We start from the raw sequence: 45250 nt of genomic DNA, 5'->3' as shown, positions 1-45250 counted from the left end.
TTATCTTTATCCATGGACTTCAGTCATGAGATTAATATGCAATATTGAAATGTGATAACCAGCCGATCGAGAAATAGAAAATAGACTGGCTGAATTTAATTGCGATTTTACAACGACATCGCGTTAATTAGCGAGGGGTTATGTCAATTATCGGTGAGGAAATAGAAAATTATTGGCGTTTGTTGCGAAATGTAACGCTAAATTACGTCAAAATGCAGAAGTTGAATATTAATGTGTGATTACTGCACCAAAATAGTACGCCCGTAAAATGGCTACGGGCGCATACTCTAAACCGCTTCTTCCAATTGATTTGCTTCCTCTTCCACAATTTCTTGTAAATGTCTGCTAGCTTGTTGCAATTGATACATTTGCGCATAGCGGCCATCTTGTGCAAGAAGTGATTTGTGCGTACCTTTTTCAACTAAATCACCATGATGAAGAACCACAATCTGATCGGCATCCAAGATCGTAGACAAACGGTGGGCGATTACAATCAAAGTCATATTCTGACGTAATACCGCTAAACTCTTTTGAATCAGAGCTTCAGTGCCTGAGTCAATGTTTGCCGTTGCTTCATCCAGAATGAGAATTTTTGGTTTCGCCACTAATACCCTTGCCAAAGCGAGCAGTTGCTTCTGACCTGCGGAAAGGTTAGTTTCCCCCTGACCTAGTTGAGTATCCAGCCCGTTAGGATAACGATGGACCTGCTCCGATAAACCTACCTTATCTAATGCATCCCATATTTCAGTGTCTTCAACGGGGCGACCCAGAGAAACGTTCTCCCTAACTGAGTCGGGAAGAATGTGCGGGTCTTGCTGAACCATTGCCACGTCTTTACGCAGCACATGCTTGGCTAGCGTATTGAGCGGACGGCCATCAATTAGCAATTCGCCAACTTCTGTTGGGTAAAATCCCATTAGCAGCGAGGCTAGGGTACTTTTCCCGCTTCCTGTATGACCAACTAAGGCAATGAAGTCTTGATGATCGGCTTTAATAGAGATGTCTTTTAATACGTCTTGCTTTCCATCGTAGCTAAACGTCAGGTTTTTAATTTCGATAGATCCCGTTTTGAGAACGGCGTTATCATCACCATACGTCTGTTCTTTTGCATCTATGAGTTCAAACACTCGCTCACTCGACACTAGTGCCTGTTGCAATAGAGCCAGTTGTTGAGTCATTTCAATCAGCGGCTCAGTAACGCGGCCCAGGTAACTGATGAACGCATAAAGCACACCGACACCAATCACCTCGACGCCATTGAAACCAAAGATAGCGACCAGACTCATCAAAGCAAGACCGGCTAACAGATCCATTAATGGACGTAATAGATAGCCGTTTAAACGAATAACCCGTTTAGAAGCGACTAGGTGCTCTTCCGTTAACTCGTTAAACTGTTTATTAAAACGCTCTTCTTGTTGCATTAACTGAACAACGCTCATCCCTTGGATTGACTCACTTAAGTTAGCGTTAATATCCGTGAGCAAGTCACGCATTCTGCGGTAGCTTTCTGTACTGAGTTGCTTAAACAGATACATAAAACCAATCACGATTGGAAGTAGTACCAAAACAACCAGTGTGAGCTGCCAGCTCATAAAGAACATAACCCCCAGCATTACGAGGATCATCACTGCATTTTTTACCACCGTCGCAATCAAGAGCTCATAGAACTGCTGGAGAGATTCTGTATCGTTAGTAATTCGCGAGACCAACTTTCCCGCAGGTGTGTAATCAAAGGCAGAAAGCGGCTGTTTGATCACGCCAGCGAACACTTGCTTACGAATCGTTTTAATGGTGTTGGTTGCGACCATACTGAACTGCAATGACTGCAAGTATTGAAAAGTCGCTGAAATCACCTGAAGTGCAATGTAGCCTGCAGCTAACGTGATCAAGACACCTTGCGAGTAATCCCCTTTGGCAATGTGTTCATCAATAAAATATTGAATCAACCAAGGCCCACCTGCGCTGGCTAATGCGGCGATAAACAGCAGACCTAGACCTTTGAGCATCGGTTTTGGCTGTGACAATGGGTAAGACAACAACCGCCTAAATGTACTTGTCTGTTTCATCTACTCCTCCTCCATTGCCTGTTCTAGTTTCTGGTACTGAAGCATTTCCGCGTACCATCCTTGGTTTTGCTCCAATAGCTGATGACGACCACGCTCTGTAATGTGACCGTGATTGAGGACGATAATCTCATCAGCCGATTTGAGTGCTGTTAAACGATGAGCAATCACGATTAAGGCTTGATCACGATAATGTGTTTCAAGGTTCTTCAGAATTTGGTGCTCAGTGCGTCCATCGACAGCAGACAATGCATCATCCAGAACGAAGACCTGAGCATTGAGTAACATGGCTCGCGCAATCGCAATACGCTGTTTTTGGCCACCAGAAAGCGTGATGCCTTTTTCGCCCACTTCGGTGGCGTATCCATCTGGAAATTTCTCTATGTCATCGTGAATACAGGCCAGTTTTGCTGCTCGGTACACTTCTTCTTTAGACGCATTTGGATTACCCAATGCGATATTGTCAAAGATCGATTTTGAGAACAGGAATGGGCTTTGATTTACCACAGCAAAGCGATTTCGCCATTGCGGAAGTTGAGCGTCTTTAATTGATACATCACCGAATTTAATCGTGCCGTTTTCCAAATCATGCTGACGGAAAAGTAGCGTCAATAATGTTGATTTTCCGCTTCCAACCGGGCCAGCAATACCTAACATTTTTCCTGGCTCTAACGCCACATTGATATCCGCCAGGGCAGGGGGTAAATCCATTGACCAATAAAACGTATCGATATTGATCTGAAGTGGTAAAGGTTTCTGTTGTAGTGGGGTGTTTCCACTGACAATTTCAGGTTGCTCATCAAAGATCTCTTGCAGACGATTCCATGCTGCCGAGCCACGTTCCAAAATGTTGAATAGGAAAGCAAACGCCAACATCGGCCAAATCATAAGGCCTAGATACATAGTGAAAGCGGTTAAGTCACCAAGAGAGATTTCACCCTTATCGACGAGGTACGCACCAGCAGCGACGCTGAGTAAAAAGGAGAGGCCAATCGTCAGTTGGATAGCTGGGTCAAAACGCGCATCCACACGCGCAACTGCGATATTCTTCGCGCCTGTGTCGTCCACTACATCTTCGAAACGTTGTTGCTCTTGCTTCTCTAAGCCGAACGCACGCAGCATACGAACACCGTTCAATGACTCTTGAGTCATATCTGACATTGTAGAAAAAGCTTCTTGCGCTATGCGGAAGCGTTGGTGAAGGATACGCACAATATAGAAAATGACGATGGCAAGAAACGGCATAGGCAAAAGCGCCATAACCGTTAATTTCCAGCTCACTTGAGTCACCATCACGATAAGAACGGCAATACCTGTAATTAACGAATCTGCGGCGGTAAGCACACCTTCGCCAGCTGTCATTACAATGTTTCTGACATCATTGGTACCGCGAGCCATTAAGTCGCCAGTTTTGTAACGTTCAAAAAAGCGCGGTGGTTGAGTTGAAAGGTGGCGATAAAGCTTGTTACGAAGGATGGTTCCTAACTCCCAACTCGCGCCAAACAGCCATATACGCCACAATATTCTGCATACGTAGATCGTAACGAATATTGCGGTAAGACCTAACAACCACATAATTAACGTGCTTGTTTCTAAAGTGTTATCGACGACACCATCAACAATCACGCCTACCGCCTTTGGCGGTATCAGTTGGAGGACAGAGATCAGTGCCAATAGTAAAATAGAGCCAACGTAGTGTTTCCATTTCTGTTTGAAATACCAACGTAGCTGCCAGAAAATTCTCATTCCGCCTCCCAACTTAACTGATTGAAATTATTATGGAACCATTATTGGGCGAAATGAAAAGTTTACAAGCACAAATATTAAGCAAACATAAATACGATATTTTGTATTGATTTTGAATATATGCTCTATCGAATTTCTTACTTTATTACTGCAACCCGCCAATGTAACAAAATTATGTGAAATTCATGTTAATTGGGTGGTTTTGGTGGTTCAGGGTGAATTGGTAACTTAAAGCGTTAAAACATAGCTTTAACTGAGTTTAATCAACGCTTTAAGTCGGAATAAACTTGTGTTTTGCGAGAAAATCTCGGCGTTACCCTAAGCTCAGAATAACCTAACTGACCAAGCTTAGGTTAAAAAAGATAAGCACAGTCGTTACCAATTAGATGCGATTGTCACCCGTGCTAAATGCGATGATTTGGCTGATTTCTGTGAGGCTTCGGCCACTCTCTTTTTGCCACTGAATAAAGGCTTTATTGGCTGCGTCCAGGGATTTCTTGGTGTCTTTTCCACCTTCAATGATCTTACAGTTGCGCAGGTAAGCCTCTACATCGTTAGAGATGATAAATGTGTCTGCACCCATCTGGCGTAAGGTATATGGCCCGGTATTTCCGCCCAAGCGTTTGCCATGTTTTTTTAAATAAGTCCAAAGTTCGGTGATGTTCTCTTGAGGCCAATCCGCCACCATTTTACCGAATGAGCCGTATTCAATGCTCGCTTCATGAATCATGCGAGCGTTAGCGGGAATCGACATCACTTTTGTCAGGTGGCGAATGATACGTTCGTCTGTCGCTTTTGTTTCCCACTGTTCGTCAGAAAGCATAAGTAATGGCTCGATTTTGAAACCAAAAAAGACTTCTTCAAAGTTTGGCCACTTCTTACGCACCACACTCCATGAAATGCCACTTTGAAATACTTTCATTGAAAATGCAGCTAACCAACGGTCATCAGGAATAGCGGCTAACTCTGTTTTACTTAACGGGTGAGTAAGCAGGGCTTCAAGTTGGTCTTTACCGCCTTTACGTTCGGCGGCGCGTTGGTAAATCGCGTCAAATTTTTCAATGGTCATAAAAGAAGTTAGCCTTAGTAGATGTCGATGTTTGCCAAACATACTACGCTTAAGTTGCTGAATCGTAAATTGATGGAGTGTCACAAATGAAGAAGGTCACATTAACGTTTGTTGGAGAAGGTTCGGAGCGCATCGCAGAGAAATTTTATACTTGGTTAGCTGATGGCGGATTAGAAGACAGCTTGATTGAGACACTTTCGGATCGCGAAGTCTCAGTGGTCGGCATCAGTGACATGGATAACGAAACGCGCGATGTGGTGATTACGACAGAGTTGAATTAACCCGTTGTTTGTAGAGAAATCAGATAAAACAAAGCCCTTCAACGAAGGGCTTTGTGCATTTTTTAGCATTTCTATGGAGAAAAAGCTTAGTGATGAACCAGCGTTAAACCACTTGGGAGTGCATCACCGAAGACACGCTTCGATTCACTATCAGAAAGTTCTTTCACTTCTTCAACCAAAGAGACCCAAGACTCAGGCACTTTACTTTGCTTGAGCTTGGCCAGAACCTTCTCGCGATAGTCATCTGAGATGTCGAACAGGCGGTCTCCTGTTTTACGACAAATCATGACAGCCGCAAACGCGATCATTGGTTCTTTTTGCCAGTTTTGCTCTAACAGTTTTGGAAGCCACTGTTCTGCTTGCTCACGGGGAATAACACTGTGCTGGCTGCCGTATAGCGGAGTACGAGATGCAAGTCGGCCCATTGCCCACCAGTGTGCTTGTTGGAATTGATTATGGTTAATGGCTTTACTCAGGAACCACGTTGCCAAAAGCACTTTATCTTCGACTTCCAGATTTTCCAACGACGCTGACAGTCGAACCATTGACTCGTAGCCCATGTCTTGCGCAGCCTTGGCGGATTGTGGATTCTTCATTGCGCCTGGGTGCAGATATTTCGCAATGTCAGCCAAAATCGTTTCTTGCTGTTCCTGGTTTAAGCCACCAGCAATACGACGCCAGAATACCCACCAGTCTGTCCATCCTTGATGGTTTTTAAACTGAATGTTTTGTTGGTAAAGTCCCCAAATCTGTTCGATACGCCAAGAATCGGTTGGATCACCAAACCCCGGGCGCAATGCAAAGCCCGCAAGTCGAAGCCAGTTCTTTTCATGTTGCTCTGAACGACGGCGGCGTTTTCTGCCTTGAGCAAATGCATCGAATAACTGACGAAGCGTTGTGAAGTCCCATTCATCACGCTTACCCAGTTTCTTCTCAAGATCTTTCGCTAACGTTTTGATCTCTTTGCTGTCAGCGCTTTTCTTATTACCGCTGTAAAGACGAGCCACCAGCTCCTTACACTCATTCAACTTTGGATGAAGTTGTACGTCTTCGTTGTCGTCTGCTTGTTTGTTACGTACTTCAAACTCTAGCGCCCAACGTTTAGTGTCGTCTTCTGCGCTGACACATTCCATTTTGAGTGTGCCTACTTCCGTTAACTGGCAAGCGAGTTGTACCTCGACACGCTCTTTTTGGTTTGCGTGCAGCTCAGCACCTTCGCCTTCTAATGTGGTGATGTACGGCGGAAGTGGAACAAATAAGTCAGGATCAACGTCAACCATCACACCATTTTGAATCGCAGTGTTGTTGGTCAGAGTATCGTGGGTTGAGGTAAGAAGATTAAATCGAACCGGCTCGCCAAGTGTAAGCGAGAATCGACGACCACTTAAGCGAATCTCATGGCCTTCTTCCGTCCCTTTTGCTAGCAAACAAAGGGCTTTGCCCATTTTGTTTTTCTCTTGCAGGTGCAGGAAGTAAGAACGAGCAGCACCGCCACCGATTTTTAGCTGGGCTCCACGTCGTGCTTTACCAAAGGCAACGGCGCCAAGAGCAACGGACCAATCGGGATGTGGGTTATCCAAAACCGTGACAGGAGCGCCGCGCCAGTCTGAGAGTAGGGTAGTGACACGCTCTGTGACAAGGTCACTGTTAAACACACCACCATTGAGTAGTAAACCGACCGGAATTGCGTTTTGTTTTTCGTCTTCGATGCCAAGTGCAGATCGCGACACTTGCTGATGCTGAGTTAGGAACTCGGCTACGTGTTTACTTACTGCAGGATCTGCGACGTAAGGCAACCCAAACTCGACAACGGCACTGCGTCGTTTGTCGGGTACTTCATTAAATTCAGAAAGAGGGAAGAAGCCATCGAGGGCAATTTGGTGTACTTCTTGTTTACTCAGCGCAATGCTCTTGGTACCACCAAGCAGTTTTGAGCCGCTACCCAGCATGGTGATTTTAACTTCTTCAGGTGCATTTGAAGAAAGCAAGTTCTCTTTCGCTTTTCGGGTTTGCTGAATCAGCTTTGTTAGGCTTGCAGCTGTCAGCTTTTTGTTCTGATTGAACCGGCTTTCTGCGAGGTGCGCTAATGCCAAGTCGAGGTTGTCACCGCCTAGCATGAGGTGTTCGCCAACGCCTATACGGTCGAGGGCCAGCTCACTCTCGCTGTCATTACTTTGTTTGAACTTAGCCTCAATCAAACTTAAGTCGGTAGTACCACCACCCACATCACAGACAAGGATCAGCGGTAGGTCTTTGAGTTCATCGGCCGCCGTTTGTTGGTGGCGTGCATACCAGTCGTAACATACCGCTTGTGGCTCTTCGAGTAGGACTATTTTCTTCAATCCGGCTAGATCGGCTGCTTCAAGGGTGAGTTTACGTGCCGTTTCATCGAACGATGCAGGGACAGTAACCACGACGTCTTGGTCTTCCAGCTTGTTACTCGGATGACGATAGTTCCACGCCTGACGGATGTGATTTAGATAACTTGCGCTGGCAATTACGGGTGAGACTTTATCAACGTCTTGCGCGCCAGCCCAAGGAAGAATGTCTGAGCTACGGTCGACCGCTTGATGGGAGAGCCAGCTTTTCGCGCTCGAAACCTGACGTCCTTCAACTTTCGCGCCTAATTCACGTGCCCATTCACCGACGATGACATTTTTAATGTCGCCAGAAACAGGCTGATTTTCCCAAGGCAGGGTTAAATCAGACGGGGAAATTTGTCCCTGAGCCGGGTGGTAGCGGAAAGAGGGTAGCAGCGGTTTACGAACCACTTCACCAGGACCTATTAACTGGTCGATATCAAATAGGGATACTTCGGATTGTTCAAGGTTGTCGGTGATTTCACAATAGGCGACCACAGTATTTGTCGTGCCAAGGTCAATACCAACTAGAAAACGAGGAGATGCCATACAAACCTTCGTGTATTTAAAAACGGCACCCGATTGGATGCCGTTTGATTTCTATTTATTCTTCTTCGTTTGAGTCACTTTTTGCGTCTTCACGCACATCGAACTCAACGTGCCATTTTTGACCGTTATCGGCGGCAATTGCTTCTAGGTAAAGCGTACCAAGTTCTGTCACGCGAGATGCCAGAGTGACTGGAACCACTTCGCCTTCACGACGACCTTCGGATACTGGTAGCGTGACTTGAATTTCTGGTAACTCTTCAAGCTCTTCTGGTGCCCAGTGATCAAGATGAGTACCTGCTAGGTCATCACGACGTACTGTCGAACCAAAGAACTGGAAGTTTACTGGTTGGCCGATAACCAAACCAAACTCTTGGCTTGGTACGTCAACACTTGAGCCTTCTTCCATACCAAATGGTGCCACACATAGGGCTTCCATCGGAGGTGCCATTCCAGGAATCGCTGGCATTGCGCTTTCGATACCTACGTAGTAAGCCGAAGCAATACCGCCGCGAATACGAACGCCCTGACCACGACGAACTGAGCCGTAGTAAGCCGCACCACTTGCTACTGCAAGATCGAGATCAACGCCAGTCAGACGTTTCGCCATTTCTGCATCTGCTTCAAGCAACCATTCGTTAATGGTGTCTTCTAAGCGAGAGGCCAATAGCGTTGATTTCAGTACACCGCCGTTAAACAGAATCGCGGTTGGCTTGATGAAATCTGCTGATTGAGCAGCTTCAGCCCCTGGCATACCCGGCATGTTCGCAAATGGGTTGTAGTCTTGAGCTGGAGCAGACTCACCACCACCTTGAGCGTTTGCTTGCTTAGACAAGAAGGCAGCAATGTGACGTGTGATGCCTGCATCCTGAGCATAAGGCAGACCCATCTGCGTCAGTGCACCACGGTTACGCTGAACAGGGTGATCAGTAATCGCAACTTGTGGGAAGAAACCATCAACCAGCGTTTGCTGTACTTCTTCCTGCGTCAGTTCGGTCTTTAGCGTTGCGCCAAGCAGTTTAGAGCCACGGCTAGGAACAACGATTGGCACAGATTGCAGCTCGCTGTCGTTCAGAAGCGCTTCTTTGGCATCGCGGCAAGCGTGTGTCATTGCCTGTACTTGCCACGGTTGTAAATCTTTACCTTCTTGCGCAAGCTTCATTTTCAAGCGGTACGCAAGGGCAAGGTCCATGTTGTCACCGCCAAGCAGAATGTGCTCACCGACGGCGATACGGCTAAGTGACAGGTTACCGTCATCTTCGGTTACTTCCACCAAAGATAGATCGGTTGTACCACCACCGATATCAACGACCAGAACGATGTCGCCAACTTCAACTTCGTCACGCCATTTGTCGTTACTGTTGTCGATCCAGTTGTAAAGCGCAGCCTGAGGCTCTTCTAGTAGTGTCAGATGCACAAAACCAACGTTGCGCGCAGCTTCTGCCGTCAGGTCACGTGCCGCTGGGTCGAACGATGCAGGAACGGTAATCGTCACATCTTGCTCAGCAAGCTTGTGATTAGGGTGAGTGTGGTTCCAGGCGTCTTTTAGATGCTCAAGGTACAACTCGGTTGCACGAAGAGGGGATACTTTTTCGACTTCTTCAGGGCTACCAGCTGGCAGGAACGCATCACGACGGTTTACGCCGCCATGACAAAGCCAAGATTTAGCGCTGGCAATCAAGCGAATTGGCGTTTTTGAACCCAGGTTACGAGCAATCGCACCAACCAGTGCTTTAGGCTCGCTAGACCACGGCAGCACGCGTGATTGCGGATTCATTTCGTGTTCGTGAGGTTGGTACAGGAACGAGCCAAGTTGGCTGCGAGTTTCTACTGTGCCAGGTGCCGTCAATTGTGGAATCGGCATAACTTCTACACGAGCATCTTCATCGTGAGTATCGACAAAAGACATCACACAGTGTGTCGTACCTAAGTCGATACCAACGCTAAATTTAGGAGACTGTTGCTCTGGCGTCTCATGGATGTTTTCTTCTTGAGAAATGTTTTCTTGGTTCATGTGTTCCATTACAGCTCAACCTCGGCTGGAGCGATGACTGATGCATCGTAATTTTCAGCCAGTTTAGGCAAGTTCATTGATGTAGCCTTCCAGCCCTTGTGAACTAGCGTTCCGTGGAATGGTGCACTGCCTGTAACATTGCCAGTTAGGCGAATTTCTTGTGGGTTAAAGTTTTCTTCAACCGTTATGCGGGTTTCTTCTTCTTCGTTACGTACGTGTGCAAGCGTTACGTAATCGCTTAATACTTTTTTACCACCAGTGTGGATAACGCGAGCAGCTGCGCCAACTTCTTCATCTGAGAATGACGTTAAGTCTTCTTGTAGGAAGTCAATTAGGCGAGCTTCTTGCTGCATAATAGAAAGCAGTTGCATTGCAGAGTCAGTAGAAGCAGTTGCAAGTTTTGATTCAACTTCAACAACCTTTTCAACCACTTTTTCTACTTCAACGACTTTTTCAACTTCTACGATCTTCTCGACAGGTTTTTCAACCTCGACGATTTTCTCAACCGGCTTTTCTACTACTTTCTCAATCACTTTCGATTTACGTGATACAGCAACCAGCAAAAGCAATACGCTCGAAGCAGCAAGACCTGCGTGAAGCATATCGAACGTTTGAGGAATTAGGTTCAAATCAATGTTCATGACGTTTTTTCTCTTTCTATTGATTCATTGGTGCATAGGCTCAATGTGTTTATTAAATTGATCGTCTTTGCGATCTTGCACCAAGTTTAGACACTAAAATGATGTCGGATGTTAGCATATTCAAGGCTTAACGCTGTAATAATTCGTAAATTTACCGCACGATTAGCGCGAAAAACCAACGATTGGAACACGCTTTAAAGGCCATGGTATGCCAGAAGTACGATATTTCCGCAATTAATGACAACTTGCCTCGGTTTTCACCGACGTTATACATCGTGTTCATACAGCAGTATAAGAACCTAAATTTGTCGAATCACTTTATAAAATAGCGTTAACCCAGTGCAATCGGTGATTAAATCGGCAAGCGCATTCGAGTTTTACCTGCCATTGAGGTAGAATCTCTCGCTTTAAAATCTATGTTAGGAATCAAGACAAACTATGAACCATAACCGTATCGTCTGCTTCGATTTAGAAATGTGTTGCTGGAACGAGAATGGCGTTGGCCGTACTGGCGAGATCATCGAAGTCGGGTTGGCTGAAATAGATTTGTCCAAAGGTGAGATCGTTAAACGTGCTCAGTACTACGTTAAGCCAGAACAAGATGAAGTCTCGTTGTTCTGCGCCGAGCTAACGGGGATTACACCACGTAAAATCGAGAAACAAGGTCGACCACTTGAAGAAGTTTTGAAGTCTATGGTTAAGAACTTCGGTGGCCGTAACAAAATTTACGCCTCATGGGGGCGAGATGACACGATTTTACTTGATGAGTGCAAACAAAAGGGCATCGAAGCGCCATTTACCGAGTTCATTAACCTAGCGACACTTTACCGTATTCAAAACCGTCTCAAAGAAAAGCGCATTGGTCATCGCGCTGCCCAAGAAGCGAAAGGGATTGAATGGGAAGGCCGCCAACACTCTGGTTATGTTGACGCGTATAACCTAGCCAAACTCGCACTGACTATGCTTTAGTTGTGGGTTTGTAATGAATCTTTAATCCAACTTGTGTTTTTCTGTCATGGAGTTTGTCTAATCTCAACCTTGTCAAACAAATTCAAATCTTGACCAGTCTTAATAACAACACGTTGGCTTCTATAAAATAAAAACGCGCTGATCTTCAGCGCGTTTTTTATTGGGTGACGAGTAGGTGGTGACACTACTGTGATTGCAGTTTGGCACGAATAAAGTCTTTGTGGTCGACATAGAGCAATTCTGCCGTCTTACGGATAACTGCATCTTCAAGCGGGTCAATTTGCCCGTCAGAATACGCCACTTCCCACATACTCTTTATCAAGTTGTAACGTGTTTCTTGAGTTAACTCTCTTAGTTGAGAAGTGAAGTCATACAATGATGCGGACTCTTTTGTTGTTTGTGCCGCTTTGTCCAGTAATTGTGTCGCCTCTGTAGCGCTCAGCGAAAGCAACTTCATTAAGAGAGAATGTTTTGTTGCTAGCTCTTTTTCATCCACTTGGTGGTCGGCGCCGGACACTTCACAAAGTAAGCATGCAATCGCCATGTTGGGAGACACGGTATGAGTCTGTGCCAGATCCTCGCCATCGAGAAGCTGTTTAAATAGAGATGTAAGAGAATTGAACATAGTAAACACCAAACTGATAACTATCTTTTAAACATGGTTATATGTGACTTAAATCTCAAGGGGTGAAACCTGAAATTACGAATTCTTTACATTTAGAATACGACGCTATCAATCAAGGTGATCAATTTTCTATTCTCGTCGGTGGGAAATGAACTTCTTGGTTATCTGCGGTAAGTATACTGATTTTACTAGGCTTACCGTCATCATCGAGATGTAGTTCTCCGATCGCACTGTGGTTAACCAAACGATAAAAGTTATGACTACTTGGCGCACGCTTATAAATTTTGAGTCGTTTACGCTTGGTGAACCAGTTTAGTGGCGAGCGAGGGCTGTATAGCATTCTATCCAGCGCATCACAGATAGTGAGTAGTCTTGTCGGAAATTGATTCTTAATACCGCTACAGGTGATTTGATAGATGTTAGGGCTGCTTTTTCGAAAGCGTAATTTGATGTCGTAAGCAAAAGAGTAATGGACATCCCCTGACAAAATCACAAAGTTAGTCGGTGTTTTAGTATGAGTGAAAATACTGACGAGCGTGTTCGCACTGCCGGGATGCGCCATCCAGTTTTCGGCATCCACCAATAATGGCTTACCAAACATGGTAAACACGCGTTGCAGCGATTCTATAAATTTCACACCGAACATCGGCGCTGCAGATACGATGATCACTTTATCTTCGTGAACCAGTTCTTGATGAAACTCAATTAACGCTTCCCAGTCCATCAAGCCAGACGGCTTATTCATTTTAGATTCTGACCGCCAGCGACGAGTTCGGGTATCCAAAACCACGACTTTGGGGGAGGTCGGAATGGTGTAATGCCAGTTCTCGAAGCGATAGAGGTACTGAATCAGGTCATCTTGAGCTTCGGCAGTGCGTTGCTCAAGAAAATCTTTTATGTGGACCATAAACGCATCATCGAATTTTTCCGGTGAGTTGCCCCAGCCCTGACAACACCAATAGGCGATCAGGCTATTTCCGATTATTCGTTTTGCAAAAAGGTTGGTGTATGCTGCTTGTTCCCAGCCAATGGTTAAGTTCCAGTCGTCCGTCACATCGTGATCATCAAATATCATGTAAGTCGGAAGGTGCGCAAGAAGGCGCTGTACGCGGTCTAATCCGCTGACAAATTTATCTATTTGCGCTTTTTCCTCACGCCATTTTTGTTGCCAGTTGGGCGCTAGCGTGTTGCCTCCGACAAGGAATTGATTCTCCAGTAATCGGTCACGTTTGATGAGGTGCCAAAGCGTCGGCGACCAAACCAAGAGGTACATGGCAAAACATTCGGCAAAACTGATCAGGTGATTTTCACACTCTTTAGAGCTGAAAATAGGCGTGCCACGGTGAGGAAAAAACTGACTGAGCAGGCTACCGTCATCGACGTAATGCGGTAGCAACTGGTCGCGGCCATAAAAACACGCAGCGTGTTGATAAAGCGCTTTGGTGTCGGTGATTGGTTCTTGTTGAAATTGCTCATCCGGCAATCCCAGTAACTCGATTACTTGTTCAATTGCATCTAAGGTTGGTCCAGCTACATGATCAACATAAACCTGATCACCGCTCATGATGAGCATGTCTGGGCGAGATTCTACGCTTTGCTGAGCCACCTTTGCATCGGCTGCAACTAAAGCATCGTCACTAAAATGTTGTGGGTTGCGGCAAGAACCATGAAGGACATAATCGGCTTTTTCACTGATTAAAAATTCAATGCCCTTATGCATATGGTTGTCGTGCTCATAACACAAGTGAGGCAGTAGCTCTGTTAGCAGACCGTCTTGCGTGTGGAGCTGATATCGAAGTGGCTGATGAGTAGGGAAGTCAGCTTTTAATGACAGTAAACAAACCCAAGCTTGCTCACCAACCTGAAGTTGAGTGAGCTTTTCAAAGTCCTCTGAGTGAAACGAAGTCGCAGAGTTTGCATCGTTGATTTCGATGAACCCTTCTAATGGCTTGGTCGTGACCAGCCAAATATTCACTTCTGATGCGGTCACTTTGCGGAGAATAGGGCCCGCAATGATAAGGGGAAGATGAGGATGTTGGGTTTTGTCTAATGATGCAGCCAAACTGGTTCCTTATTTGTCTGATTCTTCTAATATTTCTACTACTTGAGCGCTACTCAATTCGTGACCCGCAAGAAACAAACCTAGCATCGCTTCTGTCTTCGAATCGTTATCACTGTCTTCGTCCAGAACCTGTCGTAATCGAGTACGAATTAAGTCAATTTCATGGTCAACGAAACCCCGACCTTCTTCTGCCTGACATTCTTCTGGTGCATTGTCGAAGCTCAAAAATAACAGATTGCCGTCGAGTTGTGTTTCCACCAATCTTTCCGGCAGCCACTCTTCTCCCATAACAATATCTGGGTCAGTGTTGGTCGGCAAATTATTAAGGATGGAAATGAGTTCTGATACTTTCACTTTTTATTCGTTATCGTTAGGGCTAGCGACATAACTGGCACAACTCGTTAGGTAATTCATTCTATTTCAACGAGATTCAATGCCAATTTATCAAAGCATAAGATTTATTCTGTCACGTATATGACAACATTTCACATTGTAACGGCCCATTTAGAAAGAACATAAGCGTAAAGTTTCAATTAACGAATGATTGCTTTTTTATCGACCAATTTTATAGAAAATACGTGAAATGGCTCCGGCATGCCTCACTTCTGGCATTTATGGTTGGGGCTTGAATGTCTTTCCATTTTGCAACGAGATCAAAAGGTCGGATTTGTCACCGCGAAAAATATCACCCATTCTCAGTGAGATGAAAACTAATACACTATTATCCCAGCTGAAATTTGTTTATCGCGCAAAGGTTAAAGCCATTTGCAATGCATCCGATAAATTTGATGGCATTAGCACGATGAGCATTGATTCTTCATATAACATTCAGATTGAGGGAACAAATTGCACTAATGACGAGTTCGCCAAGCGATTCTTTGTGGTTAACGGAGAAGGGCATATGGAAGGCGACGGATGGTTAGTGCTTTACGTTGACTCAATAGAAGTGCGTGTGGGTGAGGAAATAGAGATACCCAGCGATGTCGCGTTTGATGCAATGGTAGAGCGCATGGTTCAGGAGGCTGAAGAAGTATTAGAGCAACTCTATAAGAACGCGTTAGAAAACATAGAGAAGACCGCAGATGATGATCAAACAGAAGGTTCATAACCCAACACTGTGGTGCTTGCTGGTAAAGGACTTCTTATTAGCAAAGTGAAGTGGTCAATGAAAAAGGGATGGCTATTTGGGCCATCCCTTTGTATTCATGCTAATTGAATCAAGCTTACGCTAGCGTTGCTAGTTGGCTCTGAGCTTCAGTGATACCTTTTGCTGCCGCATCTTCACCCATGTTTAGGGCTTCAGCGTAAACAAACTCCACATCAGCGATACCAACAAAACCAAGCACCGTGCGTAGGTAAGGCGTGATGTTGTCTGTCGGAGCATCTTTGTGAATACCGCCACGAGTCGTTACAACAATCGCTTTTTTGTTTTCAAACAGACCTTGAACGCCATTTTCTGTGTATTTAAATGTCACACCTGCACGAGCAATCAAGTCAATCCAGTTTTTAAGCTGAGTTGGAATCGTGAAGTTATACATTGGCGCTGCAATGACTAGCGTATCCGCAGCTTTCACTTCTTCGATAAGCGAGTCTGACAACTCAACAACTTGCTGTTGTTCCTGAGAAAGGTCACCTGTCGAGCGTAGTGCTGTCGCTACGGTAAGATCAAGCACTGGCAATGGGTTCGCCGCTAAATCACGAACCGTTAGTTTGTCTTGAGCTACGTTTTTGATGAACTCTTCAACCAACTTGTTTGATTGTGAGTTGTCGCCAAGGATGCTTGATTTTAGAGCTAGTACACGAGACATAATGGTTATTCCTTAAATAAGTGCTTTCGACTATGTGATGCATTATAAGCAATGGGCTGAGGTTCTAAACCCGACTTGTTTGCTTAAGTTGTTCGAAAAAATTGAATAAGCTTTCAGTTGTCTTGTCTTGGCCCTGTTGTGATACAATTCGCGCAGTTTTATGTAATGAAAAGAATAGGAAACGCTTTGACTTCGTCACAGCCTACAAAGAAAACCTCCGCTGAAGCGCAATCTGCGCCAGAAAATGGAGCAAAGAAAGTTCAAGCGCCTCATGCTCAAGTGAACAATGCCGCCTCGCTACGCAAAGCACTGAATCAGTGCATGATGCGCGACCGTTTTCGCTTAAGTAAACGTATTTCTGGCGCAAGTAAAATTAAGAAAGATGCATCGCGTAATGTCGTGTTTGATGAAATCGCTTTAGACATTGCTAAGTCGATGATGGAAGTCGAACAACGTGGCAGTTATCAGCCAAAAATCGAATATCCTGCGATCCTGCCTGTCAGTCAAAAGAAAGACGACATTGCAAAGGCGATTGATGAAAACCAAGTGGTTATTATTGCTGGTGAAACGGGTTCGGGTAAAACTACGCAGATACCAAAAATTTGTGCAGAGCTTGGCCGTGGTAAATTTGGCCTGATCGGTCATACTCAGCCTCGTCGTCTTGCTGCGCGTTCCGTAGCAAATCGCATCGCGGAAGAGATGGAAACTAAGCTCGGTGAATTTGTTGGTTATAAAGTTCGATTTAACGATCAAATCTCAGAGAACACTCAGATTAAATTGATGACGGACGGTATTTTGCTGGCAGAAATTCAGCATGACCGTTTCTTGAATCAATACGACACCATTATCATCGATGAAGCGCACGAGCGTAGCCTGAACATCGATTTTATTTTGGGCTACCTAAAAGAGCTTCTGCCACGTCGTCCAGATTTAAAAGTCATCATTACGTCGGCAACCATCGATCCGGAACGTTTTTCCAAGCACTTCAACGATGCCCCAATTATTGAGGTGTCTGGTCGTACTTACCCAGTAGAAACGCGTTACCGTCCGTTAAGCGGCGATGAGGATAACGATCGTGACCAGCTAGAAGGTATCTTCGAAGCCGTCGATGAGCTGTGCGATGAAGGCTTGGGCGATATTCTGATCTTCATGAACGGTGAACGTGAAATCCGTGATACGGCAGATGCGCTTTCTAAACGTAATCTTAAGAGTACAGAGATTGTACCTTTGTATGCGCGTTTATCGGCTGGTGAACAGAACAAGATATTCCAACCACACGCTGGGCGCCGCATTGTATTGGCAACCAACGTAGCGGAAACGTCGTTAACCGTTCCGGGCATCAAATATGTGATTGACCCAGGTACCGCGCGTATCAGTCGATACAGCTACCGAACTAAAGTACAGCGTCTTCCAATTGAGCCTGTTTCTCAGGCAAGTGCTAACCAGCGTAAAGGTCGTTGTGGTCGTGTGGAAGAGGGTATCTGTATTCGCCTCTACTCAGAGGAAGATTTCGAGTCACGCCCAGAGTTTACCGATCCAGAAATTCTGCGTACCAACCTAGCGTCGGTAATCCTGCAAATGACGGCTCTTGGTTTAGGCGATATTCAAGCGTTCCCATTTGTTGAAGCGCCAGACAAACGCAACATTCAAGACGGTGTACGCCTGCTAGAAGAGTTGGGTGCGATTAATTCAGATGCAAAAGATCCGAAAAAACGCCTTACCCCAACGGGTCGCCAACTGGCACGATTACCAATCGACCCGCGTTTAGCGCGCATGGTGTTAGAAGCACCAAAGTACGGTGCGTTAAAAGAATTGATGGTGATTGCAGCCGCGTTGTCGATCCAAGACCCACGTGAGCGCCCATCGGACAAACAACAATCTTCAGACGATAAGCACCGTCGCTTTTTCCATGAAGAGTCTGACTTCCTGACGTTAGTAAATCTTTGGGATTACATTCAGAAGCAGCAAAAAGCGCTGACGGGTAATCAGTTCCGTAAACAGTGTAAGCAAGATTACTTGAACTACTTGCGTGTTCGCGAGTGGCAAGACGTTTATTTCCAAATTCACCAATCCATGCGTGAAATGGAATTTAAGCTCAATGACGAGCCTGCTTCATATCATGGTGTGCACAGCGCAATTCTGGTTGGCCTGTTATCTCACATCGGTATGAAAGATCAGGAGAAGAATGAGTATCAGGGTGCGCGTAATGCCCGTTTCCATATCTTCCCTGCATCGGGCTTGTTTAAGAAGCAGCCTAAATGGATCATGTCAGCGGAGTTGGTAGAAACTTCAAAACTTTGGGGTCGAATTATTGCAAAAATTCAGCCTGAATGGATTGAGCCATTAGCCAAGCACTTAATCAAACGCAGCTACAGCGAACCGCACTGGTCGAAGAAACGCGCTGCGGTTATGGCGTACGAAAAAGTTATGCTGTATGGAGTGCCAATCGTCCCTAAACGTCTGGTGAATTACGGTAACATCGATGCATCTATCAGTCGTGAAATCTTCATTCGTAGTGCGTTAGTTGAGGGCGAGTGGGAAACCAAACACGCGTTCTTCAAGCAAAACCGCAAACTATTGCAAGAAGTCGAAGAGCTGGAACATAAATCTCGTCGTCGCGATATTTTGGTCGATGACGATGAGCTATTTGATTTCTACGACCAACGCGTCGGTACCGAAGTGGTTTCTGGTAAACACTTTGATTCATGGTGGAAAAAAGCGTCGAAAGAAAACAAGGAACTGCTCAACTTTGAAAAAGAGATGCTTTTCAAGGGCGATGCCAGCCATGTTACTGACTTAGACTACCCGAACTTCTGGCACCAAAATGGTTTAAAACTCAAGCTTAGCTATCAGTTTGAACCAGGCGATGATAGTGACGGTGTAACGGTTTATCTACCACTACCAATTCTTAACCAGGTGGAACAAGCCGGTTTTGACTGGCAGATCCCAGGTCTGCGCCATGAACTTGTGGTGAGCCTGATTAAGTCGTTGCCAAAAACCATTCGTAAGAACTTTGTGCCAGCGCCAAATTACGCAGATGCGTTCTTAGCTCGTTCTACGCCAATGGAAGCACCGCTTCTTGACTCACTTGAGAAAGAGTTACGACGCATGACGGGTGTAGAAGTACTGCGTGAAGACTGGAAGCTGGATCAGGTACCGGAACACTTGAAAGTGACATTCCGCGCTGTTGATCATCGCAATCGTAAGCTGAAGGAGAACAAAGACCTTCATGAGCTGAAAGAAAGCCTGAAAGAGAAAGTTCAGGAAACGCTTTCAAAAGTGGCTGACGATGATATCGAGCAGCAGGGCTTGCATACGTGGAGCTTTGGCGAACTGCCAAAAGTGTATCAACAAAAACGCGGCGGTTATGATGTGAAAGCGTACCCAGCCCTTGTCGATACGAAAGATAGCGTTGAAATCAAACTGTACGAGACAGAATACGAGCAAATCTCGGCGATGCGTGCTGGTCAGCGTCGTTTAATTTTGTTGAATGTGCCATCGCCTATTAAATACTTGCATGCTAATTTGCCGAACAAATCAAAACTGGGCTTGTACTTTAACCCGTATGGAAAAGTACTGGATCTGATTGATGACTGTATTGCTTGTGGCGTCGATAAGCTTATCGAAGAGCAGGGCGGATTAGTTTGGGAACCAGAGCAATTTGAAAAGTTGAAAGAACACGTTCGTGCTGAACTCGGCGATACCGTGGTTGAAATTGCTAAGCAAGTAGAAACCATTTTGACGACCGCCTTTAACATCAATAAGAAGTTGAAAGGTAAGATCGACTTTACCATGGCGTTTGCACTGTCAGACATCAAAGCTCAAATCGAGGGTTTGATCTTCAAAGGCTTTGCTACTGAGTGTGGCTGGAAACGTCTGCCAGACATTCTCCGTTACATGCGTGCAATTGAACGCCGTATGGAGAAGTTGCCAATCGATCCGAATAAAGATCGCCTGCATATGTTGAAAATCGAGTCAGTAACCAAGGACTACAAAGAGTTATTGAATAAGATTCCAAAAGGCATGGCTATTCCAGAAAACGTAAAAGAAGTGCGTTGGATGCTAGAAGAATTGCGAGTCAGTTATTTTGCTCAGCAATTAGGCACTCCGTATCCGGTGTCTGACAAACGAGTCAAAAACGCGATTGATGCTTGTTAGCCGTAAAGTACAATGGTGACAGTTATTTATATCAACGCTCGTTCGGTTACTGGTATAGTAATTGCTAGTATTTGATAAATGTGTTGTTTTTAGTTCTAGGGAGGCAATAGTTTGCCTCCCTTGTATTTGCAGTGTCTACGTCAGATTGATAAGACGTAGGAATGAAAAGAGTAAAAGGTAAATGATGAAAAAAACTCTATTAGCAGTGGCACTACTTAGCGCATCTTCTGCGGCAATGGCAGATTCTTGGATTTACGGTGGCGCATCTGTAGGTCAGTCTGATTACAAAGGCGAGACGGATACATCTTACTCAGTACACGTAGGTACAGGTATTCTTCCAATCATCGGTATTGAAGCTGGTGTGACTCAACACGGTGAATTTAACGTTGATGGTCGCGATACAAAACTTACCTCTTACTACGCAGCGCTAAAGCCAAGCATCGATTTCGGCCCACTGCACATTTACGCAAAAGGTGGTATCCACCAATGGGATAAAGAAGTGAAAGGCGGTAGCGACGATGACGACTTCGATCTAATGTACGGTGTTGGTGCTGAATACTTCATCTTTGGTCCACTTTCTGTGGGCGCAAGCTACATGAACTACACAGCAGATAAAGACGATATCGGTACGTTCTCTGTGAATGCATCTTTGCACTTCCTATAATTTTCGACATATCCGAGAGTGATAAAACACCGGCTTTAAGCCGGTGTTTTTGTTTCTGATAGTGACTTCGACTTGCCTCTCTGTCTGAATTGATATCACACTACAACGAATTGAATATAAATTATTCATTCTTTGATCTTAATTTCTCTATACCTTCCAATATATAGTGATCATTAAACTATGAGCTAGGAGCGTGAAATCACGCAGACTTACAAAGGATGGTATGACTATGAAAACAAAACTCTCGATATTGGCTTTGGCGTTGTGTTCAACGTCTGCGCTCGCGGATTCGTGGCTATATGCTGGCGGACAAATCGGTCAATCTGATATTGAAGGCGAAAGTGATACAACCTACGGCTTACACGTCGGTACGGGGATTTTGCCGCTAATCGGTATCGAAGCGGGTTACTTTAACCATGGCAAAGTTGGACTGAATGTGGATGGAACCAAAGGCGATGGGGATTTCTCTTCACTCTATTTAGCGGTTAAGCCAAGCATCGATTTTGGCCCGTTCCATATTTATGCCAAGGGTGGCATCAATGCTTTTAACGTTGACTATAAAGGTTCGTTGAGTGCTATCGATAAAGATGATGGCGTCTCTTATATGTATGGTGTCGGTGCAGAGTACTTTTTGCTAGATAACATCTCAGTTGGTGCAAGTTACCAGGCTTTTGGTGTCGATATCGATGGCGACAGCGATTCAGTTAGTAGCTTTACCGGCAACGTTACGTTCCATTTCTTATAAACATCTCGCCCAGGCAAATTCACTTCTTAGTTTTTGCGAAAGCCATAAAGTGGTCACTTGCGATTCAGCGAGGGCCACTTTTTTGTTTAGCGCCCACCCACAATATGAGAGCAATGGTTATTATAGCGAGAGATAATCATTAGACATCATAGTGTTTATTTTGCTGTTTTTGAAAATGAACTGTCTTTTAAATGCAATAAAAGCATCACTTTTGCATATTTTTGTGACTAATGTTAATATTCGTCGCGATTAAAAACTTTAGAGCTCAAATTATTGGAGGGCGTATTGGAGTTCTTCTCATTTGAGGAGCGTTTCAAATTAACGTTAAATTTGTATTTATGGATAAAGCTTCATTTAAAAAATATAGTATCGAGACAACAGATTATCAGGTAGGGCAGGATAACGTACAAAAGTGGGGATTTGACGTTCACAACCCTGTTTTCGGAATCAGTGCCGGTCTTATTGTTTTATGTCTTATTTCATTGCTTTTAGTTGACCCTAATACCGCTCGAGATGCTTTGAACGGTGTTAAAAACGGAATCATTGAGCAATTTGATGCGTTTTTCATGTGGTCAGCGAACTTCTTCGTATTATTCGCCGTTGTTTTACTGTTATCGCCGCTGGGAAAAATTCGCTTAGGTGGCAAAGACGCAACACCTGATCATTCAAGAGTATCTTGGTTATCCATGCTATTTGCTGCAGGTATGGGTATTGGTCTTCTGTTCTGGAGTGTTGCAGAGCCAACCGCGTACTTCACTGATTGGTGGGGAATGCCATTAAATGCGGAACCATACTCTGAAGAAGCAAAATCGTTAGCAATGGCTGCGACCATGTTTCACTGGGGTGTTCATGGTTGGGGTATCTACGCCCTTGTTGCACTAGCTCTTGCCTTCTTTGCATTTAACAAGGGCTTACCACTGTCACTACGCTCTGCTTTTTACCCAATTTTTGGTGACCGTGCATGGGGTTGGTTAGGTCACGTCATCGACATTCTGGCGGTACTTTCGACGCTGTTTGGTTTGGCGACTTCATTGGGTTTGGGTGCCCAGCAAGCGACAAGTGGTATCAACCATGTATTTGGTCTTGATGGTGGTATCGGCACTCAAATGACCGTGATCGCCTTTGTGACCTTCATTGCGGTACTTTCGGTCGTTCGTGGCATCGATGGTGGTGTTAAGGTGCTTAGTAATGTCAACATGGTGGTCGCTTTTGCATTGCTTATTTTCATTACCTTCATCAGCTTCGACACCGCCTTTACGTCAATTTTTGATACAACCAAAGCGTATATCGAGTACATCATTCCGCTGAGTAACCCTCACGGTCGAGAAGATGAAACTTGGATGCAAGGTTGGACTGTATTCTACTGGGCGTGGTGGGTTTCTTGGTCGCCATTTGTCGGTATGTTTATCGCGCGAGTATCGAAAGGTCGTACAGTACGAGAATTCATCTGTGCAGTTATTATCATTCCAACAGTGGTTACACTTATCTGGATGGCTATTTTTGGTGGCATTGCACTTGATCAGGTCGTGAACAAAGTGGGTGAGCTGGGGACAAACGGCCTAACGGACATTTCTCTGACTCTGTTCCATGTGTATGACCAACTGCCATACAGCTCGGTAATTTCGATTCTTTCTATCGGCCTGATTTTGGTGTTCTTTGTAACGTCGTCGGATTCCGGTTCTTTGGTAATCGATAGCATTACAGCTGGCGGTAAAATTGATGCACCAGTACCTCAGCGAATTTTCTGGGCATGTATTGAAGGGGCAATCGCGGCGGTTATGCTTTGGATAGGCGGTAAAGAAGCCTTGCAGGCACTACAGTCTGGCGTTGTCGCAACAGGCTTGCCGTTTACATTAGTTTTGCTGGTTATGTGTGTCAGCTTGGTTAAGGGTTTAAGAACCGAGCTACCTGCATACAAATAGTCTATCTGAAACACACGATTTCAATGCCGAGCTTTTTAAGCTCGGCATTTTTATTTGTTCTTTCCTTTTTAATAAATTCATTTAGAGTTTGTGCGTCGCCAACTTCAAAATTGTTAAATCATGTCTATCAATAAGCTCATTCTAATTCGTGGTCTTCCGGGTTCTGGAAAAACAACGCTGGCTAAACAGCTGGTACCAATGCTCGATGCTAAACATTTTGAAGCGGACATGTACTTTGAAAAAGAAAGTGGGGAGTACCACTTCAATCCACAGCAACTTCCTCAAGCTCATGAGTGGTGTTTCCGTCAAGCTCGAAGATGGTTAAACCAAGGTAAAACCGTCATAGTGAGCAATACTTTTGTTCGCCTTTGGGAAATGAAGCGGTATCTGGATTACTGTAAAAAGAAGGGTATCGAGGTCGAGATAAAAGTGTGTGATGGTGAATATCAGAGCATTCACAATGTCCCAACGGCAACGATCGAGAAGATGCGACACCAGTGGCAGGATTAAGCACAAGCAACAGTCAAACCTTGTCTAAAGATCAGTCTTAAAGTTGCAGAGTCTTACTGACAATCATTGTTGTGAGTCGAAGAATAATTACTGACAAATAGGTTATCGAAGAAAGTTGCGCTTCAATATGGGAGATTTTTTGAACAAGGTTCCTCCCTATGCCCATAAAAATGACATTGATCGCACTCGCCATTATGGCATCCACGCACGTTCAAGCCCATCCAACTGTCGCGCCTTTAGTCTCGCTAGCAGAAACCTATCAAGATGGGATTGATGTATCGCAATACTGGTACAGTGAAAAACTGGATGGTATTCGTGCTTACTGGACGGGAAAACACCTTGTAACACGTAATGGAAACCGGATACACGCTCCTAAGTGGTTTACAGCACCATTGCCAGATTACCCTCTGGATGGTGAACTCTGGGCCGGGCGAGGTAATTTTCATTTGGTCCAGCAAACGGTTCTGGACAAAACACCAGTCGACAGCGCGTGGAAGAAAGTAGATTTTATGTTGTTTGATATGCCTTACTCTGCGGGTGATTATCGGAAGCGCTATTACAATATCCAAAACTTGGTGTATGAGCTGGACGAGCCACACATTAAGTACGTCGAGCACATGACTATTCAAGATGAAGAGCACTTATTTAGCCAATTAGACAAAATCGCGTTAGCTGATGGTGAAGGTGTCATGTTACGCAAGGTGTCTAGTCGTTACCAAGCGGGCCGGGGCAGTGATTTACTTAAGTTAAAACGTTTTGCCGATACAGAAGCACAAGTGATCGGACATAAGCCTGGTACTGGTCGATTGCTGGGAATGATGGGCGCGATTCTGGTTCGTATGCCTGATGGTACAGAGTTTTATATTGGTAGTGGATTTACAGACGAGTTGCGCCGGAACCCACCACAATTAGGCTCGATTATCACATTTAGGTACAACGGGTTTACTCAAAACGGAAAACCTAAGTTTGCCCGATTTTTGCGCGAGCGTTCTAAAGAGTAGCCTCGCTCGATTCTTACTTATCGGCGTTTCCCACTGTCACACCACAACGCTTAAAAATACCCTGCCAGAACTGTATGTGCTCCAGGGTTCTTTTTCTGAACGTGTTGTGAGCATCCATCAGTCCGTATGACTCGCCATGAAGGTCTATTCTTTTTTCGATTAAGTTAACGCCATTGTCCAAGCGTTGGTATGTACTGTCCAAATAGGCCAGATATGGTTGTACTTCTTTCACGTAAATAGATTGAAAAACGTTATTTAAGTAACGAAACGTTGTGATATCTCGATTCTGGCCGCAAATAATCTTACTTTGGTTTGCGTCGAGCAATTGGGTGGTTTCATTTAGCCAATGGGTAGCGTTTACGAGAGAGTAGTAAAGTCGACCCATAAGGCGAGACTTCTCCAGCACTTCCTGGTATTGCACGATATGAATATCCGGTAATCGAGAGATAGTCTTGTTAGGCGTTTCATACATATTACCTAAGAGGTTAAAAGCTTCGCTCACCATCGCAATTTGGTTTTTGTTATCGACAGATAGCCAATCAGAGGCTGTGAGTTGTTTTTGCATCGTCTCACTGGCAAACAACAGGTTATCAAGGTGAGTATGCAGGTGACTCCATTTCTGACCGTACAATAGAGTTAGGGTCTGTCGTTCATCATCGCTAATTGGAAAGTCATTCAGGCATGAATTCAAAGTCCTGAGTAACGATGTCTGATAGTCTAAATCGTGAAAGGCATCCTGTACTTTACCTAGTTGTGAGTTTTTGTCTGCCAAAAGATTAAACAAGCCACACTGACGAAGTTGGTAGCTTTCCAACAGTCCGAGTGTCAGTCTGGGTAATGGCTGAAAAAGCTCTCGTCGAGGAGGAATGGTGATGGTGGGCAGGGAAGTTATCTCAACGCTTGAAACGTCCAATACATTCGCCAAGCGCTGATGGTATTTATCCAGCAGCGCTTGTTCAGGGTTGAAAAAGTCGGTACAACCTGAAAGCAATGTTATTGAGAACAATAGGGTTAGACGCACACTGTTCCTTTCTGATCACTGAGTTGGCTTGGTATAAAAGTATACCTGACTAAGGTTCAGTTCGATCAAAAAAGCCAGCGATTGCTGGCCTTTACAGGAGATTATTGTACCGAAAAGTTCAATTGAACCTCTGGCTTTTGGTGGTGCATCCAACGTAACCTGACGCCAAGCAACAGAGCGGCAGACGACAGGCCAACAATAAAGCCGATCCAGAAACCTTGCGCGCCCATTGGCTCAACGATCCAGTTGGTACGGCCAAGGATGTAACCCATTGGTAAACCGCAAATCCAATAAGCAACGAAAGTTCGATTAAAGATAGCGCGCATGTCTTTATACCCACGCAATGCACCTGCGGCGATCACTTGTACGGCATCGGTAAACTGATATATTGCAGCAAGTAACAATAGTTCCATCGCCAGTTTGATAACTTCTTGGTTGCTGGTATATAACTCCGCGACAAATTCACGGAATACTACCGTTAGAAATGCCGTCACAACAGTCATCGCAGTACCAACCATGATACCAACACGCGATGCCACTCGGGCGCCTGCTACACTTTCTTCTCCAAGTTTATGCCCGACTCGAATACTAACAGCGGCACCAATACTCATTGGCAGCATGAACACAAGAGTCGAAAAGTTAATCGCGACCTGGTGAGCTGCAACAATAATCGGACCAAGAGGGGACACCAGAAGTGCAACGACAGCAAACAGCGTTACCTCAAAAAATAGCGCAGCAGCAACAGGAAAACCGAGCTTAAACAGACGAATTTGTGCTTTCAGTTGTGGTGGGTGGAATTCAGCAAAGATATTGATGTTCTTCAGTCGTTCCGACGTAACCACATAAAATAAGAGCAGCGCAAACATAATCCAGTACACGATAGTTGTTGCGACGCCACAACCAACGCCACCAAGCTCTGGCGCACCAAACTTGCCGTAAACGAAAATCCAGTTCAATGGAATGTTGAGCAATAAACCAATAAAGCCGATCACCATTGCTGGTTTAGTGAGTGACATCCCATCGGTAAAACTTCTCAAAGCCTGAAACAGGAGGAAAGCCGGCACCGCTAAAATGACAGCGTGAATGTAGCCTATGGTTTTTTCAGCCATCAGCGCTTCTATATCCATAAACCCAAGAATAAACTGAGTTTGTAAGAGCACCACAATAATAGGGATGCTAACGAATAGCGCCATGGCGATGCCTTGCTGAATCTCGAAAGGTATTTTTACCCGACGACCAGAGCCGTTAAGTTGTGCAACAACAGGTACCAACGCCATTAACAAGCCAATGCCAAATAAAATCGATGGAAGCCAAATACTTGAAGCAACAGACACAGCTGCCATGTCAGTAGCACTTACGCCACCTGCCATTACCGTGTCCACAAACCCCATGCCTGTCTGAGCGACGGAAGCTATCAATACAGGGGTAGCCAATTTTATAAGACTCGACGCTTCTTCTTTATAGTGCTGCACGAAATACTCCAGGGCGCAAAGAGAGATTGAAATTGAAAGAATGAGAGAGCTCGAGAACAAAAGATGTGATGGACTGACCTAGTGGTTGATCTTAACCATGATAAGGTGGAAAAATGTCTCAGAGAGCCTCCGCGCAAATGATAAACAATTGTATCTTTATATGCCATACCTTTAACTGCATATTAACTTGAAAACAGTTTATAGTAGTCCGACAGAAGAAAGGTAAACGCGTAGAAATAAACATCTCTCGAGCGTTGTTTTAGTAGAGATCAGATAAGTAGGTATAAACAATGTTTACTGGAATAGTACAGGGCACGGCAAAAGTCGTGAAGATCGAAAAGAAAGAGCGTTTTCAAACTCATGTGATCGAGTTAGATGGCTCCCTTCTTGACGGGTTAGAGATTGGGGCTTCCGTCGCACATAATGGTTGCTGTCTGACCGTCACTCAAATCGACGGGAAGTACATTAGTTTTGATTTGATGCAGGCGACACTAGCATTAACCAATCTGGGTTTTCTCAGTGAGGGCGATAACGTCAATATAGAACGAGCGGCTAAATTTGGTGATGAAATTGGTGGTCACAATATGTCTGGTCATATTAGTTTGATGGCCACCATTGTTGACGTCATTGACACGCCAAATAACCGAACCATCTGGTTCGAGTTGCCTCAAGATTCAATGAAATACGTATTGGCCAAAGGGTATATTGGTATCGATGGTTGTTCGTTAACAATTGGCGAGGTAGAAGACAATCGTTTCTCTGTACATCTGATTCCTGAGACGTTGCAGAGAACTCTGTTTGGCGGTAGGAAAGTGACTGAACGTGTCAATATCGAGTTCGATCCACAAACTCAGGCTATTGTCGACACGGTCGAGCGTGTGCTGGCAGCGAAACAAATTTAAATATCAGAGATATTTGCCGTGATCTAAAAAAGGAGCGTTATTGCTCCTTTTTACGTTTTAGTTTATTCGTAGTTATCGTCAATAAACAGCTCTACTTTGTCGTTCAGTTCATCCACATGCATGTTGAGATGAATTGCATGACAACAGGCAGGGCAGTCATCATAAAACTCTTGGTCACCATTACTGGCGTCTAAAGTGATTCCTATTGAGTGCCCACAATGCGGACACTTTACGTGTCTTTCAGTATAGTTTTTCATACAACAACGCCTCGTATTGCAGGGCTTTTAAAACAATTTATTGTGGAAGCTCAGCCCTATCACTTACTTTGCCCCAACATCGAGAGATACTTAAATATTAAGTGTAGTTGTTGCTATTTGAATCGAAATAAGTACAAAACTTGACCCCAAACTCAACACTGAATCTGGGGTCAATTTTCAGAGTGATATCACTCGTAAATTTACATTATGCAACGTTTTAAGTATTTCAAATTAGACAGAAATAATTTTGTTAATTGTTAGCTGAGCTTGCTCTAAATAATGCCCGCCAAACAGGTTGCAATGGTTAAGAACATGGTAGAGATTATAAATCTCTTTACGTTCCTGGTATCCAGGCAACAATGGCATAACTGATTCATATCCTTGATAAAATTCAGGCCTGAACCCACCAAAAAGCTCAGTCATCGCAATGTCGCACTCTCTGTCGCCCCAGTAGCATGCAGGGTCATAGCAAATAGGTCCGACAGGTGTCACTGCAGCATTACCATTCCATAAGTCACCATGCAGTAACGATGGCTCAGGTGTGTGATTAGACAAAAGCTGTTTCACGACGTTAACAAAGTCCTCAATATCGACCAAAGTTACGCCTTTTTCTTTCAGTAATTGTAATTGCCATCCTAAGCGCTGCTCTGCAAAGAACATGCACCACTTCTTGTGCCACTGGTTAGGTTGTAGGGTTGAGCCCAAATAGTTGTCGGTATCAAATCCAAACTCTTTTTGTTCTCCCCATTGGTGTAATTGAGCAAGCTGTTGGCCAAACAAGAAGCTGTTTTGCGCATCTTCTAACGGTTTAGTTGGGAGGTAGTTAAGAATTAAGAAAGAGTTATTTTTTGTTTTGCCGACCAGTACGACCTCTGGAACAAATACGGTTGAAGTTTCACGTAACAGATGCAGGCTTTCAGCCTCTACTTGGAACTTAGACAAAAAATCACGATCGTTTATTTTAACGAAATAGCGTTGCTCGCCATCATTGATCATATAGCTTTCATTGATATCTCCACCAGAAAGGCGAACTTTTTCGTTGATTTGATATTCAAATAACAGCGTATCAGAAAGCTGTTGCGATATTGCTTGCCACATACAAAACCTCGCGAATCTGTTTGACCACCAATAGTTTAGGATAAACGACGAGAAATTGGCGCGTTGCTGCGCATACTTGAACAATAAATTTATGAATCTGCTGACGAAATTTGCATAAGTGTGAATCATATCGCTCATAAGTTTATGATTTATCGTCCTAGCAGATGGTTATATACCCACACAACATGTATTATAATTTTTTTGACTTTGGTTCCATTGATAGCATGAAAGTACTGATATGTGATGACTCAGCAATCGCAAGAAAACTGATTATAAGAACAATCGTGCAAAGTTCATCAATGCAGCTGATCGAAGCCCAAGATGGGTATGAAGCACTGAAGATTCTGGCGGAACAAAATATTGACATTATGTTCCTCGATCTCACGATGCCGATTATGGACGGTTTCGAAGTTCTAAAATCCTTACCAGTAAGCCGCTACAACACCCAGATAGTGATCATCTCTGGCGATGTCCAACAAGAAGCCCAACAGCGCTGCATCGAATTAGGTGCAAAAGCATTTATTGCAAAACCATTGTCTGAAGAGCAAGTGGCCCCGCTGTATGAGCAACTGGGAATGCAATACGCATTTAAGCCTACCGTAGAGCTCAGTCCTAAACAGCAAGTATTCGATGATCTTTCCTCGCTTGCGAAGTTTCGAGAAGTCGCGAATGTTGCCCTAGGAAAAGGGGCCGCCATCATGGCCGATCATTTACGCGAGTTTATTCAGTTGCCTGTACCTCACGTTGGGCCACTAACATATGGAGAGCTCCATATGACGCTGGTTGATGTCATTCGTCGTGACGGTTCGATTGCGGTCGCACAACGGTTTGTTGGTGGTGGTATTCATGGTGAAGCATTAGTTTGCCTCAGAGGTAAACACATCGACCAGATAGGAGAGCGGCTAGGCTTTCAACTGGAGTTCACCAGCTATAACGAGATCATTCTTAATATCTCTAACTTGTTAGTGTCTTCGTTCTTAACGTCGTTAGGTTGCCAGTTAGATAAGCAGTTCTCGCTTCGCCAGCCGAGTATCATAGAAACTTTACCGACTTATAGTGAGCAGCAAGGTCAAAAAGGGGAGCTTTTTACGATTGAATATACATACATGGCGGAATCACTGGACTTTGAATGTGAAGTGCTCTTTCTGATAGACAAACCATCTGTAGAAATCATTTATGAAATCATGGAGTTAATCTGATGTCCGAAATCACACTGGACATGGCTGACTTTCACTGGGTCACCCAAATCTTAGACACAATGGACTCTGGCCTTATTGTGCTGGATCGCCAGTATAAGGTCTGCGTGTGGAATAGCTTTATGCAATCCTACAGCGGTGTATTGTCGCAAGAAATTCTCGGTGAGAGTTTATTCGACCACTTTGAAGACCTGCCTAGAGCTTGGCTCGAGACAAAATTAAATACATCAGCGGACTTGGAAACACGTTCATTTTCTAGCTGGGAAAATCGTCCATACCTTTTTAAGTTTACTAACTTTTCTCCGGTATCGAACAGCAGCACCTTTATGTATCAGGATATCGTGATCACGCCGCTGCGCTCTCTTTCCGGAGAGATAAGCCATATCGCCATCCAAATAAACGATGTGTCTGAAACGGCGCGAAGCCGTATTTATCTTAAAGAAACCAATCAACACCTTTCAGAAATCAGTCGTAAAGACGGTCTTACCGGTTTGTTTAATCGCGCTTATTGGGAACAATCACTCAAAGAAGAATTTACCCAAATAAAAATCGTTGATGGGTCCTGTTCTCTGGTTATTTTCGATATTGACCACTTTAAACAAGTTAATGATAACTATGGTCACCCTGTTGGGGATGAAGTGATTCGTCGAACGTCAGCTCTGTTAAGAAAAACAGCCCGAAGCAGCGACATTTGTGGTCGTTTTGGCGGGGAAGAGTTCACAGTGTTGTTAAAAAATACCAATCAGGAACAGGCCAGTTATTTTGCAGAGCGGCTACGTAAACGCGTAGAACAAGAGACCGTGAAAGTTGAAGATTCTCTGATTAACTATACCGTCAGTATTGGCGTATGCGAATATAAGCCGCACTTTGAAAGCCATATACAATGGTTAAAAAGTGCAGACTCCGCTTTGTATCGTGCAAAAGAAAGCGGACGAAACCAAAGTTGTGTCTTTGGTGACGACTAAATCGAGACGAGTTTCTATGTTGTTGGTTACTAGCTGTCCATTTGGCTCGTAAATACGCATTTCTATGACATAAGTTAGTGAAATTTCTTAGTAATGTCTTACTATTGATACAATTTTGCACCCAGCATTCTAGTCTTGACGTTAATGGAGAAATACAGTGGTTGTTGAAACGGATGGTTACCTTGCTCTTATCGAACACTTGTCGCTAAACCTTGATATCTTTACCACCGAGCGTGGTGATACAGGTTCAGAAAGTATCGAAGATGTGGTTACCGATATGGTGGCATCAAATATCATGATGATTTTTGAGCAAAACCCTGAACTTCATTCCAGTGTGCGTTTTAAGTTGTTAAAAGAAGCGGATGCCGTAGTAGAAGACTTGGGTGAAGTCCTCGCTGGAGTCTGGGGTAAGAAGGCGACCAATGAACAGATTACTTTTCTGGAAGAGTACGTCGCATTGGTGAAAAATCTCTTTGATAACGCAGTGGCGATTTACGACTAGAGGCTTATGTTGTTTGAATCGTGAATTCTTATCGTTCAAAACGCTCGTGGCGTTACAATGTCACCCTTCTGATTTGCCAAAATTTTGATGCCCAATAGGGGTTGTCAATCCGAGAAATAATGACGCCTTTCGATGTGGACGCGTGCATAAACTGCTTGTTACCCAAATAGATACCAACATGATATGTTGTTCTTCTGGTCTTAAAAAAGACAAGGTCCCCTTGTTTGGCTTCATTCCATCCTAATTCTACGCCTTGTTTAGATTGCTGCCTTGTCGTCCTTGGTAAAGCAAGTTGATACGCTTCCACAAAGGCCTTTTGCACAAAGGCAGAACAATCAATACCTGACTTTTGTGTCCCACCCAAGCGGTACGGAGTGCCGTGCCACTCTTTATAAAACTGCAGTAACTCCGGTTTGCTAGCCAAAGTTTTCGCAGGGGGAACTGTCACAGCCACGGCGTGCTCTGCTGGCTCAGGACCCGACGAACAAGCTGTCATAAGTGTGCTGATTATCAAAGAGAAATAAATACGACGCAAATCATCCACCTACCATTCAAGTGATTAATACATGAAATATTATTGTCATAATCAATCCATACTATTGAACGCTTATCACGGTTTTATCAACTTTATGTGATGGACACGCAGTAAAACCGTTCAAACCTAAGAAAGAATAAAAATTGATTATGGCAACGCGCAAACGCTCACGCTTTTCACTCTCACTGATTCAGACGATCAGTGCAACATTTTTAACTATCATTGCACTTGTTATAGCCCTTTCTGCTTCAAGTTTCAAAGGAATGGGACAGATCGGAGAACAATTTGAAGATCTGTCTCAAAAAGCATTACCTATGGCAATGGCCAACGCCAAGTTAACCAGAAATGTTCTCGAGATCGTTAAATTGCTAAACCATGGAATGCAAGTTACCGAACCTAAAGAACTCCCTATAATTGAATCACAAATAGAAGCGTTAGCTATTCAATCTAAGGGCTTAACGGAAAAAACCTCTGGCGTTGCGGTTTCGCTTTCAAATGAATTAAAAACCAAAGTCGAAAACTTGCACAACATCACTCAAGCGATATTGCTAAAGCAGAAGGCCGTGATCCAGATTCAAACGGACATAAATTCTGCGGTTGGAGGGTTTCGCTACGGTCTAAGCTCTATCGGCCCGGAAATGAACCGCATCAGCTCTTTTTTGAGTGCAGACAATCCTCAATCAAGTGACGCTGCCAATCGGTTTATTGCTTCAGCAAGTTCGATGGAAAGCACCTTTTTAATGATGCTGACGCATACTGACCTCGTAAAAGCGGAAAAAGAATACCGTGAAATGCGAAACCGAATCGCAGGGATTAACCTCGCATACTCCGATTTCCAAGCACTGCACCCTGAAGTCAGTGACTATGCCAGTCTAAACGCGCCTTATGAAATGGTAAAAGCAGGCTTTACTGACAAAGGTATTCTGCATTTGATTCTTGCTAAACTGGAACAAAGCGAACAACAAAGGGCGGAATTTAAACAAGCCTCCCAGCTCGCTGACGAGACGATGCTGTTACTTGATCAGGTTTCACTCGCAGCTTCTGATTTGATTAATGAGAGAGAAAACGTAGTAAATACGACGATAGAAACCGTTAGCTTAATGGTCATTATCGCCGCAGTGGTCATCTCAATCATTATTTTCGCAACTTTGGTTGGTTTGAGAAGCTGGACGAATCGAGGACTACAATCGGTCCTTAGCCGATTATCTGCACTGACTGAACACGATTTCCGGGAGAAAGCCGATGAGGTGGGACCTGAAGAACTGAAAGAGGTGGCGCGTAAATTGAATTTGGTCATTGATTCCACCTATGACTCCATCTCTACGGTGACTCGAAATTGTGAGACGCTTTATCAAACGGCTGAAATCAGCCATACCGCCGCAGAGCAGACTAACGAAGGACTCAGTAAACAAAATGAAGCCTTGGTGAGTATGGTCACGACCATTACACAGTTGGAAGCCTCGATACGAGAAATAGCCACGGTGACGAACGCTTCAGCCGAAGATGCTCTTGTGGCGACAACGCAAACTGAAAAAGGGGTTGAAGTTGTTGAACTAAATCGCGCTAGACTGGAGTCGCTAGAGACGTCATTTACTATGAATGAACAGTCCATACTGGAGCTCGATGAGCGCGTGAAACAGATTCGTGAGATGGTCGATATGATCAGCGGTATTGCTGATAACACTAACTTGTTGGCTTTGAATGCAGCGATTGAAGCGGCGCGTGCAGGTGAGCAAGGGCGCGGTTTTGCGGTGGTAGCAGATGAAGTGCGTAAACTCGCAAGCGATACATCTCAACAAACCACCAATATTCGGGCAATGATGAATGAGTTGACGACAGCCGCAGAGCGTTCTCGACAAGCCGTGAGCGATTCCCGGCAAGAAATGACGCATGCACTAGAATCGAGTCATGAAGTTAAATTGGTATTTTCCGACATCAATCATGCCGTTAAGCTTATTCAAGAACGTGTTGAACAGATCTCTGTCGCGACAGAAGAGCAGGAGCGCGCAACCGCTGATGTGTCACAAGCAATAGCACAAATATCGGAACAAGGCGAGCAAACAAAGCTGCGACTAGAATCTATGGTCGAAAGCTCGGAACAAGTGGCAGAAATTGCTGGCCATCAACAAGCTATGCTTCATAAGTATGACTTGTAAATCATAAGTAAACCGACGACAAGCCAAGGCCGGATCTATCGACGTCCTTGGCCTTTTTGTTCCCGTTTCGTATCCCAAGCATACTTACAAAGTCTTCCATACCAAAGTTATTTGGAGATACATGCGCTCGCAGCGTGCGAATTTGATAACATGTAACTATCCTTGCAGTAGCAGCATGTTCGTAACCGAATACATTTCCAATTACTTGGTCATGCATTAGGGCATGGTCGGTCCCAAAAATTGCCACAAAATTATAAATTGTTCGATTAGTTCTATATGCTCTTCGCTATTCACTAAAATAAGGAAACGATGATGGATAAATTCGTAGTGTTTCTCTTATGCCTTTTTTTGACGATTGGCGGTGCTGTACACATTTACGACAACATTGCCGATGGTTTATTACCTTATGATTTTGCACCGCGTTGGTTAAATATCTACTGGAGTATATTGGGCATTTTCGACCTGCTGGCGGTTTACCTTTTGATTCGATACCGCAGGGCTGGTCTGGTATTGATGTTGGTAATCTTGTTCACCAATGTGATTTTTAACTCTCACGCACATTACTCGTTGGAAATATTAGATAACAACACCGCTTTACAGATGAAGACGCTATTTTTAGGTTTTGCTATGGGCGTATCTATATGGCTTTGGAACGCTCGTAAGAATCGACAGTCGCGCCAGATTTTCCGGTAATATCGTCATAATCAGTTTGTAAGGGAATGACCAAGAAAAACCAGTGTCATTCCAAATCAATGTTATTTTTTGTCTTAACACGATAGCGGAATGGTTGGGTAAGAAGCTTATCCAGCCTCTGCTCTTGTTTATCTCTGATGTCAGGTAAACCAATGACAACATGCTCATGCCCAAGCTCTGGTTGAGCGCGGTACGTCGAAAACATTCGATCCCACACTGACAAAAAGAACCCAAAGTTAGAATGCGTTTCTCTCGGAATGACGGAGTGATGGACTCGATGCATATCCGGAGTAACAATCGCTTTCCGCAGCCATGCATCTACAGGTAACGCAAGCTTCGCATTACTGTGATTGAACATAGCACTCGCGTTGAGAATAATTTCAAACATGACAATGGCGATTGGAGAGACACCGAGCATGAATACGGCAGCAATTTTAATCACCATGGAAATCAAAATCTCAATTGGGTGGAAGCGGGCGCCCGTCGTCACATCAATATCCAAATCAGCATGGTGCATCCGATGAAGTTTCCACAATACAGGGACACGGTGGAAGATAACGTGCTGCACATAAATAATAAAATCGAGCAGGATGATAGAGATCAGAACGTTTAACCAATCAGGAAACGACATTAATTGGAATAAACCCCACTGATGCTCGCTAGCAATAACGGCTGCCTGGAATGCCGCGATAGGCATGACTAACGCGATAACAACACTGTTGAGCGCGACGAGTGAGAGGTTGTTTACCCAACGAAAAGCGCGAGACACCGTTAATACTTTTCTGGGTAATACGTTTTCCCATAACGTGCAAAGCAGCAACACACCGACAAAGCAACCGAGCCTTATCCAAGAGGGGTCGTTAAATGCTGTTTCTGTCACAGAAGTTCCTCTCAATTATCTATTCTGTCTGAACAGACCAAATTCAGTGCCAATTTCTTTCGGTATCTATACCTTACCTTGAGGCTAAGCGGTTATGCCAGTAGAATCGCGCTCTACTTTTTATTTGGCATTGCTACTCATGAGAATTCACGCTTTTCACCGTTTATATCAGCACCGTCAGTCTATCTCGACAAAGACTTTTAACGCGCGAGGCTGCAAAGTTATTCGCTGCCAATATTGTCAGGTCTCACAAGAGCACTGCCTGTGTGAACTACAGCCAAATATCAAATCCAATCTCGCTTGTATGTTGATTGTATCGGAAAACGAAGTGTTTAAGCCGAGCAATACGGGTCGCCTGATTGCCGATACCATTGAGGAAACCTACGTATACCAATGGAAACGAACGGAACCTTCCAATGAGATGCTCGCGCTATTAAAAAGTGATGACTATCAGCCGGTGATCATATTCCCGGAGGATTATGTCGATGACACTTCACGATTAATGGACAGCCTGAGCCCTGAGCTCTTAAGAACACCTGAAAGCAGCAACAAGAAATGGCTGTTGATTTTTATTGATGGCAGCTGGCGCGAAGCGAGAAAGATTTTCCGCCGTTCTGACTATTTACAATCGTTACCGGTATTATCGATACAACCAGAAACACTCTCTGAATACATCATGCGACGTTCTGAGAACGAGCAGCATCTCTCTACGGCTGAAGTTGCCACTTTAGTGCTTAAACAGGCAGGTGAGCACCAAGCTTCAGAGTGTCTCCAATTGTGGTTCGAAGCTTTTAGAGAAACCTACATGTTGACCAAAACACGAGTCAAAACGGATCCCAACCGTCCGCATCTACATCGTTTCAAAGCGTGGGCAAAAACTGAGAACTGACTCTAAGGAATGAGTTTTTGTTGATCGCTTGTTGTTCAACTGGCTTGAGTGAGAGGATAAATCTGGATTTGGTCACGGTTTGTAGGCGTATAGATATGGATAATGCTTGAAGTTTATCTTTTTGACTCCACTAAATTTTTGGGAGTCCTGTTAGCACTTTTTAGGAGAGAATTGCATGTATTATGGCTTTGATGTCGGTGGCACAAAGATTGAGTTTGGTGCATTTAACGAAAAGCTTGAGCGTGTAGCAACTGAGCGTGTACCAACACCAACTGATAACTATGAACTATTGGTTGACACTATCGCTGATCTTATTAGTAAGTACGACGCTGAGTTTGGCTGCGAAGGTACCATTGGCCTGGGTCTTCCGGGAATGGAAGATGCTGATGATGCAACCGTATTGACAGTAAATGTACCCGCTGCGAAAGGCAAACCACTACGTGCAGATCTAGAAGCGAAAATCGGTCGCTCTGTGAAGATCGAAAACGACGCAAACTGTTTCGCACTTTCAGAAGCTTGGGATGAAGATCTACAAGGTGAGCCATCTGTATTGGGTTTAATCTTGGGTACCGGTTTTGGTGGCGGCTTTATTTACGAAGGTAAAGTTTTCTCAGGTCGTAACCACGTAGCGGGAGAGGTTGGCCATATGCGTCTTCCTATCGATGCATGGTTCCACTTGGGTGACAATGCGCCATTACTTGGTTGTGGATGTGGCAAGAAAGGTTGTCTTGATAGCTACCTATCCGGTCGCGGTTTTGAGCTGATTTATGCGCATTACTTCGGCGAGCAGAAAAAAGCGATCGATATCATTGAAGCGTATGGCGAAGGTGACGCTTCAGCAGTTGAACACGTTGAGCGCTTTATGGAACTTCTGGCGATTTGTTTGGGCAACATCTTTACCGCAACAGATCCAAATGTTGTCGTACTGGGCGGTGGTCTTTCTAACTTCGACCTTATTTACGAAGAGATGCCAAAGCGTATTCCAAAACACCTGCTTTCTGTAGCGAAATGTCCGAAGATCATCAAAGCAAAACACGGTGATTCAGGTGGCGTTCGCGGCGCAGCATTCTTAAACATCAAGTAAATAGTTAGCTTGGTTTAAAGTTTTTTAGAATTTAATAAAGCCCTGTTGCTCATTGAGTAACAGGGCTTTTTGTTTGCGTAGACTTTGTCAGGAAACCGTCTTTACCGAGCTTTACACTTCATTTACGTCACTTGAACTAGCCTCTGGTAAGATTTCTTTAAACCTTAGAGATTAATTAACGGGGATGACTATGTTTAACGTTTCAACATTTCGTAACGGTGCCATTGCGTTGGTACTGATGACTATGGTGGCCCCATCCTTTGCGAAGCAAGCGCCGGGACATGGTCATGACCATCAACCTCCGAGCAAAGTTGTTGTAGTAAAGCCAGACCATAGACCGAGCTATAAGGCTCCGTCACATCGTTCGTATCATCATAGCGGATTGCCTTCTACGGCCGCAATTTTAGCGATTGCGGGAATTACGTATGCGATTATCGATAACGCTTATTACAAGCAAAGTGGTGACCAGTATATTTATGTTGAGCAACCACCTGTATCCTCGTCTCAGCAAGTAAATTCCGTAAGCAGCAGTCTATCGGGTCAGGTAGTGAATACACTCCCAAGCGGTGTAGTGAGAGTAACGGTGGATGGTGCTACCTATTATGTCCGAGGCAATGACTGGTATGCGCCAATTGCAGGGACGAGTAAGTTTGTGGCTGTTGCGCCTCAGCTCTAAACTCGAAAAAATCCAAGCGGATACAAAAAAGCTCGCGTTAAATCGCGAGCTTTTGCTATTTGGTAAAAGCTATTTATTCTTTTTACCAACGCCCAAGTTTTCCTTTTGGGCCAGAGTGATTTTAGTAAAACCAAGTTTTTTAAAGTGGTTATCACGATAGTTTCGAACGGCTTTGGTATCAGAAATCGCTTCGATTTGCTGTTCCATTTTTAGGAACTCAGAAATATCAATACCTTCTGCTTCAGCAACGGCTTCATGAATATTGCGATGTTGCTGGTAAGAGAACGTCAGTTCTTTGTCTTCGTTCTTGTATGTGTAAAGAATGGTGCGAGCCATAATAATCTCTCGAATAGTGTGTTAATGCTTTCAGTGAAATTGAGCCATACCTACCGTAAGCAGTGATGGATATTTGGAGTACCAACCTCAAACTCCACTAAAAACGAAAGGCCAGCACAGCTGACCTTTATAAAATCGTTGCTAGTAACCTATTGGGGCTAGATTCTGCCTTGAAGAGGGATGATTGTCACGTTTTCTCCCACTTTAACTGTATCGATAGCAGGGGATATTTCGATTAGACAATTCGCTTCACTCATTGAACGCAAAATACCGGAGCCTTGCTTACCCGTCGTGCGAACGGTGAGGCGACCGGTTTCGTCTAGCTGATAGAATCCGCGGCTAAACTCAGTTCTGCCTTGGCGAGAGCGTAAGTTTTCCATTGCAACCGCGTTGACTTTTAATGGTTGCCAGCCTTGTTCTCCCTGCATTTTACGGATTGCTGGCTCGACGAAGTTGATGAACGATACCATTACGGCAACAGGGTTACCCGGTAAACCAAAAAACGGCTTACTGTTAATTTGGCCAAACGCAAGTGGGCGACCAGGGCGCATGTTGATACGCCAAAAGTCAATTTGTCCCAACTTTTCCAGAGCTAACTTAATGTAGTCCGCATCACCAACAGACACGCCACCAGATGTCATCATCATATCTGCTTGCTGGGATGCTTGCTCCAATGTTTCGATCATCTGTTGTTCATTGTCTTCCAGAATACCAAAATCCAAAATTTCACACCCGAGCTGTTCAAGCATACCCATAATGGTAAATCGGTTTGAGTCGAAGATTGAATTAGGCTTCTGCTCGGTGCCTGGCGCTTGCACTTCGTCACCCGTTGAGAAGATTGCGACTTTGAGTTTACGAAAGACACTTGCTTGTCCGAAACCAAGAGAGGCGATCATCCCCATTTCCGGAGAGGCTAGGCGAGTACCAGAGGTAAAGACGTTACTGCCAATTTCAAGATCTTCACCAGCTTGACGAACGTTCTGACCCGCTTTTATGCCTGAAGTATTAAACGTTACCTTGTCACCAGCTTGTGTAGCTTGTTCGCGCATCACCACCGTGTCACCATTAATCGGTGTTGGTGCTCCCGTCATGATTTTAACCGCTTGCCCCATCTGCAACGGTTTATCGTAAGCATGGCCAGCAAGGACTTCTGCCATTACTTGATAACTCTCTCGCTCAAGGTCGTCACTGCGAATAGCATAACCATCCATTGCCGAGTTTGTGTATTGAGGCACGTTAACCGGAGAAACGATGTCATCAGCCAATACTCGACCGTAACTACGCTGAACATCGCATAGTTCAATGTCAGTCAAGGAAGGCACTAAAGAGAGAATTTTCTCTCTGCCTTGCTCCACAGATAGGAAAGCAGGGGATAAGGTGTCACAGCACGCGACTTCTTTGTCTTTCGATTTCGGTTGTTTCGCTGCGTTGACATACTGAAGAACAAACTCCGCGATAGCATCCAAATCGTTGATGTTCATCTGCGGTAATTCGGAATCTAATTCACCACTATCGGAGGCAATCGCAATGATGTTTTCATCAGAAGGGTAAAGCCAAGGTTTGCCGACTTCTTCTCGGTGAAGTTCGATTTTTGGAAAGGCGATGTTTTTACAACCTTCAACCAGAACGACATCTAACTTGTCTTCATCAAAACGAGTCAACAGGTATTCGAACTCTGCCTCAGCATCCGGAGTTTCTGTCATCAAAGCAAAACGATTTCGGGATGCGATCAACATTTGTGAAGCGCCAGCCTTGCGTAAACGATAGCTGTCTTTACCTGGCTTATCGACGTCAAAGTTGTGGTGCGCGTGTTTCAACATGCCAATACGTAAACCAGCTTCGGTCAGTTTTGGTAACAGTGCTTCTAGCAACGTAGTTTTGCCAGTACCTGAGTATGCGGCAAAACCAAGAATAGGGATATTTAGCGTGTGTTTCATGATTCTAATTGTCCAAATTGCGCCAGTTCTTCCGGAGTGTTTAAGTTGACGAAACAGTTTGGTGAGTCACTGAAATCAACGTAGCTGGTGTGACACTCTTTATAAAGCAAAATGATTTTTCGATCGCCACGCTCTAAAAATGCCGTCAGTTTTGGCAGTACGCGCTTATGGTACATAGTGAAAACAGGTTGCTGGTGATCACCATCGTGCGCGACCAAAATGTCAGTGTCATCTTTGACCGCCTGACAAAAACGTTCGACTAAATCGGTATTAATTTGTGGGCTGTCACATGGAACAAATCCGACCCAATCCGTTTGCGCGTGCATTAATCCGGCATGAATACCACCCATCGGCCCCGGATAATCTTTGAATTGATCACTGAAGACGAAACCAAACTGACGGTAAGCGTCTTGGTTTCGATTGGCATTGATTAAAATGCTTGGTGTTTGTGGTGATAGACGTTCTATGACGTGTTTGATGAGTGGTTTCTGATTTAGCTCTATCAGGCCTTTATCTTTTCCACCCATGCGGCTGGCTTGACCGCCAGCTAAGATGACCCAACTAGTTTGTGTTGGTTGAAGCATATGCATTCTCTTGGGAGTTTTCTTTTGGTATGACATATAACAGTGGTGACTCTACCAAAGTCTTGTTTTTAATCCACCACTGTTTTTTACATAAATCGGTTAGCGCGTTGGTTTGATGGCTCGTGATAACAATACTAGAGCCACGATCTAAAAGATCTTTGGCCATCACGACTAATCGCTCGATCGATTCGGCGTCTAGTGAAGCACTTGGCTCATCCATCAATAAAATCGACGGCTTTAAGATCCATGCTCTCGCCATGGCAACACGCTGCTTTTCGCCACCTGACAATACAGAGATATGTTCATCGGCTAAGGTTTCCAAACCTACCATGCGTAGCGCGTTGATAACTTGCGCTCGCTTATCTTTTGCGTTGTCCTGCTGATATTTCACGCCATAAACAACGTTTTCGTAAACGCTGCCGTCAAATAGGTAAGGAGATTGATGGAGATAAATAACATCGACACGACCATTTCGGCGGGTCAGTTTTTTCAGCCAAGTATCTTTAGGTGCGGCTACAGTGCCGGTTGATGCTTTCAGAAGACCGGCTAGAATTTTCAGCAGTGTTGTTTTTCCGACGCCGTTATCGCCTTTAAGATAAATCGCATCGTTTGGTCCAATCGTTAGCTCGGGAATATGAAAGAGCACGCGCTCTTTAAAGCGCATGGACAATTGTTCGGCGGTAATTTTTATAGTCATAGTACGCCTCTACAGAGAATAGAAAACGAGTCGATCATTAGCGTCATGTTCTAAGATAGCCTTTGCCTCTCATACTCGACAGGAAGAAGTTTAATGCTAATGCTAAGGATAGTAATACAATTCCTAATGCAACACCTTGCGCAAAAGCACCTTTACTACTTTCCATTGCGATCGCTGTTGGTATATTGCGTGTCACGCCCATAATGTTGCCACCAACCATCATCGAACAGCCGACTTCTGTAACGATTCGCGAAAAGCCTGCAATGACTGCTGCGAGTAACGGGAATCGCGTTTCCCAAATCATTGTCGATGCAACACGAGGAAGGGATACACCTAAGGTAAGCGATGTCTCTATCATACGGCGATCGCTCGATTGCAATGCACCGTGCATCATCGAGACTAACACCGGGAAACAGATCAGCATTTGACCGAATATCATCGCCTTCTGCGTAAACAGCATTTCCCACCCGCCCCAAGGGCCAGCTCTCGACAACAGCATGTAGAGCAAGAGGCCGATAACAACCGTTGGTACTGCTTGAAGCGTATTGATGATAGACAGCAAAAACCACTTACCACGAAAATCGGTGTAAGCGAGCACAAAAGACATCAAAATTGCCGGCAATACCACTAACGATATTGCCGTAATAGAAACGCTAAAGGAGACCGCAACGATCTCCCAAAGCTCTGCATCGAAATTCACCAGTAGCTGGAGCGCTTCTAGTGTTGTTTCAGCAAGATTCATAGTGCGTTATTTACTGTCCGCGTTCGCTACAAACAGCTGTTTTCCGTTAAGGCGGAAGCTGTTAATTAATTCCTGACCGTGTTGGTTAACCAACCAATCACTGAATACTTGCGCGCCTTTGTGATTAATCGTTGGGTAACGTTCAGGGTTAACTAAGATCACCTGATAAGGGTTAAATAGCATTTCATCACCCTGGAACAGAATTTCCAGATCCAGTTTGTTTTCATATGCCAGCCAAGTACCGCGGTCTGTCATCGTGTAGCCTTGCATCTCTGACGCCATGTTCAGAGTAGGGCCCATACCTTGGCCTACACTGCGGTAGCCACCAAAGTTTGGTTCAATTTTTGTTTGCGCCCAAAAGCCCATTTCTTTCTTGTGTGTACCTGAATCGTCACCACGAGAAATAAAGGTTGCGTCTTTGCTTGCGATTTCTTTAAACACATCAAGAACGCTTTCATCATCTTTGATTTCAGCTGGATCGGCTTTAGGACCAACAACCACAAAATCGTTGTACATTAGCTTACGCGGTTGAACACCGTATCCTTTCTCTACGAATAGGCCTTCTGCTTTAGGCGCGTGTGTCATTACCAAATCCACATCGCCATTTTCACCCATTTTGAGCGCTTTGCCGGTACCTGCAGCAATGATGTCGACTTTATAGCCCGTCTCTTTTTCGAATTCTGGTAGTAGGTAATCCAGCAGTCCTGAATGGTACGTGCTGGTCGTGGTTGCTAAGCGAATGTGTTCGCCATCTTGAGCGGAAAAAGCAGAGTAGCTTACGAGTGTGATTGACGTTGCAGCCAATGTCAGCGCAATTTTTTTCATTTTTATATGTTTCCTTTCCAATGATATTTCGGTTTCTGGCGCGTTTAAGGCGTTAGAAGTTCCTGAACGATCTTGATTGCTCAAATCACAAGCCTTCCTTGAGTGGCAGACTCTAAGGGCCCAACATATTGGCGACTTGGATACCCCTTATAGCAAACAAGATGCCAACAATATTCAACCTAAAATTGTTCTATTTATGCGCCATTTCATAGACTTGTTTGCATAAATTCTTTCATTGGTACAAAATGTCCCAATTATTGCGCAGGGTAAACCTGTAGCGTTGGTACACTCTGTCCCACCTGAAACCAACTGGGGTAAATATGTCCGCTCAATCCCATATTAGTACAAAGCAACAATTCAACGCCTTTTCTGTTCTGGTCGTTGATGACGAGCCAGGCATGCAAGCCATTCTGAAAAAAGCCTTGGGTAAACTCTTTTCCCAGGTTGATACGGCTGGCTGCATTGAAGAGGCAGAGCAACTAAGAAGCTCGCGCCATTATGATCTGATTTTACTCGACATTAATTTGCCCGGCCGCTCAGGAATTGAGTGGGAAGAAGCCTTTACCGACGATGAAAAAAGAGCGGATGTGATATTCATGACCGGTTATGCCGACCTTGA

General features: G+C 44.5%; 41 protein-coding genes. 19 read left to right on the top strand and 22 right to left on the bottom strand.

The genetic code is table 11. The features are described 5' to 3' along the window. Window positions 1-287: 287 nt before the first annotated feature. The 3 genes from L9Q40_RS20770 to L9Q40_RS20760 all read right to left on the bottom strand — a co-directional run bounded on the left by L9Q40_RS20770 (window position 288) and on the right by L9Q40_RS20760 (window position 4878). Window positions 288-2066, bottom strand: a complete 1779-nt coding sequence (locus L9Q40_RS20770; RefSeq protein WP_498794476.1) for an ABC transporter transmembrane domain-containing protein — start codon at window positions 2064-2066, stop codon at window positions 288-290. Next, complete coding sequence (locus tag L9Q40_RS20765) at window positions 2067-3809, bottom strand: ABC transporter transmembrane domain-containing protein (RefSeq protein ID WP_498794475.1); 1743 nt, start codon at window positions 3807-3809, stop codon at window positions 2067-2069. Window positions 3810-4191: 382 nt separating this feature from the next. Next, complete coding sequence (locus tag L9Q40_RS20760; RefSeq protein ID WP_498794474.1) at window positions 4192-4878, bottom strand: DNA-3-methyladenine glycosylase I; 687 nt, start codon at window positions 4876-4878, stop codon at window positions 4192-4194. Window positions 4879-4964: 86 nt separating this feature from the next. Here L9Q40_RS20760 and L9Q40_RS20755 point away from each other — a divergent pair, with 86 nt between their 5' ends. Beyond that, window positions 4965-5159 carry a hypothetical protein gene (locus L9Q40_RS20755; protein ID WP_014231767.1) on the top strand — a complete coding sequence of 65 codons (195 nt, stop codon included), beginning with the start codon at window positions 4965-4967 and terminating at the stop codon, window positions 5157-5159. Window positions 5160-5245: 86 nt separating this feature from the next. On the opposite strand, the gene L9Q40_RS20750 is transcribed toward L9Q40_RS20755, so the two are convergent. The 3 genes from L9Q40_RS20750 to L9Q40_RS20740 are packed head-to-tail and all read right to left on the bottom strand — an operon-like array spanning window position 5246 to window position 10720. Continuing rightward, window positions 5246-8068 carry an Hsp70 family protein gene (locus L9Q40_RS20750; protein WP_498794473.1) on the bottom strand — a complete coding sequence of 941 codons (2823 nt, stop codon included), beginning with the start codon at window positions 8066-8068 and terminating at the stop codon, window positions 5246-5248. A 55-nt stretch (window positions 8069-8123) separates the two neighbouring features. Next, window positions 8124-10088, bottom strand: a complete 1965-nt coding sequence (locus L9Q40_RS20745) for an Hsp70 family protein (protein WP_498794472.1) — start codon at window positions 10086-10088, stop codon at window positions 8124-8126. Further along, entirely contained in the window at window positions 10088-10720 is a 633-nt protein-coding gene (locus L9Q40_RS20740; protein WP_065302524.1) for a DUF2760 domain-containing protein, read from the bottom strand. Before L9Q40_RS20740 ends, L9Q40_RS20745 begins: the two co-directional genes overlap by 1 nt. A gap of 438 nt (window positions 10721-11158) precedes the next feature. Here L9Q40_RS20740 and L9Q40_RS20735 point away from each other — a divergent pair, with 438 nt between their 5' ends. Further along, window positions 11159-11689, top strand: coding sequence for a 3'-5' exonuclease (locus tag L9Q40_RS20735; protein WP_014231771.1), 531 nt, complete (start codon window positions 11159-11161; stop codon window positions 11687-11689). A gap of 184 nt (window positions 11690-11873) precedes the next feature. On the opposite strand, the gene L9Q40_RS20730 is transcribed toward L9Q40_RS20735, so the two are convergent. The 3 genes from L9Q40_RS20730 to L9Q40_RS20720 all read right to left on the bottom strand — a co-directional run bounded on the left by L9Q40_RS20730 (window position 11874) and on the right by L9Q40_RS20720 (window position 14730). Continuing rightward, the gene (locus tag L9Q40_RS20730; RefSeq protein ID WP_329351754.1) at window positions 11874-12314 is read right to left on the bottom strand and encodes a tellurite resistance TerB family protein; all 441 of its coding nucleotides are present in this window, start codon (window positions 12312-12314) and stop codon (window positions 11874-11876) included. A 121-nt stretch (window positions 12315-12435) separates the two neighbouring features. Beyond that, window positions 12436-14376, bottom strand: coding sequence for an alkaline phosphatase D family protein (locus L9Q40_RS20725; protein WP_498794470.1), 1941 nt, complete (start codon window positions 14374-14376; stop codon window positions 12436-12438). 9 nt (window positions 14377-14385) lie between these two features. After that, entirely contained in the window at window positions 14386-14730 is a 345-nt protein-coding gene (locus L9Q40_RS20720) for a VC1380 family protein (protein ID WP_014231774.1), read from the bottom strand. Between the two features lie 448 nt (window positions 14731-15178). Between L9Q40_RS20720 and L9Q40_RS20715 the strand changes: the two genes are divergently transcribed. Next, the gene (locus L9Q40_RS20715; RefSeq protein ID WP_498794468.1) at window positions 15179-15484 is read left to right on the top strand and encodes a hypothetical protein; all 306 of its coding nucleotides are present in this window, start codon (window positions 15179-15181) and stop codon (window positions 15482-15484) included. Window positions 15485-15599: 115 nt separating this feature from the next. Here L9Q40_RS20715 and L9Q40_RS20710 read toward each other — a convergent pair whose 3' ends face one another. Next, on the bottom strand, window positions 15600-16184 hold the full coding sequence (locus L9Q40_RS20710; protein WP_014231776.1) for an FMN-dependent NADH-azoreductase: 585 nt from the start codon (window positions 16182-16184) through the stop codon (window positions 15600-15602). Between the two features lie 186 nt (window positions 16185-16370). Here L9Q40_RS20710 and hrpA point away from each other — a divergent pair, with 186 nt between their 5' ends. From hrpA to L9Q40_RS20680, 6 genes are all read left to right on the top strand, one after another. After that, a complete protein-coding gene (gene hrpA / locus L9Q40_RS20705; protein ID WP_498794466.1) occupies window positions 16371-20342 on the top strand; it encodes an ATP-dependent RNA helicase HrpA in 3972 nt (1323 codons plus the stop codon). Window positions 20343-20526: 184 nt separating this feature from the next. Next, on the top strand, window positions 20527-21006 hold the full coding sequence (locus tag L9Q40_RS20700) for an outer membrane beta-barrel protein (protein ID WP_014231778.1): 480 nt from the start codon (window positions 20527-20529) through the stop codon (window positions 21004-21006). Between the two features lie 229 nt (window positions 21007-21235). After that, entirely contained in the window at window positions 21236-21751 is a 516-nt protein-coding gene (locus L9Q40_RS20695; protein WP_498794464.1) for a porin family protein, read from the top strand. 338 nt (window positions 21752-22089) lie between these two features. Next, window positions 22090-23673: a BCCT family transporter gene (locus tag L9Q40_RS20690; protein WP_498794463.1), complete on the top strand. Its 1584-nt coding sequence runs from the start codon at window positions 22090-22092 to the stop codon at window positions 23671-23673. Between the two features lie 120 nt (window positions 23674-23793). Next, a complete protein-coding gene (locus L9Q40_RS20685; RefSeq protein ID WP_498794462.1) occupies window positions 23794-24183 on the top strand; it encodes an ATP-binding protein in 390 nt (129 codons plus the stop codon). Between the two features lie 158 nt (window positions 24184-24341). Beyond that, entirely contained in the window at window positions 24342-25184 is an 843-nt protein-coding gene (locus L9Q40_RS20680; protein WP_498794461.1) for a DNA ligase, read from the top strand. Window positions 25185-25197: 13 nt separating this feature from the next. Here L9Q40_RS20680 and L9Q40_RS20675 read toward each other — a convergent pair whose 3' ends face one another. Both L9Q40_RS20675 and L9Q40_RS20670 read right to left on the bottom strand, forming a co-directional pair. Further along, a complete protein-coding gene (locus L9Q40_RS20675; RefSeq protein ID WP_498794460.1) occupies window positions 25198-26205 on the bottom strand; it encodes a DUF3080 domain-containing protein in 1008 nt (335 codons plus the stop codon). Between the two features lie 101 nt (window positions 26206-26306). Further along, window positions 26307-27677 carry an MATE family efflux transporter gene (locus L9Q40_RS20670; RefSeq protein ID WP_014231784.1) on the bottom strand — a complete coding sequence of 457 codons (1371 nt, stop codon included), beginning with the start codon at window positions 27675-27677 and terminating at the stop codon, window positions 26307-26309. A gap of 290 nt (window positions 27678-27967) precedes the next feature. On the opposite strand from L9Q40_RS20670, the gene L9Q40_RS20665 reads away from it, so the two are divergent. Further along, complete coding sequence (locus L9Q40_RS20665; RefSeq protein ID WP_498794459.1) at window positions 27968-28579, top strand: riboflavin synthase subunit alpha; 612 nt, start codon at window positions 27968-27970, stop codon at window positions 28577-28579. A 62-nt stretch (window positions 28580-28641) separates the two neighbouring features. Here L9Q40_RS20665 and L9Q40_RS20660 read toward each other — a convergent pair whose 3' ends face one another. Then, window positions 28642-28836: a CPXCG motif-containing cysteine-rich protein gene (locus L9Q40_RS20660; RefSeq protein ID WP_014231786.1), complete on the bottom strand. Its 195-nt coding sequence runs from the start codon at window positions 28834-28836 to the stop codon at window positions 28642-28644. 231 nt (window positions 28837-29067) lie between these two features. Beyond that, window positions 29068-29934 (bottom strand): fructosamine kinase family protein, encoded by an 867-nt coding sequence (locus L9Q40_RS20655; RefSeq protein WP_498794458.1) that lies wholly within the window; start codon window positions 29932-29934, stop codon window positions 29068-29070. Window positions 29935-30158: 224 nt separating this feature from the next. Between L9Q40_RS20655 and L9Q40_RS20650 the strand changes: the two genes are divergently transcribed. From L9Q40_RS20650 to L9Q40_RS20640, 3 genes are all read left to right on the top strand, one after another. After that, window positions 30159-31133, top strand: a complete 975-nt coding sequence (locus tag L9Q40_RS20650) for a response regulator (RefSeq protein ID WP_024372671.1) — start codon at window positions 30159-30161, stop codon at window positions 31131-31133. Continuing rightward, window positions 31133-32095, top strand: a complete 963-nt coding sequence (locus L9Q40_RS20645; RefSeq protein WP_243977057.1) for a GGDEF domain-containing protein — start codon at window positions 31133-31135, stop codon at window positions 32093-32095. The genes L9Q40_RS20650 and L9Q40_RS20645 overlap by 1 nt, the downstream gene beginning before the upstream one ends. Before the next feature lie 157 nt (window positions 32096-32252). Then, the gene (locus L9Q40_RS20640) at window positions 32253-32597 is read left to right on the top strand and encodes a DUF3802 family protein (protein ID WP_014231790.1); all 345 of its coding nucleotides are present in this window, start codon (window positions 32253-32255) and stop codon (window positions 32595-32597) included. Between the two features lie 52 nt (window positions 32598-32649). Here the strand turns inward: L9Q40_RS20640 and L9Q40_RS20635 are convergent, their stop codons facing one another. Then, entirely contained in the window at window positions 32650-33141 is a 492-nt protein-coding gene (locus L9Q40_RS20635) for an NlpC/P60 family protein (protein ID WP_196769662.1), read from the bottom strand. A 140-nt stretch (window positions 33142-33281) separates the two neighbouring features. Between L9Q40_RS20635 and L9Q40_RS20630 the strand changes: the two genes are divergently transcribed. Together L9Q40_RS20630 and L9Q40_RS20625 are read left to right on the top strand one after the other, a co-directional pair. After that, entirely contained in the window at window positions 33282-35288 is a 2007-nt protein-coding gene (locus tag L9Q40_RS20630; RefSeq protein WP_498794457.1) for a methyl-accepting chemotaxis protein, read from the top strand. A gap of 312 nt (window positions 35289-35600) precedes the next feature. Further along, on the top strand, window positions 35601-35981 hold the full coding sequence (locus tag L9Q40_RS20625) for a hypothetical protein (RefSeq protein WP_014231793.1): 381 nt from the start codon (window positions 35601-35603) through the stop codon (window positions 35979-35981). Window positions 35982-36027: 46 nt separating this feature from the next. Here L9Q40_RS20625 and L9Q40_RS20620 read toward each other — a convergent pair whose 3' ends face one another. After that, complete coding sequence (locus L9Q40_RS20620; RefSeq protein WP_498794456.1) at window positions 36028-36861, bottom strand: sterol desaturase family protein; 834 nt, start codon at window positions 36859-36861, stop codon at window positions 36028-36030. A 139-nt stretch (window positions 36862-37000) separates the two neighbouring features. Between L9Q40_RS20620 and L9Q40_RS20615 the strand changes: the two genes are divergently transcribed. The 3 genes from L9Q40_RS20615 (at window position 37001) to L9Q40_RS20605 (ending at window position 39510) form a co-directional block, all read left to right on the top strand. Next, entirely contained in the window at window positions 37001-37750 is a 750-nt protein-coding gene (locus L9Q40_RS20615; RefSeq protein WP_065303089.1) for a tRNA-uridine aminocarboxypropyltransferase, read from the top strand. Window positions 37751-37925: 175 nt separating this feature from the next. Then, entirely contained in the window at window positions 37926-38834 is a 909-nt protein-coding gene (nagK, locus tag L9Q40_RS20610; protein ID WP_498794455.1) for an N-acetylglucosamine kinase, read from the top strand. A 190-nt stretch (window positions 38835-39024) separates the two neighbouring features. Beyond that, a complete protein-coding gene (locus tag L9Q40_RS20605; protein WP_498794454.1) occupies window positions 39025-39510 on the top strand; it encodes a DUF6515 family protein in 486 nt (161 codons plus the stop codon). A 69-nt stretch (window positions 39511-39579) separates the two neighbouring features. Here L9Q40_RS20605 and L9Q40_RS20600 read toward each other — a convergent pair whose 3' ends face one another. The 6 genes from L9Q40_RS20600 to L9Q40_RS20575 all read right to left on the bottom strand — a co-directional run bounded on the left by L9Q40_RS20600 (window position 39580) and on the right by L9Q40_RS20575 (window position 44631). Beyond that, window positions 39580-39846, bottom strand: a complete 267-nt coding sequence (locus tag L9Q40_RS20600) for a DUF2960 domain-containing protein (protein ID WP_014231798.1) — start codon at window positions 39844-39846, stop codon at window positions 39580-39582. Window positions 39847-40004: 158 nt separating this feature from the next. After that, complete coding sequence (locus tag L9Q40_RS20595; protein ID WP_498794452.1) at window positions 40005-41783, bottom strand: bifunctional molybdopterin-guanine dinucleotide biosynthesis adaptor protein MobB/molybdopterin molybdotransferase MoeA; 1779 nt, start codon at window positions 41781-41783, stop codon at window positions 40005-40007. Further along, on the bottom strand, window positions 41780-42367 hold the full coding sequence (mobA, locus tag L9Q40_RS20590) for a molybdenum cofactor guanylyltransferase MobA (protein ID WP_065296822.1): 588 nt from the start codon (window positions 42365-42367) through the stop codon (window positions 41780-41782). Before mobA ends, L9Q40_RS20595 begins: the two co-directional genes overlap by 4 nt. Then, a complete protein-coding gene (locus L9Q40_RS20585; RefSeq protein WP_020333261.1) occupies window positions 42345-43064 on the bottom strand; it encodes an energy-coupling factor ABC transporter ATP-binding protein in 720 nt (239 codons plus the stop codon). The genes mobA and L9Q40_RS20585 overlap by 23 nt, the downstream gene beginning before the upstream one ends. A 43-nt stretch (window positions 43065-43107) precedes the next feature. Further along, window positions 43108-43806, bottom strand: coding sequence for an ABC transporter permease (locus L9Q40_RS20580; protein ID WP_014231802.1), 699 nt, complete (start codon window positions 43804-43806; stop codon window positions 43108-43110). A 6-nt stretch (window positions 43807-43812) separates the two neighbouring features. Continuing rightward, on the bottom strand, window positions 43813-44631 hold the full coding sequence (locus L9Q40_RS20575) for an ABC transporter substrate-binding protein (protein WP_014231803.1): 819 nt from the start codon (window positions 44629-44631) through the stop codon (window positions 43813-43815). A gap of 320 nt (window positions 44632-44951) precedes the next feature. Here L9Q40_RS20575 and L9Q40_RS20570 point away from each other — a divergent pair. Further along, on the top strand, window positions 44952-45250 hold a 299-nt coding region (locus L9Q40_RS20570), incomplete at its 3' end, for a response regulator (RefSeq protein WP_498794449.1).

Origin of the sequence: Allocatenococcus thiocycli (assembly GCF_921292965.1) — a bacterium.
Lineage (GTDB): Bacteria > Pseudomonadota > Gammaproteobacteria > Enterobacterales > Vibrionaceae > Vibrio > Vibrio natriegens.
The sequence above is the reverse complement of the archived record's forward strand: the minus strand, read 5'-3'. Positions and strand labels throughout refer to the sequence as shown.

Bases quoted from the DNA above. Each gene is read 5' to 3' on its own strand.
- L9Q40_RS20770 (WP_498794476.1), bottom strand. From the start codon at position 2,066: ATGAAACAGACAAGTACATTTAGGCGGTTGTTGTCTTACCCATTGTCA.
- L9Q40_RS20765 (WP_498794475.1), bottom strand. From the start codon at position 3,809: ATGAGAATTTTCTGGCAGCTACGTTGGTATTTCAAACAGAAATGGAAA.
- L9Q40_RS20760 (WP_498794474.1), bottom strand. From the start codon at position 4,878: ATGACCATTGAAAAATTTGACGCGATTTACCAACGCGCCGCCGAACGT.
- L9Q40_RS20755 (WP_014231767.1), top strand. From the start codon at position 4,965: ATGAAGAAGGTCACATTAACGTTTGTTGGAGAAGGTTCGGAGCGCATC.
- L9Q40_RS20750 (WP_498794473.1), bottom strand. From the start codon at position 8,068: ATGGCATCTCCTCGTTTTCTAGTTGGTATTGACCTTGGCACGACAAAT.
- L9Q40_RS20745 (WP_498794472.1), bottom strand. From the start codon at position 10,088: ATGGAACACATGAACCAAGAAAACATTTCTCAAGAAGAAAACATCCAT.
- L9Q40_RS20740 (WP_065302524.1), bottom strand. From the start codon at position 10,720: ATGAACATTGATTTGAACCTAATTCCTCAAACGTTCGATATGCTTCAC.
- L9Q40_RS20735 (WP_014231771.1), top strand. From the start codon at position 11,159: ATGAACCATAACCGTATCGTCTGCTTCGATTTAGAAATGTGTTGCTGG.
- L9Q40_RS20730 (WP_329351754.1), bottom strand. From the start codon at position 12,314: ATGTTCAATTCTCTTACATCTCTATTTAAACAGCTTCTCGATGGCGAG.
- L9Q40_RS20715 (WP_498794468.1), top strand. From the start codon at position 15,179: ATGAGCATTGATTCTTCATATAACATTCAGATTGAGGGAACAAATTGC.
- L9Q40_RS20710 (WP_014231776.1), bottom strand. From the start codon at position 16,184: ATGTCTCGTGTACTAGCTCTAAAATCAAGCATCCTTGGCGACAACTCA.
- L9Q40_RS20700 (WP_014231778.1), top strand. From the start codon at position 20,527: ATGAAAAAAACTCTATTAGCAGTGGCACTACTTAGCGCATCTTCTGCG.
- L9Q40_RS20695 (WP_498794464.1), top strand. From the start codon at position 21,236: ATGAAAACAAAACTCTCGATATTGGCTTTGGCGTTGTGTTCAACGTCT.
- L9Q40_RS20690 (WP_498794463.1), top strand. From the start codon at position 22,090: ATGGATAAAGCTTCATTTAAAAAATATAGTATCGAGACAACAGATTAT.
- L9Q40_RS20685 (WP_498794462.1), top strand. From the start codon at position 23,794: ATGTCTATCAATAAGCTCATTCTAATTCGTGGTCTTCCGGGTTCTGGA.
- L9Q40_RS20680 (WP_498794461.1), top strand. From the start codon at position 24,342: ATGCCCATAAAAATGACATTGATCGCACTCGCCATTATGGCATCCACG.
- L9Q40_RS20665 (WP_498794459.1), top strand. From the start codon at position 27,968: ATGTTTACTGGAATAGTACAGGGCACGGCAAAAGTCGTGAAGATCGAA.
- L9Q40_RS20660 (WP_014231786.1), bottom strand. From the start codon at position 28,836: ATGAAAAACTATACTGAAAGACACGTAAAGTGTCCGCATTGTGGGCAC.
- L9Q40_RS20655 (WP_498794458.1), bottom strand. From the start codon at position 29,934: ATGTGGCAAGCAATATCGCAACAGCTTTCTGATACGCTGTTATTTGAA.
- L9Q40_RS20650 (WP_024372671.1), top strand. From the start codon at position 30,159: ATGAAAGTACTGATATGTGATGACTCAGCAATCGCAAGAAAACTGATT.
- L9Q40_RS20645 (WP_243977057.1), top strand. From the start codon at position 31,133: ATGTCCGAAATCACACTGGACATGGCTGACTTTCACTGGGTCACCCAA.
- L9Q40_RS20630 (WP_498794457.1), top strand. From the start codon at position 33,282: ATGGCAACGCGCAAACGCTCACGCTTTTCACTCTCACTGATTCAGACG.
- L9Q40_RS20625 (WP_014231793.1), top strand. From the start codon at position 35,601: ATGGATAAATTCGTAGTGTTTCTCTTATGCCTTTTTTTGACGATTGGC.
- L9Q40_RS20615 (WP_065303089.1), top strand. From the start codon at position 37,001: ATGAGAATTCACGCTTTTCACCGTTTATATCAGCACCGTCAGTCTATC.
- nagK (WP_498794455.1), top strand. From the start codon at position 37,926: ATGTATTATGGCTTTGATGTCGGTGGCACAAAGATTGAGTTTGGTGCA.
- L9Q40_RS20605 (WP_498794454.1), top strand. From the start codon at position 39,025: ATGTTTAACGTTTCAACATTTCGTAACGGTGCCATTGCGTTGGTACTG.
- L9Q40_RS20600 (WP_014231798.1), bottom strand. From the start codon at position 39,846: ATGGCTCGCACCATTCTTTACACATACAAGAACGAAGACAAAGAACTG.
- L9Q40_RS20595 (WP_498794452.1), bottom strand. From the start codon at position 41,783: ATGAAACACACGCTAAATATCCCTATTCTTGGTTTTGCCGCATACTCA.
- mobA (WP_065296822.1), bottom strand. From the start codon at position 42,367: ATGCTTCAACCAACACAAACTAGTTGGGTCATCTTAGCTGGCGGTCAA.
- L9Q40_RS20585 (WP_020333261.1), bottom strand. From the start codon at position 43,064: ATGACTATAAAAATTACCGCCGAACAATTGTCCATGCGCTTTAAAGAG.
- L9Q40_RS20580 (WP_014231802.1), bottom strand. From the start codon at position 43,806: ATGAATCTTGCTGAAACAACACTAGAAGCGCTCCAGCTACTGGTGAAT.
- L9Q40_RS20575 (WP_014231803.1), bottom strand. From the start codon at position 44,631: ATGAAAAAAATTGCGCTGACATTGGCTGCAACGTCAATCACACTCGTA.